The sequence below is a fragment of the Roseibium sp. RKSG952 genome (genome assembly GCF_009711355.1).
Genome location: NZ_SMMF01000953.1, coordinates 95,673 through 153,343 on the forward strand (window position 1 = coordinate 95,673; position 57,671 = coordinate 153,343).

55 protein-coding genes (1 of these 55 only partly in view) are annotated in these 57,671 nt (G+C 57.0%); 23 read left to right on the top strand and 32 right to left on the bottom strand.

Annotation, left to right across the window (positions count from 1 at the left end):
* Window positions 1-330 (bottom strand): RidA family protein (locus E1297_RS35255; protein ID WP_155146567.1); only part of this gene is annotated, 330 nt, incomplete at its 3' end.
* A 294-nt stretch (window positions 331-624) separates the two neighbouring features.
* Here E1297_RS35255 and E1297_RS35260 point away from each other — a divergent pair.
* Entirely contained in the window at window positions 625-1,440 is an 816-nt protein-coding gene (locus E1297_RS35260) for a VacJ family lipoprotein (protein WP_209016196.1), read from the top strand.
* Window positions 1,430-2,038 carry a phospholipid-binding protein MlaC gene (locus E1297_RS35265; protein WP_155146454.1) on the top strand — a complete coding sequence of 203 codons (609 nt, stop codon included), beginning with the start codon at window positions 1,430-1,432 and terminating at the stop codon, window positions 2,036-2,038. The genes E1297_RS35260 and E1297_RS35265 overlap by 11 nt, the downstream gene beginning before the upstream one ends.
* Before the next feature lie 58 nt (window positions 2,039-2,096).
* Here the strand turns inward: E1297_RS35265 and E1297_RS35270 are convergent, their stop codons facing one another.
* The 4 genes from E1297_RS35270 to E1297_RS35285 are packed head-to-tail and all read right to left on the bottom strand — an operon-like array spanning window position 2,097 to window position 6,258.
* Window positions 2,097-3,194: an ABC transporter ATP-binding protein gene (locus tag E1297_RS35270; protein WP_155146456.1), complete on the bottom strand. Its 1,098-nt coding sequence runs from the start codon at window positions 3,192-3,194 to the stop codon at window positions 2,097-2,099.
* Between the two features lie 3 nt (window positions 3,195-3,197).
* Window positions 3,198-4,049 carry a carbohydrate ABC transporter permease gene (locus tag E1297_RS35275; RefSeq protein WP_244327997.1) on the bottom strand — a complete coding sequence of 284 codons (852 nt, stop codon included), beginning with the start codon at window positions 4,047-4,049 and terminating at the stop codon, window positions 3,198-3,200.
* A gap of 34 nt (window positions 4,050-4,083) precedes the next feature.
* Entirely contained in the window at window positions 4,084-4,956 is an 873-nt protein-coding gene (locus E1297_RS35280; protein ID WP_155146460.1) for a carbohydrate ABC transporter permease, read from the bottom strand.
* 57 nt (window positions 4,957-5,013) lie between these two features.
* A complete protein-coding gene (locus E1297_RS35285; RefSeq protein ID WP_155146462.1) occupies window positions 5,014-6,258 on the bottom strand; it encodes an ABC transporter substrate-binding protein in 1,245 nt (414 codons plus the stop codon).
* Window positions 6,259-6,474: 216 nt separating this feature from the next.
* Here E1297_RS35285 and E1297_RS35290 point away from each other — a divergent pair, with 216 nt between their 5' ends.
* Both E1297_RS35290 and E1297_RS35295 read left to right on the top strand, forming a co-directional pair.
* On the top strand, window positions 6,475-7,212 hold the full coding sequence (locus tag E1297_RS35290; protein WP_209016197.1) for a response regulator transcription factor: 738 nt from the start codon (window positions 6,475-6,477) through the stop codon (window positions 7,210-7,212).
* Complete coding sequence (locus E1297_RS35295) at window positions 7,209-8,651, top strand: HAMP domain-containing sensor histidine kinase (RefSeq protein ID WP_155146464.1); 1,443 nt, start codon at window positions 7,209-7,211, stop codon at window positions 8,649-8,651. The genes E1297_RS35290 and E1297_RS35295 overlap by 4 nt, the downstream gene beginning before the upstream one ends.
* A 15-nt stretch (window positions 8,652-8,666) precedes the next feature.
* Here E1297_RS35295 and fliP read toward each other — a convergent pair whose 3' ends face one another.
* Genes fliP through fliF form a run of 4 tightly spaced genes read right to left on the bottom strand, consistent with a single transcriptional unit; the run spans window position 8,667 to window position 11,869 of the window.
* Window positions 8,667-9,401 (bottom strand): flagellar type III secretion system pore protein FliP, encoded by a 735-nt coding sequence (gene fliP, locus E1297_RS35300; protein ID WP_155146465.1) that lies wholly within the window; start codon window positions 9,399-9,401, stop codon window positions 8,667-8,669.
* The gene (locus E1297_RS35305; protein WP_155146467.1) at window positions 9,398-9,682 is read right to left on the bottom strand and encodes a FliM/FliN family flagellar motor C-terminal domain-containing protein; all 285 of its coding nucleotides are present in this window, start codon (window positions 9,680-9,682) and stop codon (window positions 9,398-9,400) included. Before E1297_RS35305 ends, fliP begins: the two co-directional genes overlap by 4 nt.
* Window positions 9,675-10,271 (bottom strand): ABC transporter ATP-binding protein, encoded by a 597-nt coding sequence (locus E1297_RS35310; protein WP_155146469.1) that lies wholly within the window; start codon window positions 10,269-10,271, stop codon window positions 9,675-9,677. Before E1297_RS35310 ends, E1297_RS35305 begins: the two co-directional genes overlap by 8 nt.
* Window positions 10,271-11,869, bottom strand: coding sequence for a flagellar basal-body MS-ring/collar protein FliF (gene fliF, locus E1297_RS35315; RefSeq protein WP_209016198.1), 1,599 nt, complete (start codon window positions 11,867-11,869; stop codon window positions 10,271-10,273). The genes E1297_RS35310 and fliF overlap by 1 nt, the downstream gene beginning before the upstream one ends.
* A gap of 119 nt (window positions 11,870-11,988) precedes the next feature.
* Here fliF and fliL point away from each other — a divergent pair, with 119 nt between their 5' ends.
* From fliL to E1297_RS35340, 5 genes are read left to right on the top strand one after another with little or no spacing between them, the layout of a single operon-like run.
* A complete protein-coding gene (fliL, locus tag E1297_RS35320; protein ID WP_196223474.1) occupies window positions 11,989-12,486 on the top strand; it encodes a flagellar basal body-associated protein FliL in 498 nt (165 codons plus the stop codon).
* Window positions 12,487-12,495: 9 nt separating this feature from the next.
* On the top strand, window positions 12,496-12,984 hold the full coding sequence (locus E1297_RS35325) for a hypothetical protein (RefSeq protein ID WP_155146474.1): 489 nt from the start codon (window positions 12,496-12,498) through the stop codon (window positions 12,982-12,984).
* Window positions 12,981-13,571: a MotE family protein gene (locus E1297_RS35330; RefSeq protein WP_155146476.1), complete on the top strand. Its 591-nt coding sequence runs from the start codon at window positions 12,981-12,983 to the stop codon at window positions 13,569-13,571. Before E1297_RS35325 ends, E1297_RS35330 begins: the two co-directional genes overlap by 4 nt.
* Window positions 13,572-13,617: 46 nt before the next feature.
* Window positions 13,618-14,487 (top strand): flagellar motor stator protein MotA, encoded by an 870-nt coding sequence (gene motA, locus E1297_RS35335; protein ID WP_155146479.1) that lies wholly within the window; start codon window positions 13,618-13,620, stop codon window positions 14,485-14,487.
* Window positions 14,484-16,622 (top strand): hypothetical protein, encoded by a 2,139-nt coding sequence (locus E1297_RS35340; protein WP_155146481.1) that lies wholly within the window; start codon window positions 14,484-14,486, stop codon window positions 16,620-16,622. The genes motA and E1297_RS35340 overlap by 4 nt, the downstream gene beginning before the upstream one ends.
* 57 nt (window positions 16,623-16,679) lie before the next feature.
* Here E1297_RS35340 and betB read toward each other — a convergent pair whose 3' ends face one another.
* A complete protein-coding gene (gene betB / locus E1297_RS35345) occupies window positions 16,680-18,134 on the bottom strand; it encodes a betaine-aldehyde dehydrogenase (protein ID WP_155146483.1) in 1,455 nt (484 codons plus the stop codon).
* Window positions 18,135-18,328: 194 nt separating this feature from the next.
* Between betB and E1297_RS35350 the strand changes: the two genes are divergently transcribed.
* Complete coding sequence (locus tag E1297_RS35350; RefSeq protein WP_155146484.1) at window positions 18,329-18,658, top strand: hypothetical protein; 330 nt, start codon at window positions 18,329-18,331, stop codon at window positions 18,656-18,658.
* Window positions 18,659-18,682: 24 nt separating this feature from the next.
* Here E1297_RS35350 and E1297_RS35355 read toward each other — a convergent pair whose 3' ends face one another.
* On the bottom strand, window positions 18,683-19,192 hold the full coding sequence (locus E1297_RS35355; protein ID WP_155146485.1) for a potassium channel family protein: 510 nt from the start codon (window positions 19,190-19,192) through the stop codon (window positions 18,683-18,685).
* Window positions 19,193-19,269: 77 nt separating this feature from the next.
* Complete coding sequence (locus E1297_RS35360) at window positions 19,270-20,175, bottom strand: rhodanese-related sulfurtransferase (protein ID WP_155146486.1); 906 nt, start codon at window positions 20,173-20,175, stop codon at window positions 19,270-19,272.
* A 96-nt stretch (window positions 20,176-20,271) separates the two neighbouring features.
* Here E1297_RS35360 and pncA point away from each other — a divergent pair, with 96 nt between their 5' ends.
* Complete coding sequence (gene pncA / locus E1297_RS35365) at window positions 20,272-20,865, top strand: bifunctional nicotinamidase/pyrazinamidase (protein ID WP_155146487.1); 594 nt, start codon at window positions 20,272-20,274, stop codon at window positions 20,863-20,865.
* A gap of 3 nt (window positions 20,866-20,868) precedes the next feature.
* Here the strand turns inward: pncA and E1297_RS35370 are convergent, their stop codons facing one another.
* A complete protein-coding gene (locus tag E1297_RS35370; protein WP_155146488.1) occupies window positions 20,869-21,402 on the bottom strand; it encodes a hypothetical protein in 534 nt (177 codons plus the stop codon).
* Between the two features lie 165 nt (window positions 21,403-21,567).
* On the opposite strand from E1297_RS35370, the gene pncB reads away from it, so the two are divergent.
* Window positions 21,568-22,860 carry a nicotinate phosphoribosyltransferase gene (pncB, locus tag E1297_RS35375; RefSeq protein WP_155146489.1) on the top strand — a complete coding sequence of 431 codons (1,293 nt, stop codon included), beginning with the start codon at window positions 21,568-21,570 and terminating at the stop codon, window positions 22,858-22,860.
* Here the strand turns inward: pncB and E1297_RS35380 are convergent.
* From E1297_RS35380 to E1297_RS35400, 5 genes are read right to left on the bottom strand one after another with little or no spacing between them, the layout of a single operon-like run.
* Window positions 22,857-23,372, bottom strand: a complete 516-nt coding sequence (locus E1297_RS35380; RefSeq protein WP_155146490.1) for a hypothetical protein — start codon at window positions 23,370-23,372, stop codon at window positions 22,857-22,859. The two genes, pncB and E1297_RS35380, sit on opposite strands and share 4 nt — an antisense overlap.
* Complete coding sequence (locus tag E1297_RS35385; RefSeq protein ID WP_155146491.1) at window positions 23,365-24,816, bottom strand: aldehyde dehydrogenase family protein; 1,452 nt, start codon at window positions 24,814-24,816, stop codon at window positions 23,365-23,367. Before E1297_RS35385 ends, E1297_RS35380 begins: the two co-directional genes overlap by 8 nt.
* A gap of 36 nt (window positions 24,817-24,852) precedes the next feature.
* Window positions 24,853-26,451 carry an ABC transporter ATP-binding protein gene (locus E1297_RS35390; RefSeq protein ID WP_155146492.1) on the bottom strand — a complete coding sequence of 533 codons (1,599 nt, stop codon included), beginning with the start codon at window positions 26,449-26,451 and terminating at the stop codon, window positions 24,853-24,855.
* On the bottom strand, window positions 26,448-27,263 hold the full coding sequence (locus tag E1297_RS35395; RefSeq protein ID WP_155146493.1) for an ABC transporter permease: 816 nt from the start codon (window positions 27,261-27,263) through the stop codon (window positions 26,448-26,450). The genes E1297_RS35390 and E1297_RS35395 overlap by 4 nt, the downstream gene beginning before the upstream one ends.
* Window positions 27,260-28,207: an ABC transporter permease gene (locus E1297_RS35400; protein WP_155146576.1), complete on the bottom strand. Its 948-nt coding sequence runs from the start codon at window positions 28,205-28,207 to the stop codon at window positions 27,260-27,262. Before E1297_RS35400 ends, E1297_RS35395 begins: the two co-directional genes overlap by 4 nt.
* A gap of 132 nt (window positions 28,208-28,339) precedes the next feature.
* Between E1297_RS35400 and E1297_RS35405 the strand changes: the two genes are divergently transcribed.
* Window positions 28,340-28,666 (top strand): SH3 domain-containing protein, encoded by a 327-nt coding sequence (locus E1297_RS35405; RefSeq protein WP_155146494.1) that lies wholly within the window; start codon window positions 28,340-28,342, stop codon window positions 28,664-28,666.
* Window positions 28,667-28,706: 40 nt separating this feature from the next.
* Here E1297_RS35405 and E1297_RS35410 read toward each other — a convergent pair whose 3' ends face one another.
* Window positions 28,707-30,194 carry an ABC transporter substrate-binding protein gene (locus tag E1297_RS35410; protein WP_155146495.1) on the bottom strand — a complete coding sequence of 496 codons (1,488 nt, stop codon included), beginning with the start codon at window positions 30,192-30,194 and terminating at the stop codon, window positions 28,707-28,709.
* 171 nt (window positions 30,195-30,365) lie between these two features.
* On the opposite strand from E1297_RS35410, the gene panB reads away from it, so the two are divergent.
* The 3 genes from panB (at window position 30,366) to glpK (ending at window position 33,600) form a co-directional block, all read left to right on the top strand.
* Complete coding sequence (gene panB / locus E1297_RS35415) at window positions 30,366-31,205, top strand: 3-methyl-2-oxobutanoate hydroxymethyltransferase (RefSeq protein ID WP_155146496.1); 840 nt, start codon at window positions 30,366-30,368, stop codon at window positions 31,203-31,205.
* On the top strand, window positions 31,202-32,053 hold the full coding sequence (panC, locus tag E1297_RS35420; protein ID WP_155146497.1) for a pantoate--beta-alanine ligase: 852 nt from the start codon (window positions 31,202-31,204) through the stop codon (window positions 32,051-32,053). The genes panB and panC overlap by 4 nt, the downstream gene beginning before the upstream one ends.
* A 68-nt stretch (window positions 32,054-32,121) precedes the next feature.
* Complete coding sequence (gene glpK / locus E1297_RS35425) at window positions 32,122-33,600, top strand: glycerol kinase GlpK (protein ID WP_155146498.1); 1,479 nt, start codon at window positions 32,122-32,124, stop codon at window positions 33,598-33,600.
* A gap of 16 nt (window positions 33,601-33,616) precedes the next feature.
* Here glpK and smpB read toward each other — a convergent pair whose 3' ends face one another.
* The 10 genes from smpB to E1297_RS35475 all read right to left on the bottom strand — a co-directional run bounded on the left by smpB (window position 33,617) and on the right by E1297_RS35475 (window position 41,794).
* Entirely contained in the window at window positions 33,617-34,093 is a 477-nt protein-coding gene (smpB, locus tag E1297_RS35430; protein ID WP_155146499.1) for an SsrA-binding protein SmpB, read from the bottom strand.
* Window positions 34,094-34,151: 58 nt separating this feature from the next.
* Window positions 34,152-34,694 carry an isopentenyl-diphosphate Delta-isomerase gene (gene idi / locus E1297_RS35435; RefSeq protein WP_155146500.1) on the bottom strand — a complete coding sequence of 181 codons (543 nt, stop codon included), beginning with the start codon at window positions 34,692-34,694 and terminating at the stop codon, window positions 34,152-34,154.
* A gap of 214 nt (window positions 34,695-34,908) precedes the next feature.
* Entirely contained in the window at window positions 34,909-35,322 is a 414-nt protein-coding gene (locus E1297_RS35440; RefSeq protein WP_155146501.1) for a cytochrome c family protein, read from the bottom strand.
* A gap of 112 nt (window positions 35,323-35,434) precedes the next feature.
* Window positions 35,435-36,451: a P1 family peptidase gene (locus tag E1297_RS35445; protein WP_155146503.1), complete on the bottom strand. Its 1,017-nt coding sequence runs from the start codon at window positions 36,449-36,451 to the stop codon at window positions 35,435-35,437.
* Window positions 36,452-36,479: 28 nt separating this feature from the next.
* Entirely contained in the window at window positions 36,480-37,226 is a 747-nt protein-coding gene (locus E1297_RS35450; RefSeq protein ID WP_155146505.1) for an SDR family oxidoreductase, read from the bottom strand.
* 60 nt (window positions 37,227-37,286) lie between these two features.
* The gene (arfB, locus tag E1297_RS35455; RefSeq protein WP_155146507.1) at window positions 37,287-37,706 is read right to left on the bottom strand and encodes an alternative ribosome rescue aminoacyl-tRNA hydrolase ArfB; all 420 of its coding nucleotides are present in this window, start codon (window positions 37,704-37,706) and stop codon (window positions 37,287-37,289) included.
* Window positions 37,707-37,968: 262 nt separating this feature from the next.
* Window positions 37,969-38,613, bottom strand: coding sequence for a queuosine precursor transporter (locus tag E1297_RS35460; RefSeq protein ID WP_155146509.1), 645 nt, complete (start codon window positions 38,611-38,613; stop codon window positions 37,969-37,971).
* A gap of 96 nt (window positions 38,614-38,709) precedes the next feature.
* Entirely contained in the window at window positions 38,710-39,594 is an 885-nt protein-coding gene (locus tag E1297_RS35465) for an esterase-like activity of phytase family protein (protein ID WP_155146511.1), read from the bottom strand.
* Window positions 39,567-40,430, bottom strand: coding sequence for a penicillin-insensitive murein endopeptidase (gene mepA, locus E1297_RS35470; RefSeq protein ID WP_155146513.1), 864 nt, complete (start codon window positions 40,428-40,430; stop codon window positions 39,567-39,569). Before mepA ends, E1297_RS35465 begins: the two co-directional genes overlap by 28 nt.
* Complete coding sequence (locus tag E1297_RS35475) at window positions 40,427-41,794, bottom strand: MFS transporter (RefSeq protein WP_155146515.1); 1,368 nt, start codon at window positions 41,792-41,794, stop codon at window positions 40,427-40,429. The genes mepA and E1297_RS35475 overlap by 4 nt, the downstream gene beginning before the upstream one ends.
* Before the next feature lie 129 nt (window positions 41,795-41,923).
* Between E1297_RS35475 and E1297_RS35480 the strand changes: the two genes are divergently transcribed.
* The 3 genes from E1297_RS35480 (at window position 41,924) to yaaA (ending at window position 45,133) form a co-directional block, all read left to right on the top strand.
* Window positions 41,924-42,211 carry a YggT family protein gene (locus E1297_RS35480; RefSeq protein WP_155146517.1) on the top strand — a complete coding sequence of 96 codons (288 nt, stop codon included), beginning with the start codon at window positions 41,924-41,926 and terminating at the stop codon, window positions 42,209-42,211.
* 78 nt (window positions 42,212-42,289) lie between these two features.
* Entirely contained in the window at window positions 42,290-44,329 is a 2,040-nt protein-coding gene (recQ, locus tag E1297_RS35485; protein WP_155146519.1) for a DNA helicase RecQ, read from the top strand.
* A gap of 33 nt (window positions 44,330-44,362) precedes the next feature.
* Entirely contained in the window at window positions 44,363-45,133 is a 771-nt protein-coding gene (yaaA, locus tag E1297_RS35490; RefSeq protein WP_155146521.1) for a peroxide stress protein YaaA, read from the top strand.
* Here the strand turns inward: yaaA and E1297_RS35495 are convergent.
* A complete protein-coding gene (locus E1297_RS35495; protein WP_155146523.1) occupies window positions 45,124-45,585 on the bottom strand; it encodes a VOC family protein in 462 nt (153 codons plus the stop codon). The two genes, yaaA and E1297_RS35495, sit on opposite strands and share 10 nt — an antisense overlap.
* 9 nt (window positions 45,586-45,594) lie before the next feature.
* On the bottom strand, window positions 45,595-47,808 hold the full coding sequence (locus tag E1297_RS35500; RefSeq protein WP_155146524.1) for a response regulator: 2,214 nt from the start codon (window positions 47,806-47,808) through the stop codon (window positions 45,595-45,597).
* 115 nt (window positions 47,809-47,923) lie between these two features.
* On the opposite strand from E1297_RS35500, the gene E1297_RS35505 reads away from it, so the two are divergent.
* Genes E1297_RS35505 through E1297_RS35520 form a run of 4 tightly spaced genes read left to right on the top strand, consistent with a single transcriptional unit; the run spans window position 47,924 to window position 56,792 of the window.
* Window positions 47,924-53,350 carry an alpha-2-macroglobulin family protein gene (locus tag E1297_RS35505; RefSeq protein ID WP_155146526.1) on the top strand — a complete coding sequence of 1,809 codons (5,427 nt, stop codon included), beginning with the start codon at window positions 47,924-47,926 and terminating at the stop codon, window positions 53,348-53,350.
* Entirely contained in the window at window positions 53,347-53,910 is a 564-nt protein-coding gene (locus E1297_RS35510; RefSeq protein ID WP_155146528.1) for a putative glycolipid-binding domain-containing protein, read from the top strand. The genes E1297_RS35505 and E1297_RS35510 overlap by 4 nt, the downstream gene beginning before the upstream one ends.
* Window positions 53,903-55,939, top strand: a complete 2,037-nt coding sequence (gene pbpC, locus E1297_RS35515) for a penicillin-binding protein 1C (RefSeq protein ID WP_155146530.1) — start codon at window positions 53,903-53,905, stop codon at window positions 55,937-55,939. The genes E1297_RS35510 and pbpC overlap by 8 nt, the downstream gene beginning before the upstream one ends.
* Window positions 55,940-55,952: 13 nt before the next feature.
* Window positions 55,953-56,792 carry a 2-keto-4-pentenoate hydratase gene (locus E1297_RS35520; protein ID WP_155146532.1) on the top strand — a complete coding sequence of 280 codons (840 nt, stop codon included), beginning with the start codon at window positions 55,953-55,955 and terminating at the stop codon, window positions 56,790-56,792.
* A gap of 1 nt (window position 56,793) precedes the next feature.
* Here E1297_RS35520 and E1297_RS35525 read toward each other — a convergent pair whose 3' ends face one another.
* Window positions 56,794-57,671, bottom strand: partial view of a hypothetical protein gene (locus E1297_RS35525; protein ID WP_155146534.1) — the final stretch only. The gene runs 1,165 nt beyond the window's last position; only the last 878 of its 2,043 coding nucleotides appear in the window; its start codon lies off the right edge, out of view; the stop codon is at window positions 56,794-56,796.

Here is a 57,671-nt window from a genome sequence, read left to right on the forward strand (position 1 = left end):
GTTGATCACCTGCGGCTGCGCCGTGAAGTCAGCGGTCGAGTTCACGAATCCGGTCAGCTTGATCACGCGCACCAGCTTTTCGATGTCACCACCGCAAGCGGCTTTGACCTGAGCAAGCAGGTTGATCGCGCAGACTTTCGCCGCCGCTGCGCCCGCGTCGACATCCATGTCATCACCCAGTTTTCCGGTGATCAGATCGTCTGCCTTGGAAATCTGGCCAGATACGTAGACGATATTGCCCACACGAACAAAAGGCACATAGTTCGCTGCTGGCGCAGGTGCGTCCGGCAGGCTGACGCCGAGGCTTTCCAGTTTTGCTGCGATGCTCATTTGATGGTCCTCACCTTAAAATCGACTCGCGCGGACGCTAACCGGGAAGCCCGACTTGGGAAAGCCGGAAACGGCAATTTTACAAATGTACAAGATCTGGGCGTAACTTCTCTTATTCCGGAGTGTTGATCCTGTGTCACTTTACCTCGGTCGGGCATGCGGGTTAAACGCTAGTTGTTTCAATTAGAGTTTGAAACTTCTATGTGACAGCCACTTGAACCCTTGAAGTCCGACCGCAACAGTATTGATTGAAAGCCAGATCATTCACCTCTGGCACCTTGGAGTACAAATATCGTGTCGAGCAGACTCCGTTTGAAGCACCTTATCATTCTGTCCGTTATGACGGTGCTGAGCGCCTGTGCATCGCAACCTGCGGATCAGGCAGCCCGCGGCGAAGTGTTTGACCCTTACGAAAATGCCAATCGCGGAATTCATAAATTCAATCTGGGTGTCGACCGGTTCCTGTTCCGCCCTGCCTCAAAAGGCTATGTGAAGATCGTCCCCGACCCGATGGTGACAAGCTTCAATCATTTCGCCGAAAACATCTCGCTGCCCGGTCAGGCTGTGGATTACCTGCTGCAGGGCAATCCCAAGCAAATGGGTAATGCGCTGTTGCGGTTCGTCATCAACATGACTGTCGGTGGCATTGGCCTGTCCGATCCAGCCAGCGAGCTGAACCTGCCGCCCGTGGATACGGATTTCGGCGAAACCCTGCATGTCTGGGGTTTTGGCGAAGGTGCTTATGTTGAACTGCCGTTTTATGGCCCCTCAACTACCCGTGATGCCGTTGGAGTTGTGGTCAACCTGTTTTCGAATCCGATCAACTTCACCCCGACACGGCCAGCCGACAACCTGGGTGTTTACGCCGAAGTTGTCCGCCGGATGGGGGATCGTGGTCGATTCTCGGATACGGTGGACTCGATCCTGTATGAAAGCGCGGACAGCTATGCTCAGGCAAGGACCATCTACCTGCAAAACCGTCGCTTTGAACTGGCAAGGGATGATGAGGACGCCTATCTGGGTCTGTATGATGACCCCTATGCCGAAACCGGGACCGACCCTGTCAGGGACCCCTACCTAGACCCCTACGAGGACCCCTATGCCGAGTAACCATTTGAACCGTCGTGGTTTTGTCGCCACTGGACTTGCCGGTCTGGCGCTTACAACCCTTTCCCTGCCCGCCTTTGCTCAGACCGAAGCTGAGGCCAAGGCGCTTGTCGTCAGCGTCGTTGATGACATCAATCGGGTAATTGCCTCGGGCAAATCCGAGAAGGCGATGATCCGAGATTTCGAAAAAATCTTCGTGCAATACGCAGATGTGCCGATCATGGCCCGCTATGTGCTGGGGGCTGATGCCCGTTCGGCCAGCCCGTCGCAGCTGAAGCAGTTCACCAATGCGTTTCAGGGTTATATCGCGAACAAATATGGCCGCCGGTTCCGCGAGTTCATCGGCGGTCAGGTCACTGTCCGAAATGCACGCAAGATCAAGGCGGGCTACGAGGTGCGCACCTCGGTCAAGCTTCAGGGCTCGTCCCCGTTTGAGGTGACCTTCCTTGTCTCGGACAAATCGGGGCGTGACAAATTCTTCAACATGTTCATCGAAGGCGTGAATATGCTGCTGACCGAGCGGACCGAGGTTGGCGCCATGCTGGATGCGCGCGGCGGCGATCTGAACCGTCTGATCAAAGATATGAAGAGGGCCAGCTGAACAAAGCTGCGTCTCTTGGAAACCGCCGCACGGTGATCCCGCGCGGCGGTTTCTTTATTTAGTTCAACCGCTCACCAGTTTCCTTGGCAAAGTACGAAACCTTGCTCATGTCAAAGGCGAGGTTCAGCATCTCACCTGCCTGTGCACTGGTCTCGGCGTGCAGTCGTGCGGTGACCTGTTTTCCGCCAAGTTCAGAGACCACGTAAGTGTCCGCCCCGGCCGGTTCGACCATATCAACAAGGCACTCTGCCTCTTGCACCCCTGCACCTGCCCGGAAGCCTGCCTCGGCGATGTCTTCGGGGCGCAGGCCCAGAATGACATCCTGAGGCAGATTCAGATCGCGCGAATCCGTCAGAGTGATTGGTGATCCGGAATCGCGGGCGATCGAGATATGCGTACCGGTCCCATTCCGCTCGGTTCTGGCCGGAATCAGGTTCATCGCAGGTGAGCCCATGAAATCCGCTACGAACAGGTTGGCCGGGTTGTTATAGATCTCGGCCGGGCTGCCGATCTGCTGCACGATGCCGCCTTTTAGCACCACGATCTTAGTGGCCAGCGTCATCGCCTCGATCTGGTCGTGGGTCACGTAGACGATGGAGGCATCCAGTGTTTGGTGCAGCTTCTTGATTTCGGTCCGCATCTCGACCCGCAGTTTGGCGTCGAGGTTTGATAGCGGTTCATCAAACAGGAACAGCTTGGGATCGCGCACCAGCGCTCGGCCCATCGCCACACGCTGCCGCTGTCCACCGGATAACTGGCTTGGGCGCCGGTTCAGCAACTGCTCGATCTGCAGCAGGGATGAGACCTCTTTGAGCTTGGCCTCCTGCGTTGCCGCATCCACGCCGCGCACCTTCATGCCAAAGGTGATATTCTTGGCGACCGACATCGTCGGGTACAAAGCGTATGACTGGAACACCATGGCGATGTCGCGGTCCTTGGGGCTGACATGGGTCATGTCCTTGCCGCCAATGGCCAGTGTCCCACCGGTGATCGGCTCAAGCCCGGCGATGCAGTTCAGCAGGGTGGATTTACCGCAACCCGAGGGGCCGACCAGCACCAGGAAATCGCCCGGTTCGATCGAGATGTTGATGTCTTTCAGAATCTCGGTCGCGCCGTAATTCTTGTAGAGATTGTTGATATCGAGGATGGGAGCCATGGGTTATCCCTTCACGGAACCAGCGGTCAGACCGCGGATGAAATACTTACCGGCAACGACATAGACGAGCAGCGTCGGCAGCCCCGCGATGATCGCGGCGGCCATGTCGACGTTGTATTCTTTGACGCCGGTGGTGGAGTTTACGATGTTGTTGAGCGCAACGGTCACGGGCTGGGTGCCCGCCTGGCTGAACGACACGCCGAACAGGAAGTCGTTCCAGATCTGTGTGAACTGCCAAATGACGGTCACCACGATGATGGGCAGCGACAGCGGCAGGAAGATCGACCAGAAAATCCGCAGGAACCCGGCCCCATCAACGCGGGCCGCCTTGGTCAACTCGGCCGGAATGGTGACGTAGTAGTTGCGGAAGAACAGCGTGGTGAAACCAAGACCATAGATCACGTGGACGAAGATCAGGCCCGGAATGGTCCCGGCAATCCCCATGATCCCCAGCAGACGCGCCATCGGCAGCAGTACAACCTGAAACGGGATGAAGCAGCCGAACAGCATCAGCGAGAAGATGATGTTCGCCCCTTTGAACCGCCACTGCGCCACGACATAGCCGTTCAGCGCACCCAGCAGGGTCGAGATCGCCACCGCAGGCACCGCGATCAGGACCGAGTTCCAGAAATAGGGCCGCAGACCTTCGCACTGGATTCCGGTACAGGCCCCGGACCACGCGGTTTTCCAAGCGTCCAGGCTGACCTCGCGGGGCAGCGACATCAGGCTTCCGGTCCGGATCTCCTCAAGGCTTTTCAGTGAAGTGGTCAACATCACAAAAAGCGGCATGAGGTAATAGAGCGCAAAGAGGCCCAGAAGGACATAGAGCAGCCAGCGCAGGGCGATCTTGCCCATGGCGCTTTGGGTGCGGGTTTGGGGCATCGACAGATCAGTCATTTTTCGCCCTCAGTTCTGAATAGAGATATGGAACCACGATGGCAAAGACGACCAGCATCATGATCATCGCGGAGGAAGCTGCCTGACCGATATCGCCGCGCGAAAAGGCCATGGCGTACATATAGGTTGCCGGCATGTCTGTGGCATAACCCGGGCCGCCGCCGGTCAACGCGATGACAAGGTCAAAGCTTTTGATTGCAAGGTGCGCCAGCACGATGAAAGCAGACAGGAAAATGGGGGCCATTGAGGGGATGATGATCGCTGTGTAGATGCGCCATGTTGGGATACCATCGACCTGCGCGGCCTTGATGATTTCACCATCAACCGAGCGCAACCCGGCAAGGAACAGCGCCATGACAAATCCCGAGCTTTGCCAGATCGCAGCCAGAACAATGGTGTAGATGGCGTAGTCGGGGTTCACCAGCCAATCGAACTCGAAATTCGGAAATCCCCAGCCCAGGACCATCGCCTCGATACCCAGACCCGGGTTGAGGATCCATTTCCATGCGGTGCCGGTTACGATCATCGACAACGCCATAGGGTACAAATAGATGGTGCGAATGGCCCCTTCGACGCGGATCTTCTGATCCAGCAGGATGGCCAGCAACAGGCCCAGCACCATCGCGATTACGATGAACAACGCGCCAAAGATATACAGGTTGTTGATCGCCGTATCCCAACGGGGCGAGTCGAACAGGCGTTCATACTGGATGAATCCTTTGATCTCGTATTTCGGCAGTAGTTTCGATCGGGTCAGCGACACCCACGCGGTCCATCCGATAAATCCGTAGACAAAGATCAATACGGCGATGAACGACGGTGCCAGCACCACCTTGGGCAGGTGGTTTTCCAGCCATTCGGACATTTTTTCCTCCGGGGAAAGATGCTCTGCCCCGCAGTATAGGGGGCAGAGCGTATTGGATCAGTAGCTGTTTGCCACTGCGTCCGCCAATTGCTGAACCGCGTCAGCCGAGGACATATCCGAGTTGAAATGCGCAGTCACAACGTCGGTGATCGCACCAGCCTGCGCACCGCGCAGTGCCATACCATGCGCGTAGGACGGCAGCAGCGAACCACCTGCCGAGGTCGAGCCCATGTCTTCGGCCGAGATTTGCGCGCAGATGTCGAACGCATCCAGTGCAACGTCGGTCCGGGCCGGGATCGAGCCTTTGTTCAGGTTGAACACTTCCTGGAAGTTCGGCGCAACGATCAGCTTGGCCAGCAGTTCCTGACCGGCGCGCTTGTCGTCACCTTCCACGTCGAACATGGCAAAGCTGTCGACGTTGTACAGGTAGCCGTCGCCGGGGGTCGAGGCGCACAGGAAGTCTTCGCCGGGCTTCTTGCCAGCCGCCAGGAATTCACCCTTGGCCCAGTCACCCATGATCTGGAAGGCTGCTTCGCCATTCATCACCATCGCGGTGGCCAGGTTCCAGTCACGGCCCGAGAAATTCTCGTCCACGTAACCACGCAGGGTGCGCATCTGGTCAAAAACCTGAACCATGGTGTCCGAGGTCAGCGCCTCTGGGTCCAGATCGACAAAAGCCTTCTGATAGAATTCAGGTCCGCCAAGACCCAGCGCAACGGCTTCGAACACGGTCGCGTCCTGCCATGCCTGTCCACCATGGGCCAGCGGGATCACACCGGCAGCCTGCAGCTTCTCAGCTGCGGCGTTGAATTCTTCCCATGTGGTGGGCATTTCGATGCCGTTTGCAGCCAGCACGTCGGCGTTTGCCCAGATCCAGTCGATGCGGTGGACGTTCACAGGAGCAGCGCACCATGTGCCTTCGCACATCATGTGACCGGCGATCGATGCAGGCAGTACGTCCGCCCAACCTTCTGCCTCAGCCACGTTCGAGATGTCAGCCAGAACGCCTTCTTCGTACCATTCCTGAATGGCAGGGCCTTTCAACTGAACGGCGGTCGGTGCGTTGCCGGCCAGAACGCGGGCACGCAGCGCGGTCATTGCCGCATCACCACCACCGCCCGCAACGGGCATATCGGTCCAGGTTCCGCCATTCGAGGCAAACTCTTCCTGCAGAACGGCGACCGACTTGGCCTCGCCACCTGATGTCCACCAGTGCAGAACTTCGGCCTGCGGCTCGGCAATAACCGAGGTGCCTGCCACCACGGCCAGAGTCGAAACTGCAGACAGTGCAAAACGTTTCATTTGGTATCCTCCCAGAAACTTCAGTGCCGCCGATCCGGCAGCGATGCGCGATATTACGGGTTGTCGGATACGGTCTGGCAACGCGTAATCTGGGGCAAGACCCAAAGAAGATGGAAATATTCACCCCTTTTGTTACAGCGTGTTACGTTGGCCTTGAATCTGTTGCCGTTCGTTACAATTGACGGCAACGGTTGAGGGGGAACCGGGGAGGATAAGGTGACCATTCCGCGTCTATTGGTGGTGGATGACGATCCGGACATGCGGTCGATGATGACCCAGTTCTTTCAACAAAACGGTTTCATCGCGCTGCCTGCCGCGACGGAAAAGGATGTGCTGACCCATCTGCGTGCGGGCCGGATCGATCTGATCCTGCTGGACGTCATGCTGGGTGACGAAAACGGGGTAGAGATCTGCGCCCGCCTGCGCAACGAACAGGATGTGCCGATTATCTTCGTGTCAGCGCTGTCTGCAGATCATCAGCGTATGGCTGGCTACGAAGTGGGCGCTGACGACTATATTGCCAAACCCTTCAACCCCCAGCTTTTGCTGGCGCGGGTCCGGGCGGTGATGCAGCGCGCAAGACGGACACCATCGCTGGCCTATCGTCGGCGCACCAAAACATTCCACTTTGACGGTTGGGTTTTTGACGGCAAGCGGGATGAGGTACATTCACCTGATGGCTATCTCGTATCCCTGTCCCAGCGTGAGACAGCACTGCTCAAGGTGCTGCTGGCAAATCCCCATATCCCGCTGAAGCGCGATGAAATCGCGGCAGCACTCGACGTTACCGGTAGCGATGACAAGCCCGAGGCTCAGGGTCGCGCGATCGACATGCTGGTGGGTCGTCTGCGATCCAAGATTGAAACCAACCCCAAGGAACCCAGAATGCTGCGCACCGAACGCGGTGTCGGTTACATCTTTTCCGCCGAGGTAACCGTGGAAGAAGATGCATGAACCTGCCACTGCGCCGCCTTGGCTGGATCTGGACACTGGCCGCCTTTGCTGCGGGCCTTTTGTCCGGAGGGCTTTGGTTTACCTCGGCGCAGTCCTGGGATCGATATCTGACACAGTCCTTTGTGGCCGGTTTTGCCGTGTACGAAGAATTACGAACCGGCATGGCTTCGCCACAGGATGTTTCGATTACGCCATTGTCACCGGACGCGGCGGCCTTGGCCGAAGAAGGCAAATTTGAACAAATTCCGGGCTTTTCGGACCGTCGTTTCGTAACCAACCTGTCGATACTGACCGACAGTTCTTCGCCGCTCAGCGGGCGTGAACTGACGCTGGCGGTGATGTCGGACCGGCTGGTCTATCCGGTTTCTGATATTGTTTCGGGCAGCGACCAGACCGGGCCACAAAAGATGGGGAACCTGACCCGGTTGCTGGCGACCTATTGCAGTGAGCCGATCCTGATCGCCAGATTCGGTCGGGGTGACTGGCAGAGTGTCGATGGAACTGCCGTCTGGGGCTGCGAGGCGGCACCAACCGATCTGCGCCTGCCCGCCATATTGATTGCTGTAATCGCGCTTGCCGTCATCCTGACGTCAGTGGGCAACGTGACCGACACATTTGCCCGGTTCGCTCAGGCACTACGGGATCGCAGACGCAGGGGCGGTCCGGACAGCTATGACGCGGACGGCCCCGAGGAATTGCGCGAAATCGTTTCCGCCGTGAATGACCATCTGGACGATGAACGTGCCCAGCTTGAGAAACGTGCAATTGTCCTGTCGGGTGTCAGCCACGATCTCGGCACACCCGCCACCCGGGTACGTCTACGCGCGGCGTTGATCCCGGATGATGAGTTGCGCGAAAAGCTTGAGGCCGATGTAGATCAGATGACCGGCATGATCGAAAGCGTCCTGACCTATACCCGGTCCGAACTCAGCATTGAAGACCCACGCCAGATTTCATTGACTGCTTTAGTCGAATCTCTGGTCGCCGACTATCAGGATATGGACCTTCCGGTTTCGCTGAAACAAGTTGCTCCTGTGGTGGTAGAAGGCGCCCAATCAGTCTTTGCATCCCGGCGCGGGCAGGGATCGCTGCCTGAAACCCGGCGCATTCTGATCATGGGCCGGCCGATCTCCCTCAAACGCGCACTCAGCAACCTTATCGACAATGCGTTGAAATATGGCCGCCATGCCGAAGTTGCATTGGAAACCGATGCGCAGACTGCGACAATCGTCGTAGAAGACAAGGGAACCGATCTGTCTGTCGAGGATGTCGAGGCCCTTATGGCACCGTTCCAACGCGGCTCTAACACAGGCTCTTCGGACGGATTTGGACTGGGCCTGACAATTGCCGCCACCGTAGCCGAACAACACGGCGGGACGCTCAGCTTTGAGGCAGGAGATCAGGGTCTGCGTGCGCGGCTTCGAATTACGCGCCAATAGATCGTCACCTCAGCGCTATGGCACGTAGCTGCGCACCAGCGCTCCGGCGATCAGGGCCCACCCGTCAGCTATGACAAAGAAAGCCAGTTTGAACGGAAGAGATACCGTTGCAGGCGGCACCATCATCATGCCCATCGACATGAGCACGGCAGCAACCACGAGATCTATGATCAGAAACGGCAGAAAAATCAGGAAACCAATTTGAAAGGCGCGCGCAATCTCGGACAGCATAAAGGATGGCATCAGCACCGAAATTGGCGCTTCGGGTGACAGCTGCATCGCCTCACCACCCGGGCGCAGCGCTGCCATCGAATAAAACGTATCGGCATCCAATCGGGCGGCCATGAATTCACGAAACGGAACCAGTGCTCGTTCCAAAGCAGGCTCTACATCAAGCGTTTCTTCGACCATTGGACGAATGCCTGTGTCCCAGGCTTCGGTAAAGACCGGCTCCATTATGAAATAGGTCAGGAACAAAGCGAGGCTGACAATCAGCATGTTAGGTGGTGATTGCTGCAGGCCAATACCTTGTCTCAAAATGGCGAGAACCGTAACGAGAAAGGGAAAGCAGGTGATCATGATTGCCAGACCCGGCGCCAGGCTGAGCACCGTGATCAACAGGATCAACTGTATTGTTCTGGCCGAGATCGAGCCGCCATCACCCAATGACAGGGACAGTTCTTGCGCAGTTGCAAATGAAGGTATCAACAGAAGGCCTGCGAGACCCAGCCAGAACAATTGGCGCATCATCCAATACCGTTCTGCAGGTCAGATATCTCAGTTAAGCGTACGGCGAGCCGGCCTGACTGATCCCCCTCAAGCTCCTCCAACAAGCCGCGCGCGACCAGTTGATCGCCAACATATAGATCCACCGGATCTTCTATGCGTTTGTCCAGCGTGAGCACGGCATTCTCACCCATGTTCAGCAGATCGCGGATCAGAGGACGGGCGCGCCCAACGGACACGGTGACTTCGATCGGCACAGCTTCGAACGGGTTCTTTTCAGTTTTTGGTGTCTGAGGGTCACTCATTTGACAAAGCCTCTTTTGCTTCATGGAGATATGCATCGAACGCCTGCGCAATGGTGGACAGCAACGCACTATTATCGACCGCACGCCGTGCCGTACCAACCTGCAGCCGAGCCTGCCCCGGCCGCAACGAAGGGTCTTCGATCACTTGTGGGGATGGTGAAAGCGCGTCAGGCACCAGGTTCTGCACCGCTTCTGATGAACCTTCAGGCACCACAAGCTGCATGGGTTGGCCAATCTGATCCTGTGCCATTTGGCATAGCTGCTCGACGATCTGTGTTGCAAAGCTTCGATCGACCATTTCTGGCAAGATCATACTTGTTAGACTCTGAAACATCGGCTCCAGAGACAACGCCATTCGTGTCATTGCCTCGTGATAAGTAAAGGACACATCCTCGAGTGATCTTGCCAGCTCATCCGTGAGGCGCCCGCTCTGCTGTTCCTGCGCCTTTATCGCGTCTTCCCATCCGGCACCGTAGCCGTTTTCAAAAGCAGCCAGCCGCTGTTCTTCCAGCGCGTCTTCATCCAGCAGATGAACTGCGGCACCGTCGGACTGGGCCGTGAAATCTTCAAGGAGATGAGCTATGGACATCACACCTTCTCCTCGCTTTCCTCAAGCCAGCTGCGCAGGATCTCAACCGTTTCTTCCTGCTTGTCACCAATCATCGCACGCAGGCGATCCACGGCATCCTCGCCTTTGGCTGAGGGAAGTGCGGGTACGCCTGCCTCTGCTTGCGCCTGACCCGGCAACGGAACGAATTCTGATGATTCATCTGCTGCAATCTCACCCGTCAGATAGGGCGCGGCCTCACCATCGGGTGCGCCGCCAGCAGGTAGCAATGCAGGTACGACAGCTTGCTTGGATAGAATCGGACGGATCACAAACAGTGCCAGAACCAACGTGACCAGTGCCAGAACCGCTATTTGAATCAAGGACATGACGTCGAGGTGAATTCGGCTCAAAAGTGAAGATGACGCCAATGTGCCCTGTGGTTCAACCGCCGGAAGGTCGAGGGATTTGAGCGTAATCACATCACCCCTTTCGGCATCGAAACCAACGGCAGAGGCGACGAGCTCACCCAAGGCATCCAGTTCGGCCTGCGGCATAGGAACGAATGTCTCGACACCTGCGGCATCAACGGTTCGTTCCCCATTGACCAATACCGCTACGGTCAACCTCTTGATCGCACCCGGGGCACGATGCACTTCAAGCTCGGTTTCGGAGATTTCATAATTCACCCGTTCGCGCGTTTGGGTGGCGTTCGAGTTCGATTCATCCCCTCCGGATCCATCGCCATCCGGCAAATTCGACGCAACGGTGACATCAGAGGATTGGTTGCGTGCGCTGTCCGACCTTTCCTCAACATCTGTACTGATCGCTACGCGACCTTTTGGATCAATGCGTCGTTCGCGTATGGATTCGGTTTCGGTCACAGTATCTACACTGACTTCGACAACCGCATTCCCGGCGCCAACACGCGCTTCGACCAGGCGCATCACTCTTTCTCGCAGCTGGCGCGCCCTGTCATCGGCAGTATCGGCGGCAACTGCAGTCTCCTGAGGTCCGATCACTGTGCCATTCGAGTCGATCACCGAGACGTTTTCCGGGGCCAAACCGCTAACTGCCGAAGAAACCAGAAACCGGATTGCCTTGGCCTGATCGCCCGTGATCTGGCCACCTGAAGGCACTAAATAGACCGACGCCGTTGGTGACACGCTGCGCTGAAACGGATTGGCTGATCCGTTCGCAATGTGAACGCGCGCCTGGCTGACATAGGAACTGCCCACGATGGTGCGCGCCAGCTCGCCTTCCTTTGCGCGCCAGTATGCAGCGTCGAACATCTGTGACGTGGTGCCAAATCCGCTGAGGGAATCGAGCAGTTCGTAGCCACGATTTCCGTTAGCGGGTAGGCCCTCGCTCGCCAGCGTCATACGCAATTCGTCACGCTGCGCCCCGGGCACATAGATTGAGCCGCCTCTGATTTCGTAAGTAACCCCGCGCTGATCAAGCGCACGTACGATATCGCCGGCGGCGCCGCTTTCGAGCCCGGCGTATAGCAGTGTCATCGACGGCGCAGTCACCAGACGCGACATGCCGAGGATACCAAGAAACACCAGCGCTACGGCGCCAGCGACGATAATTTGTTTGCGCCTGTCCAAACTTGCCCAGACAGTTCCGATCTGCTGCACGCTCACCTCCGACTCGCCGACATTCTGTGCGGCTCTGCCTCTGTTTGGACGATTGCCCTTAACAATCGGTTAGTCCCTGCGGGGTTATGACAGTTGCCGAACAGATCGATGAGGACGTCATGACTGACGCAGCTATGGATGAGGCGGAAGCCTCCGAAAAATCAGGGAAAAAAGGGCTTATTGCAGGCGTTGTCCTGGCCTTGGCCGGGGCTGCGGGCGGATACTTCCTGACCACGTCGGGTGTATTGCCAATTGGCGGGAAAGCAGATGTTGAGGCGGCCAATGAGAATGCCGATAGCACGCCTGTAAAGGCCTTACCTGCTGTCGGTTTCGTCGATCTTCCACCGGTGATTGTCTCGGTAAATGCCGGTGATTCCCGTCATCTGAAATTCCACGCTCAGCTGGAGGTGAATGCCAAGTACATCGCCGACGTGGAAAAGATGCAGCCCCGAATCATGGATGTGTTGAACGGGTATCTTCGCGCGCTCGAGATCTCGGATCTTGAGGATTCGCTGGCCCTGATCCGCATCCGCGGACATCTGCTGCGGCGCATCGCCATCGTCACCGGCGAAGGTCGCGTGCGCGATGTTTTGGTTATGGAATTCGTACTGAACTAGGAGACGAAGTTGGAACTTATCGCGGACATTCTGCTGGTCGCAGGCGCGCTTGGGGCGGGTCTGTACTGCTTTGTTCTGGCCCGGCGCCTGAAACGATTTACTGATCTGGAAAAGGGCGTGGGCGGAGCTGTATCGGTTCTGTCAGCGCAGGCTGAGGAGCTGAAAAATTCGCTCGAATCGGCCCGACATGCATCGGATCAGTCCGGTCTCACACTGCAGGATCTGACACAGCGGGCGGAATCTGTTGCCCAGCGCCTGGAACTGATGATGGCATCGATGCACGATGTGATTCCTGAAGACTCCATAGATGAAAATACCCTCTCGGCTGAGGCTGAACCGGCAGAAGAGTCGGAAGAAGAATCTGCTGAAACAGAGACTAACATTGAATATTTCAGAGAAAATCAGGAGCCTGAGCCCCCTGCCAAAGAGGCCACAAAGCCTCCCGAAGGGCTGATGTTCTTTCGCCACGCACCGCAGCTAGACGAGGCCAGCAGATGAGGCGGAACAGAAAGGGCAAATTAGGCCGTCAGCGCAGCGGCGTTCTGACATTGATATCAGCCCTGATGATCGGCTCCGCCGTTATTCGGTTGAGCCTGGAGGCCGGACCCGCTCTGGCGCGCAGCGATCAGCCAGGATCGACATCGCAACCTCAATCCCAACAATCGGGGTTTGAAGAACAGGAACTACAAGTCGTGCTGACCGAATTGCTGCGGCGTGAAGAGGCAATCGAGAGGCGTGAAAAGATCGTGGAGGATCGCGAGAAGGCTTTGGAAATAGCCGATCTGGCCATTGCAGGACGGTTGATCACACTACGCGAGGCGGAAGATGCGCTTCGCGCAACTGTTGCAGTCGCCGATAACGCCGCCGAGGCAGATCTGACCCGACTTACTGATGTCTATCAGAACATGAAGCCGAAAGACGCCGCGGCGTTGTTTGAGACGATGGATCCGATTTTCGCAGCCGGTTTCATGTCTCGTATGCCGCCCGATACAGCCGCTGGTGTCATGGCCGGTTTAAACCCCGAAGCCGCCTATACCATCAGTGTTGTAATGGCCGGGCGCAACGCGCTGGCTCCGAAGGAGTGACGCCTGTGTCTTCCAAACCCTCAGTTCGCGCCATTGGAGATCGTATATGCTTGGGATCGTAGGTATTGTCGTCATTTTTGTGATGGTGTTCGGCGGATATCTGGCTGCTGGCGGCAAAATGGCCATCATCATGAAATCGCTGCCCTTTGAAATGATGATGATTGGAGGCGCTGCAGTCGGCGCGTTCATGATCAGTAACGATTTTGGCGGGGTCAAGCACACCGCCAAGGACATCGGAAAAGTGTTCAAGGGGCCGAAATGGAAACCCGAAGACTATCGAGATCTGTTGTGCCTATTGTTTTCACTGATCCGCATCGCACGGGCAAATCCCGTTGAGTTAGAGCAACATATCGAAGATCCCGAGAGCTCTTCGCTGTTTTCCACGTACCCAAAAATTCAGGCCGATCGCGAAGCTGTTGACCTGATCTGCGACACGATGCGCTCAGCCTCGATGAATTATGATGATCCGCATCAGGTTGAGGAGGTTTTGGAGAAGCGGATGGAGGCAAACTTCCATCACGCGATGCACTCCAGCCATGCGCTACAGACTGTGGCAGACGGCCTGCCAGCGTTGGGTATCGTTGCTGCTGTTCTTGGTGTGATCAAGACGATGGGATCAATCGACCAGCCCCCGGAAGTTCTAGGCAAGCTGATCGGTGGTGCTCTTGTCGGCACATTTTTGGGTGTATTCCTGGCCTACGGGCTGGTGGGTCCGTTCGCGGGAAAGGTGAAGGCCGTCGTTGAAGAGGACAACCACTTCTACCAACTGATCAAAGAGGTTCTGGTAGCCAACCTGCATAACCACAACACTGCAATGTGTATCGAAGTTGGACGCCAGAATACTCCGACGCATAACCGACCCGGATTTACCGAGCTCGAAGATGCGCTGAAAGAACTGAAACAGGCGGCAGCATGATCAGGAAATGTGTCCTCTCGTTTATCCTGGTCTTTTCCGCAACATGTGCAAATGCACAGGAAGTCCGAGTGCGCTCGGGTGAGCATGACGGCTTTACAAGGCTGGTCCTTCAGATACCGCCCAAGACAGGTTGGACGCTAACTCACGAAAAAGATGGTGCCCGGATAGATGTTGAGCTTGATGGCGTCACATACAACACCAACTCGGTGTTTTCACGGCTGTCCGAAAACCGCCTGAAATCGCTGTCACAAGAGAAACCGGGTACAGCTCTTGAAATGGAGTTTGGGTGTGCCTGCGCCGCATCGGCCTTTTTGTTCAGGGATAACATGATCGTCGTTGATATCGCGCCCGGTGAGCCCTCGCTGTCCGTGACCCAAGACCTCCCTCCGATGGTTTTGCTGCCTGATCTGCAGTTAGACGATGAATCAGAGATCGAAGAAACACCTGACCCCGTGCCATCGCTGCAATTGAATGGCCGAGCGTTAGAGGATCAACTGATGTCGCGAATGCTGCAGGGAGCTGACCGTGAGATCGTCGATCTGCAGCTTTCCGATATTGGTCCAAGATCAACAGAAAAGGTCGCGCCAGGCAATATTCTGGAAGACTTGCCAGCAAACGTAATGGTCTCATCCGTTCTGGATGAACTTCGCGGGCTCGAAGGGCTGTCTTTACCGCAGATCGAAACGCAGCCCGCCTGTATTTCGGATACTGACCTGGGGTTTATTTCGTGGTCTGATGGACGCCCGTTTCCGGAACAGATTGCAGAGCTGCGGACCGGTTTGTTTCTGGAGTTCGATCACATCGATACAGAACGGGTCGAGAAGCTGGCCCAGCTTTACGCCTATCATGGCTATGGGGCTGAAGCGGTTCAAACGCTCGAACTACTTGCGAACGCCCCTTCAAACAGCGCGTGGATCATTGCGATTTCCAATCTGGTAGACGGTCGACCCCAGTCAGAGCCGAACCCGTTTCAAAGCCTCCAGAGGTGCGAGGGTGACGCGGCTTTGTGGGCGCTGTTAACCGAGGGGGATTTGCATCCCGATGCGCAGCTTTCTTCGATCGAACAATCCTTTGCGAGGCTGCCGGACCATCTGAGGCGTTCGTTGGGGCCCGAGCTTTCCGAGATTCTGGTCAACGCCGAGGAATTGGAAGCAGCCCGCCGTGTCTTACGTTCAGTCGATCGTATCGATGCGGACTCGCAGCCAAAGGTTACGTTGGCTAAAGCAGATGTTGCAGAAGCTGCCGGTGACAAGGCTGAAAGCGAGGTATTGCTGTCCGAAGTCATTCAGGCCTCAGAGTCGGATTTGGAAACCCCATTGGCTTTGGCGCGTTTGGTGGAAAAGCGCTGGTCGGATCGTGGAGCCATAACCTCTGAAGAACTTGAACTGGTGGCTGGATTTGCCATCCAGCTCAGACGATCAGAAATAGGCTCTGTTATGGCGCAAAGTCATGCAGTCGCTCTTGGTTTGAATCAGGAGTTTGGCCCTGCCATAGAACTGATCCGGGCACATCCGGAAGACAAAGATTGGGCTGGGGCTACAAACCGCGTGATGCATTTGTTGTCCGAACGCGCGGATGACGTGACATTCTTGCGCTACGCCCTGAACCTTCGTTCGGTGTCGAGTGACACGTTGGAAACCGAAACAGCAATAGCGCTGTCGGAGCGTCTTGCAGAGCTTGGTTTTGCCTCTCAGGCCTATGCGCTTGCGAACCGGCAACAGGATCGGATCAAACGGAAAGACAGAGCCAGACTTCGCGCCCGCGCCGCATTGTTGCAGGGGCAACCTCATCGGGCATTACTGGAGATTGCAGAGGATGACTCTGATGAGGCGCAGCTCCTGCGTGCCTGGGCCCTTGCAGACGCCGCAGACCTCTCTGCTGCAGCTTCGCTGCTTCGCGCGACTGGTGAGACTGATGAAGCGGACCGTCTGTTCTGGCTCGCAGGACAGGCAGATGATATCAAAGGTACATCTTCGAGCAAATTTGGAACGTTGAGTGAACTGGATCAGGCCCTGGCCCAGCCGGTTTCGCGTTCACCGGGCACTCCACTCTCTGATGCGAAAACTCTGCTGGCAGACAGTGAATTGGCCCGTGAGCGGATAGAGGAGTTACTCACGATCGCGGCCGCTCAGTAATGAACAAGGAACACAGCTGGCCGGAACAGGTGTCTTTCCGGCCAGTCTTCAACTCAATCAGTAAGGCGCTTCCACGTCATTCATCGAAACATAGACAGTTTTCATTTCACTGAAATGGTTGATCGCCAGTTTCGAGTTTTCACGACCCACGCCCGACATTTTCGACCCACCAAATGGCGCTTCGACCGGGGCAAGGTTGTAGGTGTTGATGTAGCAGGTTCCCGCCTCGAAACCGGCCACGATGCGGTGCGCACGCGTCACATCATTGGTAAACACACCAGCCGCCAATCCAAACTCGGTGTCATTGGCCCTGGCCAGAACCTCTTCTTCGGTTTCGAAATCCAGCACTGACATCACAGGGCCAAAGATTTCTTCGCGGGCAATGGCCATATCGTCGGTCACGTCTGCAAACACAGTTGGTTGCATATAAAAGCCGTCGCCTTCGATGCGTTCGCCACCATAAACAAGGCGCGCGCCCTCTGACTTGCCCTTTTCGACATAGCCCAAAGCGATGTTCATCTGATTTTCGCTGACCATCGGACCGAAATTGACTTCTTCATCCAACGGATCGCCGATTTTCGCTGTCGCCAGACGCTCTGACAGGCGCTTCAGGAAGGCTTCTTTGATCCCTTTCTGAACAAACACGCGCGTGCCGTTCGAGCAAACCTGACCCGACGAATAGAAATTGCCCAGGATCGCGCCCGAAACAGCGTTTTCGATGTCAGCATCAGCGAACACGATCATCGGGGATTTGCCGCCCAGTTCCATGGTGACATGCTTCATGCCGTCTGCTGCAGCTGCATAGACCTTACGGCCAGTCGGGACAGATCCAGTGAGCGAGACCTTCGCAACGCGCGCATCGGTCACCAGCGAAGCACCGACATCGCCGTAACCCTGAATAACGTTATAGACACCTTTGGGGGCGCCAGCTTCGATCAGGATCTCGGCAACCTGCAATGCAGACAATGGCGTAGTCTCAGACGGCTTGAACACCATTGTGTTTCCACAAGCCAGGGCCGGGGCACCTTTCCAGCAGGCGATCTGGGTCGGATAGTTCCAAGCTCCAATCCCGACGCAGACGCCCAGCGCCTCACGGATCGTGTAGACGAAGTCTCCGCCACCCAGCGGGATGTGCTCACCGGTTAACGAGGCGGCCATTCCGCCAAAATACTCCAGCGCGTCCGCGCCGGAGGTAGCATCCGCCACCAGCGTCTCTTGCAGGGGTTTGCCGGTATCATGGGTTTCGATAATGGAAAGCTCGCGGTTGCGTTCACGCATGATATCAGCGGCCCGGCGCAGGACACGGCCGCGCTCGGTTCCGGACATCGCAGCCCATTCAGCCTGTGCTGCTTTTGCACTGTTTAGAGCCTGATCCACGATTGCGGGTGTCGCGGAGTGCAGCCTCGCAATCACCTCGCCCGTTGCGGGATAGATTACATCAATGGGTGCGCCGCTGGTGTCCTCAACGTATTCGCCGTTGATGAAATGGCTGGCCTTGGGCTGAAACTTCATGCCGGGTCCTTTTCTTTGCAAACGCGCCCGATCCATCGGGGCGACAGTAACAGTTCAATTCGCAGGTAATGGTTATTGATTGACCAGTCAATAAAACACTGCGACCGGCGAGAACTTGCCTGTAAAACATGCCCCCCTCTTGAAATGAATGGTTAATGTTCCATTTATGTTCTACATAGTCAGAGGATAAACCGATGGCCCAAGCAACACGCAAATTGGCCCCGAACGGGCCTACGAACGACTACCATCTTCTTCCGGTCACCGACCGCCAGATGCGCTATGCCCGCGCCATCGCAGAACAGACGGCTTTGGAGATACCGGTTGAAGCGCAGCGTGACCGCAGATCAATGTCGGATTGGATTTCGGCGAACAAGCCTCATGACCCTTCGCCGTTTGCGAGCTATCCAACCGGCAAACAAGTTGCGTTTGCCGAGCGTATCTCGCGCTCGAAACGTCGGCCGATTCCGTCGGAGTGTTTTCGAGACAAGCAGCTGATGTCGCAGTGGATTGACCACAACAAATAGGTTTCTTGAGCTAATTTCTCTGAATTAGTGCCTGTGATGGCCGTGAGATCGGCCATACAGACCCACTGCGGCAGCAACAAACAATCCCAACAATATGTAGCCGGTTATTGCCTCGGCCACGGCCAGTGCCCGGCACATTCCAACAGGTCGCAGATCGCCAAAGCCCACCGTAGTGAATGTGACATACGAGAAATAGAGAACATCTGCCGGACCATTGGCTCCGGTCACACACACATCATCGTAGCCGAACGAGCCGTAAACAGCGGCAAACAGGAACGGCACGACCTGGATGAATGAGATCCCCATCAGCATCAGCTGCCGCTTGGGCGATCTGACGAGGCTGATATGATACCAGGCCTGAGAAATGAGCCAGACAATGAGGCCAAGCGTGGCTATGCCCCCAACAGTATCACCTGCCGTGGTTTCATTCAGGTGAGACAGAGCATACCAGGCGACAAAGCTGACCAGAACCAGCACGGATGCCGCGATAATCGTCGGCTTCCAATCCTGTAGTGTCGATGGATCCTGCGGCATGATCTTTCCCTAACGATGCGTACCGCGGAACATCATTCTATGGCTGCGCCAAGACCGCAACCCTTTAAGACCATTGATTAATGACTGCCCAGATGTTCCTGACCACGGCTGCGCGCCAGAACAATCTGTTTCTGCCGTTCACGGAACCGCACCTTGTCCTGCTCGGACGTTTCGTTAATGCACCGATGGCAGGACACGCCATGTTCGTATTCCGGACGCTTCACATCTTCGGGCAGGATAGGACGGCGACAACCATGGCACAGTTTGTGTGGCCCTTCGACCAGACCGTGACCGACAGAGACACGATTGTCGAATACAAAGCAGTCACCCTGCCATGTACTGTCTTCTTTAGGCATTTCTTCGAGATAACGCAGGATTCCACCTTTGAGGTGATAAACATCCTCAACCCCCTGCCCCAGCAGGTAATTGGTGGATTTCTCGCACCGGATGCCACCGGTACAGAACATGGCCACCCGCTTGTTATGAAAGCGATCCTTGTTTTCTTCCCACCAGGCCGGAAAATCACGGAAACTGGCTGTTTCAGGGTCTATTGCACCCTCAAACGTACCGATCGCAACCTCGTAATCATTGCGCGTATCGATCACAACCACGTCGTCCGAACGGATCAGATCGTTCCAGTCCTCGGGCTCGACGTAATGGCCGACGCTGGCGCGTGGATCAACATCCGGCTGCCCCATCGTCACGATCTCTTTCTTCAGGCGCACTTTCATCTTGCCAAAGGGCGGGTGATCCGATGTTGCCTCTTTCCACTCAAGATCAGCACATCCCGGCAGGCTGCGGATATGAGCCAGCACGGCGTCAATCCCTGCACGGGGGCCTGCAATCGTCCCGTTGATCCCCTCTTTCGCCAAAAGAAGAGTCCCCTTGACGGATTGTGCGCGGCACAGCTCTTGCAGAGCGGGGCGCAGTGCATCGGGGTCAGGAAAGCGCGTGAAATGATATAAGGCAGCGATTGTGTACATGTGCGCGATCTAATCCCCTTACCCAAAGGACGCAAGGGATCGCATTGACGCCTTCGGTTCCGCCCCCTACCGATAGGGCAACCAGAGGAGACCCAGATGACTCATGCCCTGATCGTAATTGACGTCCAGAATGATTTCTGTCCCGGTGGCGCGCTTGCCGTGTCCGGAGGAGATGAGATCGTGGCGCCGATCAATTCCCTGATGGATGAGTTCGAGGCGGTGATCCTGACACAAGACTGGCACCCGGCGGAGCATTCTTCATTCGCAAGCTCGCACCCGGGCAAGAATCCCTTCGACATGACCCAGATGCCTTACGGCCCACAGGTTCTTTGGCCGGATCATTGCGTTCAAGGTACCCAAGGCGCAGCGTTTCATGTCGATCTTCGCACAGATGCCGATTTGATTCTGCGCAAAGGCTTTCGCGGCAGCATCGACAGCTACTCCGCTTTTTTCGAGAACGACCAGAAAACACCAACCGGTTTGAAAGGTTATCTTGAGACGCGGGGGATCGAAAAGCTGACACTGGTCGGCCTCGCCACGGATTTCTGCGTGCATTTTTCGGCGGTAGATGCGGCAAAGCTGGGATTTGATGTCACTGTCCGGCAAGACGCTTGCCGTGCCATCGATCTGGACGGATCATTGGATGCAGCTATTCAGGCGATGCGCGATGCGGGAGTAACCTTGGCCTGATCGTCAGGGTGCTGCGCCTGCGGCAGCCAGATACTTAAGCAATACAAACAGGATAACCGCCAGCCCAAGGGCAAATCCAATACGACCGGGTACAGTACGCCGATCTGGTTTTACCGGCGCGGCAGGTTGTGGTTTGCTCTGCTGGATGGGCTCTTTGCGCACGATGCCGATTTCGGGTTGTGCGGTGCGGATGTGGCGCAGAAAATCGCTGAAATCAAACTCGCCGCTATATTCGCCTTTCAAGCCCTGGCTCTTGATGTTTGCAAACAGGTTACGAAGGATACGGTCCCGATCCGCCGCATGCTGAGGTGAGTAGTATCCCATCGGCACGCCGCAGTTTCGGGTTTCCAGCCCAAATCCCGCATCCTCGAACATATTTCTGATTTTCGGTGAAGCACCGCGCAGCGCATCCGCTGTTTTCACATCCCGAAACAGCGCACGTACTCGGGCGCCTTCCGGTTGCTCGGAATTCACCGTTTCAGACTCCAGTTCATCTGGTGCAATCGTAACAATGTCAAAGTCGTACTCGAGACCCATCCACCAAATTCAACCTTTTCGATCCATCCCCCACACTCACTAAATGGTGAAACGAACTCACAATATGCCCGCAATGTGACCTGACCTAGGCATTGTCACCATTTTAGCGACTCTTGCCATTCACCGCATCGATTGATCTAACAACGGAAATCGCAGGAGTTCCACATGGTCGACATCGCAACGCGGGTCTACAATCATAAATGGAAGATTGACCCCATTGTCCGGTCTTTGATCGACACAGATTTCTACAAACTGCTGATGTGCCAGTCAGTGTTTCGAAATAAGCCCCAAACGGATGTTGCATTTTCGCTGATCAACCGGTCGAATCATGTCCCTTTGGCGCGATTGATCGATGAAGGGGAACTACGCGAACAGCTGGATCACATCCGCTCACTCAGCCTCAGCCGCGGTGAAAGCACCTGGCTGCGCGGGAATACGTTCTATGGCAAACGACAGATGTTCCGCTCGGACTTCATGGAATGGTTCGAGAATCTACGCCTTCCGCCATATCATCTTGAACGCAAAGGGGATCAGTACGAGCTGACTTTTGAAGGTAAATGGCACGAAGTCATGCTGTGGGAAATCCCGGCGCTTGCTGTGCTGATGGAACTGCGCTCCCGCGCTGTGTTGAATGATATGCGCCGGTTTGAATTGCAGGTGCTCTATGCAAGGGCAATGACCCGCGTTTGGGAAAAGATCGATCAACTGCGCACGATTAAGGGCTTGGGGATCGCAGATTTCGGCACAAGGCGGCGGCATTCCTTCCTTTGGCAGGACTGGTGTGTGCAGGCGATGATCGAAGGGCTGGGTGGCGCCTTCACTGGAACCTCGAACTGCCTGATCGCCATGCGGCGCGAGGTCGAGGCCATCGGGACCAATGCTCATGAACTACCCATGGTGTATTCCGCGCTGGCCGAGGACGATGCCGCGCTGGCGCAAGCCCCTTATGATGTTCTGAGCGATTGGCACGAAGAGCATGACGGCAACCTGCGGATCATCCTGCCTGATACTTATGGGACTCAGGGCTTTCTGGATCGCGCGCCGGACTGGTTGGCGGGCTGGACCGGTATCCGTATCGACAGCGGTGACCCGGCAACCGGGGCCGAGACCGCCATCGCCTGGTGGAAATCCCGTGGCGAAGATCCATTGGAAAAGCGGGTCATATTCTCGGACGGGCTGGATGTGGACAAAATTCGTGAGCTTCACAGCCAGTTTGCGCACCGCACCAAGGTTTCCTTTGGTTGGGGCACGCTGCTGACCAACGATTTCCGCGGCCTTGTACCTGATGACGCTTTGGCGCCGTTCTCCCTGGTCTGCAAGGCAGTGTCAGCCAATGGTCGACCGACAGTCAAACTGTCGGACAACCCTGAAAAGGCGATGGGTCCTTCAGAACAGATCGAACGCTATAAGCGGGTTTTTGGTGTCGGTGCTCAGCAAGCGATCGAGGTGATCGTCTAGGGCCTGCTGGCCCGAAAGATCACCCAGATCGCGGCAAATACACCGACAAACCCACCGATATAGCTGGCGTCATGCATTGCCCCGGCGCGCAAAAAGCCGACTGGGTTCCGGATCGTCTCAGGCAGGGCGATTTGAGCAGCAGCTTCCTGATCCACAGCTATCAGGCCAAAGGCAAATCCGATCCCCGAGGCGAGCGCCGTGATCAGGAATACTACAAAAATCGCCCGCAGCCCTGCAGACCAGAGCTTTCCAGCCGGTGACAATAGCAGCAACCCAAGGAGGAAGGGCGGTAGTCCAACGATCAACCCCATCCACCAGCTCGCGCGCCACCCCACGATGGCCGCCCCAATCCGGGGCGGGACCTCGGGAGGAATCGCAAATTGCCGAAATTTGAATCGGTGGAAATAGTCCGGGCCAACGGTGTAACTAACCTGATTGTGCAGGGCGCCAAACAATCCAGCCGCCAACATTGCGACGGTCAGCAACATCAAAAACACGCCCAGTTTAGCCATGATAGGCTGCGACCGTTTTCAGTTGCGAGAAACCATATAGCGCCTCGAATCCCTTTTCGCGGCCGTGGCCGGATTTTCCAACACCGCCGAACGGCAGCTCCACGCCTCCACCAGCTCCGTAGTTGTTTATGAAAACCTGTCCCGATCTAAGCTGCTTTGCCAGCCGCATCTGCCTTGCGCCATCTCTGGTCCAGATGCTTGCGACAAGGCCATAATCGGTACTATTTGCTATATTTAGAGCCTGTTCTTCGGTATCGAATGGGATCAGAACCTGCACCGGGCCAAAAATTTCATCCCGGGCAAGCGTGTGATCGGCTGGCACATCCGCAAACAATGTAGGTCGCACATAGGCGCCTGTATCCGGGGCAGTTGCCACCACTTCTCCCTGGGCGGCGATACTCAAGTCAGATCCCTTATCAAGAAAGCCAGTCACAATCTGTTTCTGGCGCTCGGATATCAGCGGGCCGAGGCGCAGATCATCCCTGGCCGGCCCCACGGTCAGTTCTGCGTAAGCCTGGGCCATCCTTGATCTGACTTCATCATAGACCCCGCACTGCACAAGGATACGCGAAGATGCAGAGCAGGTCTGACCTGCGTTCTGGATGCCCGCATTCACCAGAAACGGCAGTGCCGCATCCAGATCGGCGTCATCAAAGACAAGTTGCGGTGATTTTCCGCCAAGCTCGAGCGTAACCGGAACCACATTGCGCCCCGCGGCCTGCTGAACAAGTGCACCGGTCGCAACCGAACCGGTGAACGAGATATGATCGACATCCGGATGAGAAGACAGCGCGGCGCCCGCCTCGGCACCTAACCCCGGTACTACATTCAACGCCCCGGCCGGCAATCCGGCATCGATCGCCAGATGGGCAAAGGCCAGAGCGGTCAGGCAGGCTTCTTCCGCGGGTTTCAAAACGCAGGCATTGCCCATGGCCAGCGCGGCACCTACTGATCGGCCAATGATCTGCATCGGATAGTTCCAAGGCACGATATGGCCCGTAACCCCATGTGGTTCACGCAGGGTATAAACTGTGTAGCCGTCGAGATATGGAATGGTGTCGCCCATCACCTTATCCGCCGCACCACCGTAGAACTCGCAATACCGCGCCAGAGCAACAGCATCAGCCCGCGCCTGTGTCAAAGGTTTGCCGACATCCATCGCCTCAAGCACGGCGAGCTCGTCAACACGTTCCAATACCAGCTGTCCGAGGCGTGTCAGAATACGTCCGCGTTCCAGCGCCGTCATTCGCCCCCATTCGCTATCTGAAGCAACACGCGCCACTTTGACCGCCGTATTGATTTCCTGTTCGCCACCACGTGCGATCTGGCAGAGTTCCGATCCATCAGAAGGGTTGATCAGTGGGAGAGTCTCACCAGATGTTGCAGGTTTCCAATTTCCACCAATCAGGCAAAGACTCGGGTCGAACCAAATCGGGCTGTTCATCAGTTCATCCTCCAATAGGCTCTAACAAAGTTGTTTTCATGCTGCGCCTCGACCTATTTCCGGCAATCTGGGCGCTGCCGCGATTAGCTTCCGAGTGTAGGAATGCTGTGGATCCGTAAAAACCTGTTCGGTTTCACCCTGTTCAACAATCTTCCCCGCCTGCATCACCATCACACGGTCCGTAATTGTCCGGACTACACTCAGGTCATGGCTGATGAAGAGATAGGTCAGGTTATAGGCCTCGCAAAGCTCAGCCAGCAGATCCAGGATCTGAGCCCGGACAGACACATCGAGCGCCGAGACCGCTTCATCAAACAGGATCAGTTCAGGGCGGGTAATCAGCGCGCGTGCGACCGCGATGCGCTGACGCTGACCACCTGAGAATTCGTGAATGTACTTGTTCGCATCATCCGCGCTGAGACCAACAGCGCCGAGCATTTCGGCGATGCGATCTTGTCGATCCGAGCCGCGTGGCGGATCTTCCAGCAGATAAAACGGCTCAGTTATCAGGCGTGAAACACGATGCCGGGGATTGAAGCTGCCGAATGGATCCTGAAACACCACCTGCATTTTTCGGCGGACCGCGAAATTGGGTTTGTGGCCAGAGAATACCGGTTGGTCATCCAACAGGATTTGTCCGCTCTGAACCTCTTCAAGCCCCAAAATAGCCCGTGTTAGGGTCGATTTTCCACAACCGGACTCTCCTACAAGTCCCAGGCGTTCACCTCGGTTCAACACGAAACTCACCTGATCAACAGCACGGTGCGTACCGGGGGTCTGGAACAACTGTTTTCGAGGCAGACGGTAGTCGCGCACAACGCCAGTCACCTGAAGCAGGGGTTTGGTTTCATAAGACTCAGGCAGGTTAACCTGATGCTCCGATGCCTCGAACAGCATGCGGGTGTACGGATGCTGCATGTTGCGCAGCAAATGATCGGTTGCACCACTTTCAACAACTTCGCCATGGCGCATTACCACGATCTGATCAGCCATGTCCGAGACAACGGCCAGATCATGGGTAATCATCAGCAGACCCATATCGTATTCCGTGACCAGCCCTTTCAGCAGATCCAAAATTTGGGCCTGCGTCGTCACATCCAGGGCTGTGGTCGGTTCATCCGCAATCAGTAGTTTTGGTCGCAAAGCAATAGCCATCGCAATCACAACCCGCTGGCGTTGTCCCCCTGATAACTCGTGTGGGTACCGGGACATTGGAAACTTGTCAGGTGGCAGCCCCACGCGGATCAGAACTTCCTGCGCGCGCTCTCGGGCTTTGTCAGCAGGCATTGCCTTATGGATCAGGATGGTTTCCATCACCTGATCTCCGATTGTCTTGACGGGGTTGAGTGCAGTCATCGGTTCCTGAAACACCATCCCGATGGAAGCCCCGCGCAGGGCGCACATCTCAGCCTCGGGGCGGTCCAGCAGCTCCTGCCCATTGAGCACAATAGAACCTTTGCCCACCGCTCCGTCTGGCAGCAACTGCATGACGGCCAAAGCGGTCATGGATTTCCCCGATCCGCTTTCGCCAGTCACTGCCACGATCTCACCCGGGGCAATCGACAGGCTAACCTGTTTTAGGATTTCAGCCTCGTGAATCGATAGAGACAGGTTTTCGATCTGCAACAAGCTCATGCGCGCGCCACCCTGATGCGAGGATCCAGAAAGTCGCGTAAACCGTCACCCAACAAGTTCAACCCCAGCACGGTCACAATGATCGCCCCACCCGGAATCAGAGCCAAATGCGGGGCAAAACTGACCATTGTCTGCGCATCTGCCAGCATTCGACCCCAGCTGGGCGTCGGAGGTTGCGCACCTAAACCAACATAAGAAAGGCCCGCCTCGGCCAGAATTCCCAGCGAGAATTGAATGGTCCCCTGAACGATCAGCAGATTGGCCACGTTGGGCAGGATATGTTCGGCAGATATACGGGCCGCACCCTTACCGGCGACGCGGGCGGCAAGGATAAATTCACGTTCCCACAGGGACAGGGCCGCTCCGCGCGTGATCCGCGCAAAAACAGGTATGTTGAAAATGCCGATGGCGATGATCGCGTTGATCGCACCAGCACCGAATACGGCAGTGATCAGGATGGCTATAACCAGCGATGGGAAGGCAAAGACCAGATCATTGCCGCGCATGATCAACTCATCCAGCCACGAGCCTTTGCGCGCCGCAGCGGTTAACCCCAGCGGCACACCCAACGCCATGCCAATACCAACAGCCACCAAAGCAACAGCAATCGAAGTCCGCGCACCCACCATGATCATCGAGAACATATCGCGCCCGAAATGGTCCGTACCGAACCAGTGCTGAGCGCTGGGTGGCTGCAGCTTGTCCGGGATATTCATCGCCGCATAGTCATAGGGCGTCCAGATAAACGAGATCAGCGCTGCAAGCAGGACCAGCGACGATAGAGCCGCGCCGAGGATCAGGTTGCGGCTCATGTTCTGTTCCTCAGCCGGGGATCAACAGCCGCATAGGCCAAATCGACCAGAAAATTTACCATGATGACTGCGAAAACCAGCAACATCACCACGGATTCAACCACGATCAGGTCGCGGGCCGAGATTGCCTGGAACACCAATCGCCCCAAACCGGGCAGATAGAACACCTGCTCGATGATGATTGATCCCGCCAACAGAAAGGAAAACTGCAGCCCGATGATGGTCAGAACCGGGATCAACGCGTTGCGAACCCCATGCCGCCACAATGCCTGCCGACGTGACAGGCCCTTGGCCCTGGCTGTACGCATGAAATCCTCGCCTAGAATGTCCAGCAAGGCTGAACGCATCACCCGCGCCAAAATGGCCGCCTGCGGCAGGGCAAGCGCAATAGCGGGCAATGTCAGCGAGTGAAGGCCTGCCCATATCCCCTTGTCCCAACCGACAAAGCCACCGGCATTGAACCAGCGCAGGTTGATGGCAAAGATCAGAACCAGCATCATGGCAAACCAGAAATTCGGAACCGCGATCCCTAGCTGTGTGGCCCCCATCACCGTCAGGTCACCGGGCCTGCCCCGTCGTGCTGCGGCATAGATACCAGCCGGAAAGGCGATCAACGTGGATAAGGTCAGCGCATACAGTGCCAAAGGAAGCGACACCCACATACGATCTGCAATCATCTGAGAGACGGGCGTGCGATAGGTATATGACGTCCCGAAATCCCCGGACAGCATTCCCCCGACCCAGTTGAAGTACCTCTGGGTCTGGGAGACATCCAGTCCCAGTTCGGATCTGAGGGCGGCCAATGTCTCGGGCTGAGCATTTACGCCCAGCATGAAGGATGCCGGATCGCCCGGTGCCACCTCGATCAAGGCGAAGATAACCACTGAGGCGACAGCAAGGCTGACGATGAGGGAAATCAAACGTTTAAGCGCAAAGCGAAGCATCAGCGTCACGTTAGGCCGGGATTTCCTGCTGGTCCAGCGCCACATTGAGGGATCGAACTTTGGTCGCACGATCCTTGTTCGGGCAAATTCCCTCAATTAGACTCTAAATATTATCTCAAAAAGGAATTTACGATGAAGACACCTACATTGGTCGGCATTTTGTGCCTATTGGCAGGTCCTGTGATAGCGCAGCAACTGGATGTAGATTTTTCCATAGTCGAGGACGGGCAAGCCGCTGGCTGCGCAGGCAGCATCGTATCTGGCCTCGACCCCAACGGTGACGGCTTTCTGGCGGTACGTACCGGACCGGGATCAGATTTTCGCAAGATTGATGAGCTGCACAACGGCAATCAGGTCCGCACCTGCGCCCGGAATGGGAAATGGGTAGGGGTGTATTATGGCCAGCCGCGCCAGAAGGGCTGGGTTCACAGCAACTGGCTGATAGACGGCGCCGGATAAATTAGAAACCGGGATCACATAGTGACCCCGGTTTTGTCTGTTACTCTGACCAGCTGATTTCGGTCAGATCAATCGCGGCTGTGGGGGCATTTTTCCACAAACCCTGAACACCAGCCTTTGCGACACCCAGCTTGGCCAGCTGGAAGAGGTACCCGTTGACATAATCCTCAGCGATCAGGCGCTGCGCCTCGCCAAGCAGTTTCGCTCGCTCTTCGGGGTCCGTTGTCGAGTTCAGCGTGTCCATCACGGTCTGGAAATCCAGGCTGTCATACTGGAAGTAATAGTCAGGCCGCGCGTAGATGCCGATATCCATCGGTTCGGTGTGGCTGACGATGGTCAGGCCAAAATCCTTGCCCTTGAACACACTTTCCAACCATTGCGCCCATTCAACATTGATGATCTCGGCGTTGATACCGACATCTGCCAATTGGGCTGCAACGATCTCTCCTCCGCGCCGCGCATATGATGGTGGAGGCAGATGCAGTGTGGTTTCAAATCCATCGGCAAAACCTGCCTCGGCCAGCAATGCCTTGGCCTTTTCAGGATCGTAAGCCGAGTTTCCCGTCAAATCGACATAGGCCGGATTGTGCGGCGCAAAATGTGTGCCGATGGGCGTGCCATATCCGAACATTGCGCCATCGATGATGGCCTGCCGGTCAATGGCATGGGCAACCGCCTCACGCACCCTGATATCATCAAAGGGAGGTTGCTTGTTGTTGGTGGACAGGATCGTCTCACCCTCGGTCGATCCGACCAAAACCTGAAACCGGGGGTCGGCCTCGAACTGCGGAAGGTTTTCAGGTGCCGGGAAATTGTCGAACGCATCGATGTCTTCGGCCATCATTGCGGCAAAGGCAGCGGTCGGGTCCGAGATGAACTTGAATGTCGCGCTTTCAAGTGCCGGCTGATCGCCCCAATAATCCGGATTTCGGTTCAGCGTGATGCTGTCCCCCTGCACCCATTCGCCGAATGTGAAAGCGCCAGTTCCAACCGGATTGGTCTTGATGTCGTCAATGCTGTCGGGAGAAACGATAACTGCATCACCCCAGGCCATGTTGAACAGGAAGTTGCCGTTCGGCTCGGACAACGTGACTTTCACTGTCAGCGGGTCAACGATTTCGACACTTTCAATTCCAGCAAACAGGGCTTTCTGTGCATTGGCGCTGTCTTCGCCCAAAGCCCGGTCGAGGCTGAATTTGACATCCTCGGCTTCCATGACAGACCCGTCATGGAAGGTGACTCCGTCATGCAGCCTGAACGTATATTCCTTGCCGTCATCAGAAATCTCCCAGCTTTCGGCGAGTCCGGGAACGACTGAACCATCGCCTTTGAAACGGGTCAGGCCCTCAAAGATATTGGTGTAGACAACCGAATCGATGGCTTGTGCGGCGGCACTGGTCGGGTCCAGGTGTGGCGGCTCCAGCTGCATAGCGATGGTGATATCCGATTTCGCCAAGCCCTGGGTTGCAATCAGGCTGGCACCAACGGCCAAGGCCGATGCAAATGATCGTAACATCTGCTGAGTCATAAAAATCTCTCCCCATAAATTTTGTTCAGCCCACGCATCAAAAGGGCCTTACTGGAAACAATGTCCCTTTAAACCTTGGGTCATTCAAGGAAATGTTCGCGCAACCGGGGTTTCTCTGCCCCTGCACGATCTGCTATGCCGCGCTGCAACATGAACACCGCAGGAGCGAGCATGAGCGCCACCGCCCGCAAGAAAGCCCCGAACGCCGAGGATATTCGCGCCCGCAAAGGCAGCGAACCGTTGGTCAGCCTGACCGCCTATACCACGCCCATGGCACGGTTGATGGACGACCATTGTGACTTTGTTCTGGTCGGCGACAGTGTTGGTATGGTGCTGCACGGTCTGACCTCGACCCTTGGCGTGACCATGGAGATGATGATAATGCATGGCCAGGCTGTCGCGCGCGGTCTGGAAAAGGCGATGATGGTCATCGACATGCCCTTTGCCAGCTACGAACACGATCCGGCGCAGGCCTTCCGCAATGCAGCTCGGCTGATGTCGGAAACCGGTGCAGGCGCGGTCAAGCTGGAAGGTGGGGTTGAAATGGCCGAGACCATTCGCTTTCTGGTCAAGCGCGGTATCCCGGTGATGGCGCATATCGGTCTGACGCCACAATCGATCAATACGCTGGGCGGCTACAAAGTGCAGGGCAGGGATGAGCAGGCCGAGGCCGTCCTGGCAGACGCCCGCGCGGTGGCCGAAGCAGGCGCATTTTCTGTCGTGTTAGAGAAAGTTCCGCAGGGGTTAGCTGACCGTATCACCGCCGAGATTGCGATCCCAACCATCGGCATTGGTGCATCCGCGGGGTGTGACGGACAGATTCTGGTCGTTGACGACATGCTGGGCTTTTTCACTGCGTTCAAACCGAAATTCGTCAAACGCTATGTTGATCTTGGCCCACAGGCCGAGGCGGCAATCGCGGAATATGCAGCCGATGTACGCGCACGCGCATTCCCTGCTGATGAACACGTATTTTCCGATCAGGCTCCGGCCAAAGGATCCAAGGCATGACCGCGCCGATCCTGCGCCGACTGGCAGAACTGCGCACTCAGACCAATGCCTGGAAACGCGTCGGTGAGACCATTGGTGTTGTTCCCACGATGGGGGCGCTGCATCAGGGTCACCTTTCGCTGGTTGAGGCTGCCAAGGCAGACTGTGATCGGGTGATCGTCACGATCTTTGTAAACCCCAAGCAGTTCAACAACCCCGAGGACCTGGCCAAATATCCGCGTACCGAAAACGAAGATGCAGAGAAGCTGGCCCCCTATGGCGTTGATGCGATCTACGTACCGGAACCTGAAGAGATCTATCCCGCGGGTTTCGCCACCACCGTTTCGGTAGCAGGTCTGACGGATGTGATGGAGGGTACCTTCCGTCCCGGGCATTTCGACGGGGTCGCCACCGTCGTGGCCAAGCTATTCCTGCAAACGCAGGCTGATCGAGCCTATTTCGGGGAAAAAGACTATCAGCAGCTAATGATCGTACGGCGCATGGCCCGGGATCTGGACATTCCCATCGACGTGATTGGCTGCCCGACCGTGCGCGAGCCTTCGGGTCTGGCGATGTCCTCCCGCAATCTGCGTCTGTCGCCCGAGGGTCTGACGATTGCGGCCCGAAAGAACACCATCATGCGTGAGCTTGCAGAACGGCTGCCCCGGGGCGAACCTTTTGGCGAACTGGCCAAAGAAGCAGAGGCCGCGTTGCTGGATGCCGGGTTCACCGAGGTCGAGTATATCGATCTGCGCTGCGCCGAGACCTTGGAGGCCTTGCCCCATGCCAACCGCCCTGCCCGTCTCTTTGTCACCGCATGGGCAGACGGTGTGCGTCTGATCGACAATATCGCTGTTCCCAACAGCTGATTTCCGCTCTGGCACGACCGCAACTGTTTGCGCTAAAGTCCCGCAAAACCAAACGGGGGAGAGCAGGCATGACCTATATTCTGGCGATTGATCAGGGCACGACGTCCTCGCGCGCGATTCTGTTTGACGCGCAGATGCAGCGTGTCGGGACATCACAGCGTGAGTTCACTCAGCATTTCCCGCAGGAAGGCTGGGTTGAACATGATGCGGAAGAGATTTGGGACAGTGTCCTGACCGTTTGCCGCGAAGTTATGGCCGACGCAGGTGTCACCGCCCAGCAGATTGCCGGGATCGGGATCACGAACCAGCGGGAAACCACAGTGGTCTGGGACCGGACAACCGGAGAACCTATTCATAACGCCATTGTCTGGCAGGACCGGCGAACCGCCGAGATCTGCGAACGTTTTCGTCAGGCGGGTTGCGAAGATGATGTGACCGCACAGACAGGGCTTCTGCTGGACCCGTATTTCTCGGGGACCAAGGTTAAATGGCTGCTAGACACAGTCCCGGGTGCGCGAGATCGCGCCACGGCCGGAGAATTGCTGTTTGGCACGATCGACAGCTTCCTGATCTGGCGCCTAACCGAAGGCCGTGTTCACGCGACCGATGCAACAAACGCTGCACGTACCCTTTTGTTTGATATCCACAAAGGGATCTGGAGCGAAGAAATCTGTGATCTGCTGGACGTTCCGATGGCGATGCTGCCAGAAGTAAAGGATTGCGCTGCGGATTTCGGAACCACGACCCTGTTCGGAGGGGAAGTTCCGATATTGGGCGTTGCAGGAGATCAGCAAGCCGCCACCATTGGCCAAGCATGTTTCCAGCCTGGAATGATGAAATCCACCTATGGCACCGGCTGTTTTGCGCTGTTGAACACCGGAACCGAGCCGGTGGAGTCAAAGAACCGTCTACTCACCACCATTGCCTATCAGCTGGATGGTCAGCGCACCTATGCGCTGGAAGGGTCAATCTTTATCGCGGGTGCTGCCGTCCAGTGGTTGCGCGATGCGCTGCAGATCATCGAGACAGCACCGCAAAGCGGTGAACTGGCCGCACAGGCCGATCCGAACCAGCATGTGGTGCTGGTTCCGGCCTTTACCGGACTTGGCGCCCCTTATTGGCAACCGGATTGCCGGGGCGCTGTATTTGGCCTGACACGAAACTCAGGCCGCGCCGAACTGGCCCGCGCCACGCTGGAAAGCATCGCGTTCCAGACCCGCGACCTGTGGCACGCGATGCAGGGCGACTGGGGCGCAGATACCGATGTCACGTTACGGGTTGATGGGGGCGCAAGCGCATCTGACTGGGCCATGCAGGGTCTGTCGGATTTTCTTGGGGCACCCGTAGATCGCCCAGTTATGCAGGAAACCACAGCATTGGGCGCAGCATGGCTGGCGGGAATGCGGGCCGGAGTCTATCCGGATCAGGCGGGGTTTGCTCAGACTTGGGCGCTGGATCGGAAATTCGAACCGGAACTGTCCGCTGAAGATCGCGATGCTGCATATGACCGCTGGAAACGCGCAGTTTCGGCAGCAATGGCATTCTAGAACTTAAGATGAAGGATCAGCTGTGATCCTTCATCAGCCGCTGTTTCTGGCGTGACCAGTCACGTTTGGCCTGAGTTTCGCGTTTGTCGTGGGTTTTCTTACCCTTTGCGATCCCGATCTTAATCTTGGCCCGGCCTTTGTGGTTGAAATACAGAACCAGCGGCACCAGCGTCATACCTTTGCGTTGTGTCGCGTTCCAAAGATCAGACATCTGCTTGCGGGAAACAAGCAGTTTGCGGCGGCGGCGCTCTTCGTGTTTGAAAACCTTCGCCTGTTCGTAGGGCGCGATATAGCTGTTGACCAGCCACAGCTCTCCGTCATCGACCGATGCATAGCTGTCAGCAATGTTCGAACCACCCGCACGCAGGGATTTGACCTCGGATCCCTCCAGCACAATGCCGCACTCAAGATCGTCTTCGATTGCGTAATCGAAGCGCGCACGCCGGTTTTCGGCAATTACCTTGTAATTCGGGTCTGTCTTTTGCTTGGCCATGACGCGTTGATTTAGGCGGCTTGGGCGCCCCTTGCAAGGCAGGGTTTAACTTTGGCCGTCAGGAATGTGCTGACATGATCAGATCAGGGCCAAAAATCGTATCCGCGTGATTGTGCAGATAGATTTTGAGCCATGGCGTGAAACGCTCGGGGTGGCGTTGCACTTCGGCCAGAAGATCATGGTAGTCGACCCACCGGATATCCATGACTTCGTCTGGATTAGGCTCGATTTTCAGCGGACCTCGCGAATGGGCAAGGAACACGTCGACAACTTCGTTCTCGACCATACCGTTGCCAACATCTGCATGGTATTCCAGCCTGTGACGATATTCGGGATAGAGCCCCGCGATACCCAGTTCTTCACGCAGGCGACGTACCGCACAGATGGATGCGCTTTCATCCCAGTCGGGATGCGTACAACAGGTATTCGCCCACAAGCCGGGCGTGTGATACTTGCCCAGCGCCCGGCGTTGCATCAGAATCTCGGTTCCTCTGACGACAAACACCGACACAGCCTTGTGCTTGAGGCCCTTTTCATGCGCCTCCAGCTTGTCCACGGGCGTCAGTTCGCCCTCAACCCAGGCCGGGATCATGATTCCCATTTTAACGTCTCCTGCTGCCTGACCGCTTTTGGGCGGCAATGGCGGGTGTGGCTGTGGCCAGGTCGGCTTGGCGTTTCATTGCAAAGTACGGGCGTGGGTAGCACCACAATCCGCGTATCCCCAAGGTGGCGCTGATCCTGCTTATGATCAAGCGCACGAAAGGCCGCAGGTGCTGCGGCCTCTCAGAACTTTGGAAACGATTTAGGACCAGGCGTTATTCGCCCGAAACGCTGACGATATAGGCGTATACGTCCTCTGCACCCTTCTTCAGCTTGAAGGTCATTTTTGATTTGGCAGAGGTTTCGCCCAGATAGTCTTTCAGGAACGCTTTGGGATCCTGCGCATATTCGACAAAGTTTGCCTCATCCCAGACCAGTCCGTTTTCCCCGGCTTCCACGATGCTGTCGCCGTATTTGAAGCCCTCGACGGTACCTGCAGTGCGTCCTGCGATACCATACAGGTTCGGCCCGGTTTTACCGCCCTTGACGATCACCTCACCGTCAGGATCAGCGATCATGTGGCAGGATTTGCATTTGTTGAAGGTTTTCTTGCCAGCCTCTGCATCGCCTTCGGCATAGGCGGGTACGGCCAAAAGGCCCACAAGTGCTGTTGCGAGGATGCGATTCATAGCTTTGCTCCGATACGTATTGGCTGATCTGAATGGAGCGCTGGCACGGGGGAGAGTCAACGCGCAGATTGCCGCGCGATGGCAGAGTGTCGCTGCGGCATATACGCCAAAGTCAATCGATGTCGTGCAATTCCGACCAACAGGGCAGCAGGTCCCCTTCTGCGGGCGTCGCAAGATAGATTGCCCGTGCAATGGCCCGGGCCAGACACAGCGATGCGATATGACCCAGAAGGCCAAGTTCTGCATCGGTTTCCAAAGTACGCGCTCCCGTGCTGACCCCGAACACGAGATCCCCATCGCCCGGAGTATGTGCCGGGACAATGGCCCGCGCGATCCCGTCATGCGCAGCCACCGATAGGCGATGGCACTGCGGCTTGGTGAGGGCAGCATCGGTTGCCACAATTGCAATTGTTGTATTGGTTTGCTCTGGCGCGGCGGGGCGCATTGCTTCGGCTTTGCGGCTGAACGGGTGACGCCCCAGCCCCGATGACGGATCCGGGCCAAGCCCGCCGAACTCGTCTCCGATCTCGAATGGTGCAGCCCAGAAATGGCTATCCCCCGGTGTGGCAACACTGCCTAGCGGATTGGCCGCAACCAACGCACCCACCGTGATGCCGTTATCCATTCGCATCGAGGCTGAACCAAGCCCACCTTTGTGCATGGCGGCCAATGCTCCGGTTCCCGCCCCAACGGTTCCAAGGGCGAAATCCTGCGAAGCGCATTCAAATGCTGCCTGCCCGAGCGCACGGTAGGGGTTGTCACCCCAATTCTTGTCACCGCCGTTGAGCAGATCGAACAAAATCGCGCCGGGAACAATTGGTACGATTGCGTTGCCGACAGGAAATCCACGCTCCCGGCGCCGCAATGCATCCGAGACACCTGAACAGGCGTCGAGGCCAAAGGCTGATCCGCCGGACAAGGCAATCGCATCCACGCGAGACACCGTTTTATCCGGCGCCAGAAGATCGGTTTCCCGTGTTCCCGGTGCACCGCCCATTACATGAACCGACGCAGCAAATGGTTCTTCCGCGGTCAGAACAGTTGTCCCGGATTTCAGGACCGCGTCCTGGGCGTTGCCGACCAACAAGCCAGGCACATCAGTAATCAGGTTTCTGGGTCCGGGGGTCATCGTGTTACCTCCACTAAACAGTTTGAGGTCAGATGCACCGCCCGCCATCCACTTCCAGCGCGGCTCCGGTAATCATGCTGGCCTCGTCCGAACACAGGAAACAAGCGGCGTTGGCCATATCTTCTGGCGTCGAGAATCGACCCAATGGAATCGTCGACAGAAATTTGGCACGAATTTCGGGCGTGTCTTCCCCCATGAATGATTTCAGCAAGGGAGTCTCACCCGCCACCGGACAGATTGCATTCACGCGCACGCCAGCGGGCGCAAGTTCGACGGCCATGGTCTTGGTGGCGGTGATCATCCAGCCTTTGGAGGCATTGTACCAATTGAGATTTGGGCGCGGCGACAATCCAGCGGTTGAAGCAACGTTCAGAACCGCGCCAACCCCTCGTGACTTCATATGTGGCATCAGGGCGCGCGCGGTTAGATACACCGATTTCATGTTCACGTTGTAAACGCGGTCGAAATCCTCTTCGCTGACATCTTCCAACGGGGTTGGCAAATGTGTGACGCCGGCATTGTTCACCAGAATGTCGAGATGTCCGAACTCTGTAAGTGCAGCATCCGCCATGTCCTGTACTGACGCGCCATCTGCAACATCGACCTGCTGCGAGACTGCCTGAGGCCCGAGCCGATGTGCCAGTTCAGCGGCCGCTTCACCATTGATATCCGCGATCATCACACGGGCGCCCTCGACCAGGAATTTCTCGACAATCCCGGCACCAAAACCGGAGGCGCCACCGGTCACGATTGCGGTTTTTCCCTCTAACCTCATGATCTTGCCCTCTGATCCGTGTTGTGGGGCAGACTAGCAATGCCTCAAAAAGATACCAGATCAATCTTCAGAGACTTTACCACGCATCGCCTTCACATCCGATCGTGCTTTTTTGGCTGCCAACCGGCGTTTGACCGATCCATAGGTGGGTTTGGTGGCAATCCGCCGCTTGGGCTTGACCAGAGCACGGGCGATCAACTCTGCCAGACGTGTCCGGGCGATCTCGCGGTTGCGTGCCTGCGATCGGGTTTCCTCACACTGGATGATAATCGCCCCCTCTTTGGTCCAGCGCCGACCGGCCAACCGCTTGAGCCGCGTTTTGACCGGATCCGGCAGAGAGGGTGAGCGCGCGGCCTCGAACCGCAATTCAACAGCGGTCGAGACCTTGTTCACGTTCTGCCCGCCGGGGCCCGATGAGCGTACAAAGCTCTCGGTCATTTCCCAGTCCTGTAGGATGATATCGTCTGAAACGCGTAACATGGCGCAATATTAAGATCCGGTTTCGGGAACGAAAAGGGCCGCCCCAATGGAACGGCCCTTCGAAAGCATAGGAGGTGGGGTCGGTTAGATCAATCGACCAGCCGGAGCGAGCGCTCCGCCAAGGGCTGCCTCAGCAGGTTTTCCCCCCGGTTGTTCCGACACCTCTCTCCAATCTCTTTCTCGACACTGGATCACCTCCTTTTCTATCTGTTGCGGTTAACTTTGAGCCTGACACAAGATGCGCCATTCTCAAAGCACTTTTTTACGCAGCCTGCGCAGTCAGCCGCGCAACGATCACCTTGAACGGGATCAGCGCGATCAGAGCCAGCGACAGTTTCACCAGCCAGTCTGCAAAGGCCAGTGTCACCCAAAGCGGCGCCATCGGGCCCGACAGCATGAATGGAACAGGTTCCCACGCCCAGCTAATCGCAGCATCCGCATCAGCGCCGAATACTGTGACCGAAGCCGAGAAGGCGATGGTAAAGAACAGCGTGGTATCCAGCGCCGATCCGACCAGCGTCGATGCCAGCGGTGCACGCCACCAACGCCCGCCACGCAGCGAATTGAATACGGTGATGTCCGCCAACTGAGCGATCAGGAAAGCCGTTCCCGATGCAACGGCGACCCGCAATGGTACGGCAGCATAAGTAAAGCCGTCGCCCTGAAGCATGATCTGTGTACCGATCAGCGAGCAGACGACACCGGTCAGAAAGCCGGCAAACACGACCTTGCGGGCCGGGCCAACGCCGTAGACGCGGTTCATGATGTCATTGACCAGAAAGGCCAGCGGATACGTAAATGCGCCCCAGGTCAACAGACCATCGAGCAGCAGAAACTGAACCAGAATGTTCGAGGCCACAACAATGGCGGCCATGGCAATAATGCCGGGTATATAAGCGCGTTGCATTTTCAGATGCCCGTTTTGACAAGGTAGCGGCGACTTGGCCAAGGGTTCATCCCAAGGCAAGCCGCGCTTTTAGACTCTGGGATTGTGTTTGGCAAGTCAGTCCGGCAGCAGATACTCAACCAGCTCCGTGCGCTGCAAAACCAGAAAGTTGTCGTCCGAAATCATCGTGGCACGCAACCGCCCCTGAGGGTCGCGCCAAACCGACAATCCTTCAAGATTGTCATGCGTCCCGGTGCCGGTCTCGATCAGAATCTCTTCAGATTTGGGCATGTCATCCTCGACCTGCCAGCGGCGCAGGCGCGAACGAAAGCCGGTCAGAGAGACCGAACGTTCCAACACGTAAAACCGCCCATCGGGACCGAAATCGGCGGCCACGGGCAGGAACCCACCCCGCTGAGGCAGGACAAACGGCGTTGACCAGGCCTGCCCGTTCCAGCGGTAAACAGGAATATCTCCCTCAGCCGTCCTGCTCTTTTCGGTCAGAGTGTAAAGACGGCCCCGGTCATCAATCGCCAGCCCCTCGAAAGACCCGTTGCGATCAAGTGTTTCAAAAGCCTTGGGTCGCGGCAGTACGCGTGCCCGGGCACCGGGCGCCGCATAATGTGCAACCCGGTGGACGCCTTCGAATGAAATGTAAAACGACCCGTCCGGAGCGATCGCAATCCCTTCGGAATCCCCGGCCCAGCCGAGCATGATGCGCCCCTTGCTCGAGAGAACAGGCCAATGGCCCAATATCTCGATCCCGGCGATCTGGTCCTCATCACGCTCAATTCGGGCGGTCACAAGGGTTGCCCGGTCGCTGAGTGCGATCATGTGGCGTCCATCGTCAGAGATATGGATGGCGGAGAAACCGCCAAACCAATCGGCATTGTGACGCCAGGCATAGCTGTCGAGCGGGGTGGCTGTTTTAACTTCAACCGCCCAAACCGAACCTGCCAGCAGCAGCGCTGCAATCAGTTGGATTGCAGAACCGATGTACATTGCTGCGGCAAATCGGCCAGAACGTATTCGCGTCGTTTCTTAGGCGCCGGAGCGTTGGGGTCCGGTGGCGGTGGGTTCAGGATGTTACGCACCCATTGCTGCGCCTCGGCACAACCATCTCCTTTGGGTGGTGCATCCTGATTGACACAGCCCTTGGATCCTCGGGGACACTTTAGACGAACATGGAAATGATAATGATGTCCCCACCAGGGGCGTATCTTGCGCAGATATGCCCGGTTGCCCTTTTCATCGTTGCACATCTGAACCTTGGCCCCTGGAAAGACAAAGATGCGCGCTACGCGCTTGTCCTTGGCAGCCTCACGCAGCACGGCGTGGTGCTGTTTGGTCCAGTTACCGTTCACATAGGCCCCGTTGGCGCGGCGCAGCGAGATCGATGAGATGTTTTCGCGTGCCTTGCGGCTGAGACGCATGTTGTCCCCCGGAAGCATCCAGATATCGATGTCCAATCCCAGTTGATGGCTGCGATGTCCGGATGTCATCGGCCCGCCACGCGGCTGGCTGATATCCCCGATATAGAGGCCGTTCCAACCCGGTTGTTTGGCTGCGAATTTGCTGAGGTCCTGCACATAGTCAATCGCATCGGGGTGCCCCCAATTGCGATTGCGCGACAGACGCATGGCCTGCCATGTCGGTCCGGTCTCGGCCAGTTGCACCGATCCGGCAGCACATCCGCGCGAATAACTGCCGAAGGCAGCCGGTTTCTGCTGTGAACTTTGCTTTTGTGCCCCGAACAGTTGCTTAGCGAGGGGCTGCGCCCCTGCGGTGCCTGCCAAAGCGATTGTTGCCAGTATTGCCAAAAATCGTAGTAAAATCATCTGCTCTGATCCCCTTCCGGTCTTACCCAGCGCATCAGGAATAGCCCCAGAATAAACAACAGAACGATAGGTGACACCCCCAGTCTTGCGCTACCGGTCATGGTTGTTGCAATCCCGATCAGCATCGGCGCGGCAAAGGCAGTGGCACGGCCCGAAAGACCATAGAGCCCAAAGCTCTCGACCGGGGCCTTGGGGTCGGTATGACGCACCATCATCGAACGGCTGGCAGATTGCAGAATGCCGCCCATCCCGCCGATCAGAACGCCGCAGCCAAAGAAAACCATGTCGGGCAGGCCGGATCCCTCGGGCAATGTGATCCCGAAAATCTGGGTTCTATCCATCGAGACGATGGTTGTGCAAACAAAGATCAAAACCCATATGGCCACCAAAATCACTGGTTTAGGTCCGTATTTCTTGTCCAGTTTCCCCCCGACCCATGAAAAGGCGGCGGCCGCCAGAACGCTGACGATGCCAAAAACCCCGATCTTGATCAGGTCCCACTCCAGTACCAGCCGGGCATAGACGCCGCCAAAGGTATAAAGCCCGTTCAGCGCATCCCGATAAAACATGGATGAACCCAGGTAGCTGGCCAGGCTGACCCGGTGCCGCAGGTTCGAGATGGATTTGGCCAAAATGCTCAACGCCTCACCCACGCTGCCTTTTTGGTCTTTTGGCGCATCATCCCGGACCCAAAGGAAGTAAGGCACCATGAACAGGATGAACCAGCCAGCAGTGAAGGGCCCCACAAAACGCGTGCCCTGCTGCGTCGAAGCGTCGAGACCAAACACCGGGTCTATTCCGATCAATGTCTTGCCATTGGCCTGTTCGACAAAAAGCGCCAGCATGATTGCCAGTGAGATCAGGCCGCCGAAATAGCCGAAGGCAAAGCCCGATCCCGAAATCTCACCCACTTCGTTGTCATCCCCCAGATCGGGCAGCTGAGAGTTGATGAAGATCAGTGCATATTCCGCGCCAATAAAGCCCACCCCGAATGCGGAAAGCATCAGCCACATGTTCGAGCCGTCGGGCATTGTGTACCACAGCGCCGCCGACCCCACTGCATACATGACCGAAAAAGCGAATATCCAAGGAATACGTCGCCCCGATACATCGGCCATGGCCCCCATCAACGGGGCGCCGAAAGCGATGATCAGACCGATGATTGTCATGCAATTGGCCCAAACCGTCTGCGCCCGTGCATCAGCGGCATCGCCGTCCAGACCAGCCGTCAGATAATACTCTGCCGCGACCCCGGCGAAATAAGGACCGAATACGAAAGTCACCAACAGCGTGTGGTATGGCTGACTGGCCCAGTCGAAAAACCACCAGCCCCAAATGCGCTTGCGCTTGGATATTTCTGCCATCACTGCCCCACAACGTCTTTGTTCTTATAAGACGGGCCTTTGGATCATTTCGCAAGCGTTCTGTTGGGACAGCCTTGCTCTTTGTCGCGGGTGCGCTTACCTCTCATCAGATGTGAAAACGGAGTTCCCATGCTGTCGCTGATCCAAATCCTGTTGCTGATCCTGGACATTGTCTGGTTCATCATTCTTGCCCATGTGATCATGAGCTGGCTGATCAACTTTCAGGTGCTCAACCTGCACCAACAGCTTGTAGCGCAGATATGGTACGGCCTGAACCGTATTCTGGAGCCCGTTTACGGGCCAATCCGCCGAATTCTGCCCAATATGGGTGGATTGGATCTGACACCGTTGGTGGTGTTGATCGGCGTCTATGCGCTGCGGATCATTCTCATAAACAATGCGGTCTATTTCTACTGACCTCTTGTTCACCGAATCTTAGTATGTGATTGTCCTGTCTTAAGAGCAGATAAACCTTAAGACAGGGCCACCCCACACATGTTCGACGCCGCACCTATGCTGCGAGATGTCTTTGGATTCGACGACTTCCGCCCCGGGCAGGAAGAAATCGTTGATGCCGTGACCGCAGGCGAAAATGTGCTGGCGATCATGCCCACAGGTGGCGGCAAATCCCTGTGTTATCAACTGCCTGCCCTGATGCGGGATGGTGTAACAGTGGTGATCTCACCGCTGATCGCCCTGATGCGCGATCAGGTGCGCGGGCTGCAAGAGGCCGGGGTCGAGGCCGGTGCACTGACCTCGGGCAACACGCCCGAAGAAACCGATGCCGTGTGGGACGCGTTGGAGGCCGGGCGGCTGAAACTGCTTTACATGGCGCCGGAACGCCTCGCGGCCGGGTCCGCGCTAGGGATGCTGCGTCGGATCAACGTGAACCTCATCGCCGTGGACGAGGCGCATTGCGTCAGCCAGTGGGGCCATGACTTTCGCCCCGATTACCTGCGGATCGGAGAGCTGCGCCGCGCATTAAATGTGCCCTTGGCGGCTTTCACAGCAACAGCGGATGCCGAAACGCAGGACGAGATCGTCGAAAAGCTGTTCGACGGCGCTGCACCCAACAAATTTCTGCGCGGGTTCGATCGCCCTAACATCCACCTGGCTTTCGCCGCCAAAGATGGCCCCCGCAAACAGATCCTCGATTTCGCCGAGGCCCGCAAAGGCCAATCCGGCATTGTCTATTGCGGGACCCGCAACAAGACCGAAGTACTGGCGCAAGCCTTGCGGGCCGAGGGGCATTCGGCCTGCCATTATCACGGCGGGATGGAGGCCGAAGATCGTCGCATCGTGGAAACCCGCTTTGCCCGCGAAGACGGCCTGATCGTGGTCGCCACCGTCGCCTTTGGCATGGGAATCGACAAGCCCGATATCCGCTGGGTCGCCCATGCCGACTTGCCCAAATCCATCGAGGCTTATTATCAAGAAATTGGGCGTGCCGGACGTGATGGCGGACCTGCCGAGACCCTGACACTGTTCGGCCCCGACGATATCCGCCTTCGCCGCTCGCAAATCGACGAAGGGTTGGCCCCGCCGGAACGACGTATGGCAGATCATGCGCGGCTGAACGCCTTGCTGGGATTGGCCGAAGCGCTGGTATGCCGCCGCCAGACCTTGCTGGGATATTTTGGCGAACAGGCTGCGCCCTGCGGTAAATGCGATCTGTGCGACAGCCCGCCCGAGGTGTTTGACGGCACCACCCCGGTTCGTATGGCCTTGTCCGCGATTCTGCGTACCGAGGAATGGTTTGGTTCGGGCCATTTAATCGACATCCTGCTGGCCAATGAAACCGACAAGATCCGCGCGCGGCGCCATGATGAGCTTTCGACCTATGGGATCGGCAAGGAATGGTCGCGCCCGCAATGGCAGGCTATTTTCCGACAGATGATGGGTCACGATCTGGTGCGTCCTGATCCGGAACGCCACGGCGCGCTGCGCATGACCGAAGCGGCCAAACCGATCCTGAAAGGCGAGGCACAGATCAACCTGCGCAAGGACACCCTCCGCAAAGCCGGACGCCGCCCTGCCGTCAAGATGATGGTTTCCGAAGAAGACGCACCGCTGCTGTCTGCGCTCAAGGCCAAACGGCGCGCACTGGCGGAATCCGCACGGGTCCCGGCCTATGTCATTTTTCCCGACCGCACACTGATAGAAATGGCTGAGAAACGCCCCGTGACGCTGGACGACATGGCCCGGATTGGTGGTGTTGGAGCAAAAAAGTTGGAGCGCTACGGAGATACGTTCCTTGAGGTGGTCGCAGGAGCGATCGAGGCAGTTCATCCAGCGCGGCGCAAGCTGGCTGGACGCGATCAGGGCGAGATCTATGATCGGTTGCTTGAAGTGCAGTCGCAGTTGTCGCGAGGTCCGGACGGGATCGACAAGCCATTGACCTGTTCCGCTTCGCAGCTGGCCAAGGTTGCGCAAATGCGCAGCGGCGACGCCCGCGCTTTGGAGCAGCTGTTGGGCGAACGTCGTGCAGAACGTTTTGGCGCAGCGTTTCTGGACGTGCTGCAGATGGCAAGCTAGATACACTCCGAACAGGCGAGAACGAGGGCGGATATGCTGGTAGTGATTTCCCCGGCCAAGCGGCTGGACTGGGCTGAACGTGAAGTCGAGGCGACGCAACCCGCCTTTCAGGATGATGCTATTCGCCTGTCAAAAACAGCTCGCAACCTGACCCTCGGTGACCTGAAAAAGCTGATGGATCTGAGCGACGATCTGGCCCGCCTGAATCGCGACAGGTATCGCGCGTTTTCGGATACCCCCGACGCGAGTATCACAAGACCCGCTGCACTGGCGTTTGCCGGTGACACATATCAGGGTTTGGAGGCTGCTTCGCTGGATGCCGATGAAATGGCGTGGGCACAAGATCATCTGCGCATTCTATCCGGGCTTTATGGCGTGCTGCGCCCGCTGGATGCGATTCAAGCGTATCGACTGGAAATGGGCAGTAAGCTGAAAACCCGGCGCGGTAAGAACTTGTATGAGTACTGGCGCGATCAGCTAAGCAAAGCGCTGAACACGCAAGGCGCAGAGATCGGATCGGATGTATTGGTGAACTGCGCCAGCCAGGAATATTTCGGTGCAGTAGACCCTAAAGCGCTGAAATTGAGGGTCATCACACCTGTATTCATGGAAGACAAAGGCGGCACACCTAAGATCGTCAGTTTCTTTGCCAAGAAAGCACGCGGAGCGATGGCGCGCTATGTCATTCAGCACCGTTTGACCGATACCAAAGGCTTGTTGGATTTCGACACCGGAGGCTATGAATATCGCCCCGAGTTGTCACAAGAAGACAAACCGGTCTTTGTGCGCCCTTATCAGGCCTGATCCAGCATCGACGGGTCATAGGCAACCAGTTCGACTGTGTTGCCTTCTGGATCTTCGGTAAATATTCCCCGCCAACCGATCCAGCCGAATTCCTCTACGCGATAAGGCTGCTCGATTTCGTCATACCAGCGCATCACCGCGTCCTGCTCGTGGAACGGCAGTGACAATGCGATGTGATGCAGAGCAGATGCACCACCGGTTACTGGCCCATCCGCCCCGGTCGGATGCAGCCCCGGTCGCGGTGCTGCAGTATGATGAAAGAGGGCCAGAACTTGCGTATGCCCACCGAACCCTTCGGCAATTCGAAAGAAGGTGATGGCGCTGTTGTGATCGCCGCTCAAACGCTCGAGTCCGATCACATGCTCGTAGAATTTCACCATCGCGCCCATGTCGGCGCAACGTATTGCAATCTCACCTAATGCACGGGGGCGGAAACTTCGATCGTCACTCATTCAGTGAACCTATTCATCCCCCACAGGATCGACAAGGACGGGCCTGGCGTCTGCCGGGCAATGGCTGGAGATCATGTCACAGATCAGCTTCTTATGCAGCGGTTTGGTAAGGTAGTGATCAAGACCTGCAGCAAGAATGCCCTGATCATCGCCGGCCATCGCATGAGCCGTTAGCGCAACGATAGGAACGTGCCGCCCCGTCCCAATCTCTTTCCGGCGAATTTCACCTGTCGCTTGCTTGCCATCCATTCCAGGCATCGAGATGTCCATGAAAATCAGATCGGGGTCAAAATCACCAAAAGCATCAACGGCTTCCAGCCCGTTAGATACGAATTGCAGGTCGATGTTCAGATCCTTGGTCATCTTTTTGAGGATCAACTGATTGGTACGATTGTCCTCGGCCGCCAGCACACGCATCAGTCTCTGCCCTTCTGAACTGCGTGGTGACAAAGTCACCTCTGTTGCTAGAATGCTGAGTTCAGTCGGTTCAAATGTCGATGTCCCAAGAGCCATCAGGCGCGTGTAAAGCTCGGCCCGGGGAATGGGCTTTTGCAATACACCTTCAATCAGGCGATGCGCAGGATCGGCGTGTATCATGCCCGGATTGGCTGACATCACAACGATTGGAAGGTCGACCCAGCCACGATCGCTTAGGGTTGCAGCAAGCTCCAGCCCATCCATGTCAGGCAGATCATGGTCGCACAAAAGCAGGTCGATTGTGTCATCCACACACGAAAGCGCCTCAGCCCCGGTTTCACAAACCGTCACCCTGGACCCCAGCCTGCGCAACTGCTTGCTGAGAATGGCTCGATTGGCGGCAAGATATTCGACCACCAGAACATGTTTCAAACGATCCGCCAGATCGGGTGGTGCGGGTTGAGGCCCCTCGGCTGTGGGCAGGGTTACCCGGAAGCCAAAACATGATCCCTCACCCAAATCACTTTCGACCCAGACCGTTCCGCCCATCATCGTGATCAGGCGTTTGGTGATGGCCAGCCCAAGTCCGGTGCCTTCGAATTCGCGGTTCTTTTCATTTTCCACCTGATTGAACTCGCCAAAAATGTGGCTGATCTTTTCTGCCTCAATGCCGATCCCGGTATCTTCGATCGCGATGTGAATGTCGCAGGTCTGCGCCTCAGCGTTGGGAACACCGGTCACACGGATCAGGACATGCCCGTGCGAGGTAAACTTGACCGCATTGCCCACCAGATTGGTCAGTATCTGTCGAACTCTGCCTGGATCACCGACAAACAAAGTGGGCAGAAAAAGATCGTAGTCGACCAGCAGTGTCAGCCCTTTGTCCCGAACGCTGGGCTGAAGCAGCATCGCCACCTCAAGAATACAACGCTCCAGATCAAACTGTTCGGGATGCAGGGTCAGCTTGTCCGCTTCGATCTTGGAGTAATCAAGAACATCATTGATAATGACCAGCAATGCCTCACCCGAGTTTCGGATCGTGTTGACATAGAGGCGCTGCTCCTCTCCCAGAGGTGTTTCGGTCAACAGCTCTGTCATCCCGACGATCCCGTTCATGGGTGTCCGGATTTCGTGGCTCATGTTGGCCAGAAAAGCTGATTTTGCCCGGTTGGCGGCCTCAGCCCGTTCGCGCGCGGCGTTCAACTCGGCCTCATGCCGGACCGAAGATGTGATGTTCAGGGCAAGGCTCACTACATCGCCGCCCTGCCCGCGCTGATCGATCAGCTTGATGTATTGACCGTTCCACAGCTGAATGACGATGGGTGGCGGGTTTGTCCGCGCCCAGCGCGCCAGCATTCTGGCCTGCCATTCCTCAACCGGTTCCGAGCCGATATCGACAATGCCCTCACGCGTCATAAGTTCAAGCATTCGAGTATAGGAGATACCAGGCGTGACCTCTTCCAGCCCCTCGAACACGCTCAGATATGCGGTGTTGGCGCCAATCAACCGGCTATCGCCGTCAAAAAAGGCAAACCCGTCCTGTATGGTCTGAATCGAATGCCACAATCGACGCTCAGCGACTTCGATCTTGGCGTTTGCAACTGTCAGGTCGGATTTGACCTTTTCGTTTTCATCCCGAACGGTTGCCACTTCGGCCTGCGTTTCGCCTATTTGCCGTGTCAGTGCCATGGCGTGACGGCCCAGTTTGCGATTTGCGGCAGACAATTCTGCCTGCTTGAGGTCAAGCAATCGTTCTGCCGCCAATCTGGCGCGCCGTTCTTTTGCAAGTTTGTCTGCAAGACTCATCTGTCTTATCCCGGGTCAGTCTGAAGACAGCATTCCGGCAGAGCGTGAAAAAGTGTTTAAGCCGTTGCAATGGAAAGGGCGCTCATGCGACGATCTTGCCAAATAGGAGGTCGTGATGCGCCGCTTTGTTTTGACTTCAATTGCTTCTTTTCTTTCATTTTTTCTGCAAACCGCTCTGGTTCAGGCCCAGTCTTCGGTGCCAGAGTTCCGCTATATCACCACACGGGATGCGGACTTTTATGGCTCGGATCTGGATGCGCTGTTCGATACCGATTTGAAATCGTGCATTCAGGCCTGTTCGGCTAACGCAAACTGTACTGCATTCACCTACAATACCCGTTCAGATGCCTGTTTCCCCAAGAGCGGAGTAAACCGTCAGGAACCTTACGAAGGCGCGTTGTCCGCCCAGAAGATCTCAACGCCAGAACAGACCCTAACATTAGCGAGAACACGCGCCGAAGCCCTTGGGTTTCTGCGCCCATCCGATCTCGAAAGCGCTGGCCAACAATCCCGGGATCTGAGTTTTCTTCATACCGCAGGTGGACAAGATCTGAATGCCGTACTGGGGGCTGCAAGAAGTGCCGGCAATGCAACGCAGGCGATGCAATGGACCGGTATTGCAGTTTCGCTTAGCGATGCGCCCGATCTCTGGGTCGAATACGCCCGATTGCTATTGGCCATTTCACCGTCTGGCTGGAATGAAAAGCGAGACATGAGGCAGCGTGCGCTGAATGCGTCGATCAACGGGTACCTGCGTGCCGAAAACCCCGGAACACAGATCGCCGCGCTTATGGTGATGGCAAATGCGCTTGAAGAAAGCGAACGCGGTCGGGATATGATCCCTGCCCTGAGGCTGGCCGAACAGGTCCAGCCGCGCGAGGATGTGCTGGCGGCACTGACCGATGCGATCGGGAAATACGGGTTCCGCGTTGTCGACAGCAGTGTCGAAAGCAACGCTGCTGCACCCCGCATCTGTGTAGAGTTCTCTGAAAAACTGATCAAAGCGGGCGTTGATTACGACCCCTTCGTACAACGCAATAATGACGGGTTGGTGGTACAAGCCGATGGGTCTCAGCTCTGTGTTGACGGCGTTGAACACGGCAAGCGCTACCGCATGACCCTCCGACAAGGTCTGCCTTCTGCATCCGGCGAAACCCTGAACCGCGATTTGGAGCTGACGCATTATGTACGCGATCGTGAGCCGTCGGTCCGGTTTCCGGGTCGCAGCTATGTGCTGCCAAAATCCGCAGACGCGGCATTGCCGGTCGAGACAGTGAACACCACAACCTTGGACCTGACATTGCGCCGGGTCAGCGACCGTAATCTGCTGCGTTCCGTGCAACAGGATTTCTTTGGCCGCCCGCTTAGCCAATGGGAAGAAGAGGAGTTCTCGGACGAAATCGCCGAAGAGATCTGGACTGGTACTGCGCGGGTCGCTTCGGAGCTGAACCAGGACATGACCGCCCGCCTACCTATGGCCGAAGCAATCGCAGAGCAGCCGGCAGGCATATATGCTCTGACTGCTCGGGTTCCAGGGGCGGATCCATATGATGATCCGGGGGCGACCCAGTGGTTTGTTCTGTCCGATCTGGGAATCAGCACAGCGCTTGGCACCGATGGTCTGCATGTCACCGTTCGCGGGCTTCATAATGCAGAGCCACGTGAGGGTATCGACGTATCGCTTGTGTCCAACGCCAACGCAGTGATCGCAACCGCCCAAACGGATGCCCAAGGGTATGCGCGTTTTGATCCCGGTCTGACCCGCGGAACCGGGGCGAGCGCGCCCACGCTGGTCTTGGCAACGGATGGTGATGCAGATTTCAGCTTCTTGTCCCTGACCGATCCCGCCTTTGATTTATCGGATCGTGGCGTCGAGGGTCGTGCGCCCGCCGGTCCGGTGGATGTTTTCCTGACCACTGATCGCGGCGCTTATCGCGCGGGCGAGACAATCCATGTCACAGCCCTGTCGCGCGATGGTACGGCACAGGCGATTGAAGGTCTGCCGCTGACCGCGATCTTGCATCGACCTGACGGAGTTGAATATCGACGCGTCGTTTCGGATGGCGGCGTGGCTGGGGGGCATGTCTTTGCGCTGCCCGTTGCAGCGGATGTGCCGCGCGGTGCATGGCGGATCGAGATTAAGTCGGACCCAAAGGGTGAGGCGCTAGCGCGTGAAACCGTTCTGGTCGAAGATTTTCTGCCTGAACGCATCGACTTTGAACTTACCCTGCCAAATGCACCCCTACGTCCGGGCGACACGCCGCCGCTGAAGATTGATGCCCATTATCTGTTTGGCGCCCCGGGTTCCGACCTGACCATCGACGGGCAGGTGATTGCGCGCCCTGCTGAAACCGTTCCCGGCTATGATGGATACCGTTTTGGTCGCTATGATGCCGAGATTTCAACCAAAAGCAGTTACTTCGGAGATGCGCGTACTGATGCTGCAGGCCTCGCCACGATTCCGATTGAAATCCCCAATTTAGAGACTGAAGGAAAACCAATAGAGGCTACGGTTATTGCCCGATTGGCGGATGGATCAGGCCGCCCGGTCGAACGTCGCCTCACTGCACCAGTCCTGCCGCCCCAATCGGTAATTGGCATCAAACCCATGTTTGATGACGTGATCGCTGAGGGCACAGAGGCAACCTTCCAGATCGTCGGGTTGTCCCCTGATCTTTCACCCAATCCAATGCGCCTGCGCTGGACACTGAACCGGGTCGAAACACGCTATCAATGGTATCAGCTCTATGGAAACTGGAATTGGGAACCAACCACCCGACGTACCCGCGTGGCGACGGGTGAGGTTGATTTCACGTCTGATCCATTGACGCTGAACCAGCCGGTCGACTGGGGTCGCTATGAACTGGTCGTACAGCGCGTGGATGGCACTTATGCAGAATCGGCTGTCGATTTTTATGCGGGCTGGTACCAGGCTGCAGATGCTTCGACCTCACCAGATCGGCTGGAAATGTCGCTGGATCGCGACAGCTATCGCCCGGGGGAAACGGCGCAGTTGCGGATCGTACCACGCATGGCGGGCATCGCACAGATCGAGGTCCTGTCGAACCGGCTGATACACCGCCAGATGATAGATGTCCCAGAGGGTGAAACCTTAATCCCACTGGAGATCACCGAGGATTGGGGCACTGGTGCCTACGTCACGGCGACGGTCATCCGCCCCATGGATGTCACCGCCGGGCAAAATCCGGCCCGCTCCATGGGTGTGGCACATGCCACCATCGATCCGGGAGTTCGCAAGCTGAATGTCAGTATCGACGTGCCCGAGGTCAGCGCACCCCGACATACGCAAAAAGCCCATATCAGAATCGAAAACTATACCGATGGTGACCCTGTCTGGCTAACAGTCGCAGCGGTAGATGTCGGCATCCTGAACCTCACCGGTTTTGAGAGCCCCGACCCGCAAGGATACTATTTCGGGCAGCGCCGGTTGGGTGTCGAACTGCGTGACGTATACGGCCGCCTGATTGATGGCATGAACGGCGCAATGGGAACCATTCGCTCGGGAGGTGACAACGATGCCGGGATGCGGCGCCAATCACCTCCTCCGACGCAGGATCTGATGGCTGTTTTCAGCGGATCGGTTCAGGTGAACGACAACGGTGAAGCCGTGATCGATATTCCGCTACCGGCCTTCAATGGCACCGTGCGGCTGATGGCGGTTGCCTGGTCCAAATCTGCGGTGGGGCAGGCTGAGGCCGAGATGATTGTTCGCGACCCGGTCGTTGTCACTGCCAGCCTGCCTCGTTTCCTTGCCCCCGGCGACCAAAGCCGGATGCTGCTGGAAATCATACATGCGGATGGTCCGGCCGGTGAAATGGCGCTGGGTCTGGCAGCTTCAAACGGACTTGAGCTTGGAACCACACCCGGCACCTTCACACTGGATACCGGCGGCAAAGCCGTTTTCGAGGTGCCGATCCGCGCGAACGCGGTTGGCGACCCTGAAATCAGCGTTTCGATCACCACTCCGGATGGTCGGGATTTGTCGCAGACCTTGCGGATGCCTGTTCGTGCGAATGACCCAGTTGTGGCTCTGACACGGCGGTTTTCGCTAGGATCCGGGGAAAGCTTTCTGTTCTCGCAAGATGTGTTCGAAGGGTTTCGATCAGGTACGGCCGGGGCCATATTATCCGCCGGTCCTCTGGCCAAATTCGACACTCCGGGCCTGCTGGATCAGTTAAACCGATATCCCTATGGCTGCACCGAACAGATCACCAGTAAGGCGCTGCCGCTGCTGTATCTGTCTTCGGTCGCACAGGCCTCAGGGTTGGGCAATGGGCCTCAGGTCGACAAACGCATCAACGACTCGATCCGCAGTGTCCTGACGCGTCAGGCCTCGAACGGTGCGTTCGGATTGTGGCGGGCTGAAAGCGGTGATTTTTGGCTGGATGCCTATGTCACCGACTTCCTGTCGCGCGCGCGTGCGCAGGGTCATGAGGTTCCGGACCGGGCCTTTGCACAGGCAATGGACAACCTGCGCAATCGAATCAACTATGCCCCTGATTTCGATGAAGGCGGTCAGGATATCGCCTATGCGCTGATGGTATTGGCGCGGGAAGGTGCGGCCTCGATGGGCGATCTGCGCTATTACGCGGACGTCAAGGGCGACGCATTTGATACCCCACTGGCCGCTGCACAGCTTGGATCGGCACTGGCCTCGTACGGGGATCAGACCCGGGCGGATGCGATGTTCAGCCGTGCAGCACAGATGCTGGCCCAGCGCCCAGCACAAGACCAATATACTTGGCGGGCTGACTACGGCACAAACCTGCGGGATGCGGCGGGTCTGCTGACACTCGCGGTTGATGCCGGCAGTGAGGTCATCGACCGGGATGCCCTGATCCAGCGGGTCAGCGCCGGGCGGACTTACCGTTCGACGCAAGAGGCGGCTTGGTCCCTGCTTGCCGCGCATGCACTGATCTCAACCCCCGAACAATCCGGGCTGCGGGTCAACGGATCAACCGTTGACGGGCCGTTCGTTCAGGTTCTTGAAACCGGATCGGATGATGTTCTGAACATCACCGCAGCAGATGGTGAAACAACCGACATCACGATGACGGTATCAGGTATCCCTGAAATCGCGCCCGAAGCTGGCGGGACGGGCTATGCCATCGACCGTCAATATTACTCGATGGAAGGCGAGCCGCTGAATGCGGGTGAGTTTGTGGTCGGCGATCGGTTTGTCACTGTCCTGACTGTCACACCGTTTGAAAATGGCGGTGCACGGCTGATGATTGATGATCCACTGGCCGCAGGCATCGAGATCGACAACCCCAACCTGTTGCGCTCGGGCGATGTGCGTTCACTGGACTGGCTGAACCTGTCCGAGGCGACGCATACCGAGTTCCGTTCAGACAGGTTCCTTGCTGCTGTTGACGCCTTTGGCCGCCAGCCCGTGACATTGGCCTATGTTGCGCGAGCGGTCACCCCGGGTGAGTTCCATCATCCCGCCGCATCGGTTGAGGATATGTATCGGCCCCAGAACCGTGCCCGGACAGATACAGACCGGGTCGAAGTGAAATGACAGGCCGGGCAGCCATCGCCACAGCCCATTGGCGGCGGCTGGATCAGCAGGGCACGGACCGCTGCACCCTGTCTCAGCTGGACAGTGGCTGGATTCTGGTCGGTCAGGCAATCTGGCACGATAGCAGCATCGATCATTGCCTGACCTACGATGTACGCTGCGATCCTGACTGGCATAGCCTGTCTGCAGATGTTGGGGGTGAGTTTGGTGGCCGCGATATCGCCTTGCGTCTTCATCGAACTGCCGAGGGCTGGTTTCTGAATGATAAACTGCAGGAAAACACCGCCGAGTGCATCGATCTTGACCTGAGTTTCACGCCAGCCACCAACCTGTTGCCTCTGCGCCGACTGGGTCTGAGGAATACCGCGAGCGCACCAGTTAAGGCAGCCTGGTTGAAGCCTGATCTCGCTTCGATCGCACAGCTTGACCAGATTTACAGTTGCCTTTCGCAAGAACTGGTCCGGTATTCTTCAACGAATTTTGAGGCTGATCTTCAGGTTCATTCGTCCGGTTTCGTAACCCACTATCCCGAACTCTGGGAAGGATGGGTCGATGCCTAAGGCAACCAGATTACTGCTGTGTCTCGCGGGGCTGCTCTACTTGACTGCCTTTACCCGAGATCGGCTGAGCGATTGGGTGAACGCGACCATATTGCCGCCGATCCTCGCAGAAAGTTCGGTTGAGATGCGCGACCGGAATGGCAACCTGCTTCGGGCCTTTCCGGTCGAAGACGGCATCTGGCGCCTGCACCCCGGATCAGTGGATCGCGATTTTGTCGATATGCTGGTTCGGTACGAGGACAAAAGGTTCTGGACCCATTCAGGCGTCGATCCTTTGGCGATGCTGCGTGCGACCGGGCAAGCGCTGTGGAACGGTCGTACTGTTTCGGGCGGATCAACGTTGACCATGCAGGTTGCACGATTGCTCGAGGATGGCACAACTGGACGCTGGCGTGGCAAAATCCGCCAGATTAGAGTCGCATTGGCCTTGGAGCAGCGTCTGAACAAAGAACAGATTCTAACCCTCTATCTGACCCACGCCCCCTATGGTGGCAACCTCGAAGGGATTCGCGCGGGATCGCGCGCCTGGTTCGGCAAAGATCCTGTCCGCCTCACACCTGCACAGGCTGCGTTGCTGGTGGCGCTGCCACAATCACCCGAGGCACGCCGACCAGATCGGAAACCCGAAACCGCCCGAGCATCGCGTGACCGGGTTCTGCATCGCATGGAAAGACAAGGTGTTCTGAACCGATCTGAGGCGCAGGCGGCGTCATCCGAGCCAGTTCCCCAGAGAATGCGTCCGTTTCCACAACTGGCAGCTCACCTTACAGATCGAGTTCGTCGGCAAAACCCCGAGGTGATGACCCATGACCTGACGCTGGATGCAGCGCTGCAAGCTCAGTTGGAACCGCTTGTTGCACGAACGGCAGCAGGTGCGGGGCCACGTGTTTCAGGGGCGCTGATTGTGGCGGACCTTCACAGCGGTAAAATCCTCGCCTCGGTCGGATCGGCAGGGTATGCGGATGCCCGTCAGGGATTTGTCGACATGACCCAAGCGCTGCGTTCGCCGGGATCAACCTTGAAACCTCTGGTATACGGCCTTGCTTTCGATCAGGGGCTTGCGCATCCCGAGACCCTGATCAGCGACAGCCCGGTCATGTTCGGGCGCTACGCCCCGCGCAATTTTGACGGTGTGTTCCGGGGTGAGATACGTATACGCGAGGCGCTGCAGCTATCTCTGAATATCCCCGTAATTCGCCTGACACACGAGTTGGGTCCCGCCCGCGTCATGGATGCTCTGCGGAAAGCCAAAACCGCGCCAAAACTGCCCGGCGGGACACCGGGCCTTGCCATTTCTCTGGGCGGCGTTGGTCTCAGCCTGCAAGACCTCGTTCAACTCTACACAGCAATGGCGGCAGGAGGGGAAGGCCCCGTTCTGCATCATCTAGAACTGAGCGAGCAATCACAGACCCAGCGTATTCTGACAGAACCAGCCGCCTGGCAGATCGGGAACATCCTGTCGGGGCTCAACCCGCCTCCCGGGGCTCCTCCCGGCGTGCTGGCTTACAAAACCGGCACCTCTTACGGACATCGGGATGCCTGGGCCATTGGGTATGACGGGCAGCATGTCATCGGTGTCTGGCTGGGACGGGCGGATGGCACGCCGGTGCCCGGAGCCTTTGGTGGTGAACTGGCCGCGCCATTGTTGTTCGAGGCTTTTGGACGCCTTAAACCGGATTTTGAGCCGCTCGCGCCCCCACCCCCTTCGACCTTGATTGTGGGCGCCGCTGAATTGCCCGCTCCGCTGCAGAGATTCCGGCCGCGCTCGGCTGCTTTCGCTGATAATGCAACCGCACCACAGGTGTTGTTTCCCCCTGATGGTGCAGTATTAGAGACACATAGTGACACGCTTACCATCAAACTGCGCGGTGGCTCGCGTCCATTTTCAGTCCTTGCCGACGGGATGCCGATCCTGACGGGACAACGCCAGCGAGAGTTTGAAATCCCCAACCCCGGACGCGGTTTCGCTTCGCTGGTTGTTGTTGATGCGCAAGGACAATCCGACCGTGTTTCGATTCAAATTGAGTGAAAGGGTGCCTTAAATGCGCTGTTCATCATTGTTACTAGCTACGGTTCTGGCATCGCAGGCCTCAGCAGATTGCGCATCGGATGCCGATATCGCAGGCTTTGTGCAGGACTACCTCTCCAACACTGCAACTACGGCGCTTGTTCCCGATGGAACCATGGACGACGCGCTTTGTACTCAGGCCAAACTGGTCACCGCGATGGAGCCGCATCTTGGCCCGGTCGTCGGGTACAAGGCCGGGCTGACGAGCAAACCTGCGCAAGAACGGTTTGGGGCGTCAGAGCCGGTACAGGGCGTTCTGTTCCGTAACATGATGTTGGAGGACGGTGCGACCGTCCCAATCCAGTGGGGCGCGCGCCCCGTATTTGAGGCCGATCTGATCCTCGTCGTCAGTGATGCAGCCATCAATGAGGCAGACACACCCGAGGAGGTTATGGCCCATATTAGTTCGGTCCGCCCTTTCATCGAATTACCCGATCTGACGTTGGCCGAGGGTGAACCGATCACGCCAGTCACGCTGACCGCGATCGGCGTAGCGCCAAAATTGGGCATATTAGGATCTGATATTCCGGTTTCCGATCCGGCGGCGATGTCACAGGCACTTCAGAACATGACTGTGACACTCAGTGCGGCAGATGGTGAAGTTCTGGCGCAGGCCCCAGGCGCAGCGGTCATGGACCATCCGGCGAACGCCGCCCTTTGGCTGATGTCAAAAGGTATCGAGTTCAAACCTGGTGACCTGATTTCGGTCGGATCATTCGGGCCATTGTTTCCGCCGGCCAAAGGCAATGGCGGCGCATCGGTGACCTATGACGGTCTGCCCGGCAACCCCACAGTAAGCGTGAGTTTCGAATAGCCTATCGGCGACCCTCGCGCAGCCAACCAGCCAGAAGGAAACCACCAGCCAGCAGCAGAACCAGCCATGGCGGCAGCAGACCGGCCTGCGTCACATCACGGGTTTCATATGCACTGCGTGGTGTCAGACCAATCCAGCCCCGACCTGCAGCGGGACGCCCAGCGCGTACATTGCGGATCGAGGGTAATCCTTCCTCAAGACGGATAACGCCGCCCCGCATCTGCGCTAAAGCAGGTTCCAGAATCTCTCCTGTCGCGATTGTACGCTCGAACTCTTTCGGAGCTGCGGGGCCGAGACCGATAACCGCGGAATGTTCCCCTTCCTGCAGGCGGTAGAGACCGATTTCGGGGCCAAAGTACTGCGCCTCAAACCGTCCCGGAGATATCTCTTCAAGCGTGATCTCAAGCGTATCGCCATTTGGTCGGGTCACGGTAACCGGACCGACCTCATCATTCAGCGTCTGGCGGATGATGCGCATGGATTGGCCATTTGCCTCGGCCCACAGCGCCTCTTCTTCAAGCTCGGGCTCCTTCATCATCCAATGAGCCAGCCTGCGCAGCAATTCCAGCTGCGGCCCACCACCTTCGAAACCCCGGCTCCAGAGCCAGGCATGATCCGATGCGAGCATGGCCACACGCCCCTCGCCCACACGATCCAGCACAAGCAATGGGCGATCATCCAGCCCGGTCATCAGCAACTCGCCCGAACGATGTTTCACATCGATCTGCCGCAACCATGCCCCCCATTCGTCAGGGTTGCCGAGGTTAGAGGTGACGGGATGACGTTCCCCCAGTTCGGTCACCATCGGAACGTAACGTTCTTCAATCACCCGCGCCGTGGGCTGGGCGGGCAGGATAGGCGCCAGAGGAGATCGGAAGA

Coding starts and splice junctions, on each gene's coding strand:
- E1297_RS35265 (WP_155146454.1), top strand. CDS start 1,430: ATGCCGAGTAACCATTTGAACCGTCGTGGTTTTGTCGCCACTGGACTT.
- E1297_RS35270 (WP_155146456.1), bottom strand. CDS start 3,194: ATGGCTCCCATCCTCGATATCAACAATCTCTACAAGAATTACGGCGCG.
- E1297_RS35275 (WP_244327997.1), bottom strand. CDS start 4,049: ATGGGCAAGATCGCCCTGCGCTGGCTGCTCTATGTCCTTCTGGGCCTC.
- E1297_RS35280 (WP_155146460.1), bottom strand. CDS start 4,956: ATGTCCGAATGGCTGGAAAACCACCTGCCCAAGGTGGTGCTGGCACCG.
- E1297_RS35285 (WP_155146462.1), bottom strand. CDS start 6,258: ATGAAACGTTTTGCACTGTCTGCAGTTTCGACTCTGGCCGTGGTGGCA.
- E1297_RS35295 (WP_155146464.1), top strand. CDS start 7,209: ATGAACCTGCCACTGCGCCGCCTTGGCTGGATCTGGACACTGGCCGCC.
- fliP (WP_155146465.1), bottom strand. CDS start 9,401: ATGATGCGCCAATTGTTCTGGCTGGGTCTCGCAGGCCTTCTGTTGATA.
- E1297_RS35305 (WP_155146467.1), bottom strand. CDS start 9,682: ATGAGTGACCCTCAGACACCAAAAACTGAAAAGAACCCGTTCGAAGCT.
- E1297_RS35310 (WP_155146469.1), bottom strand. CDS start 10,271: ATGTCCATAGCTCATCTCCTTGAAGATTTCACGGCCCAGTCCGACGGT.
- fliL (WP_196223474.1), top strand. CDS start 11,989: ATGACTGACGCAGCTATGGATGAGGCGGAAGCCTCCGAAAAATCAGGG.
- E1297_RS35330 (WP_155146476.1), top strand. CDS start 12,981: ATGAGGCGGAACAGAAAGGGCAAATTAGGCCGTCAGCGCAGCGGCGTT.
- motA (WP_155146479.1), top strand. CDS start 13,618: ATGCTTGGGATCGTAGGTATTGTCGTCATTTTTGTGATGGTGTTCGGC.
- E1297_RS35340 (WP_155146481.1), top strand. CDS start 14,484: ATGATCAGGAAATGTGTCCTCTCGTTTATCCTGGTCTTTTCCGCAACA.
- betB (WP_155146483.1), bottom strand. CDS start 18,134: ATGAAGTTTCAGCCCAAGGCCAGCCATTTCATCAACGGCGAATACGTT.
- E1297_RS35350 (WP_155146484.1), top strand. CDS start 18,329: ATGGCCCAAGCAACACGCAAATTGGCCCCGAACGGGCCTACGAACGAC.
- E1297_RS35355 (WP_155146485.1), bottom strand. CDS start 19,192: ATGCCGCAGGATCCATCGACACTACAGGATTGGAAGCCGACGATTATC.
- E1297_RS35360 (WP_155146486.1), bottom strand. CDS start 20,175: ATGTACACAATCGCTGCCTTATATCATTTCACGCGCTTTCCTGACCCC.
- pncA (WP_155146487.1), top strand. CDS start 20,272: ATGACTCATGCCCTGATCGTAATTGACGTCCAGAATGATTTCTGTCCC.
- E1297_RS35370 (WP_155146488.1), bottom strand. CDS start 21,402: ATGGGTCTCGAGTACGACTTTGACATTGTTACGATTGCACCAGATGAA.
- pncB (WP_155146489.1), top strand. CDS start 21,568: ATGGTCGACATCGCAACGCGGGTCTACAATCATAAATGGAAGATTGAC.
- E1297_RS35380 (WP_155146490.1), bottom strand. CDS start 23,372: ATGGCTAAACTGGGCGTGTTTTTGATGTTGCTGACCGTCGCAATGTTG.
- E1297_RS35385 (WP_155146491.1), bottom strand. CDS start 24,816: ATGAACAGCCCGATTTGGTTCGACCCGAGTCTTTGCCTGATTGGTGGA.
- E1297_RS35390 (WP_155146492.1), bottom strand. CDS start 26,451: ATGAGCTTGTTGCAGATCGAAAACCTGTCTCTATCGATTCACGAGGCT.
- E1297_RS35395 (WP_155146493.1), bottom strand. CDS start 27,263: ATGAGCCGCAACCTGATCCTCGGCGCGGCTCTATCGTCGCTGGTCCTG.
- E1297_RS35400 (WP_155146576.1), bottom strand. CDS start 28,207: ATGCTTCGCTTTGCGCTTAAACGTTTGATTTCCCTCATCGTCAGCCTT.
- E1297_RS35405 (WP_155146494.1), top strand. CDS start 28,340: ATGAAGACACCTACATTGGTCGGCATTTTGTGCCTATTGGCAGGTCCT.
- E1297_RS35410 (WP_155146495.1), bottom strand. CDS start 30,194: ATGACTCAGCAGATGTTACGATCATTTGCATCGGCCTTGGCCGTTGGT.
- panB (WP_155146496.1), top strand. CDS start 30,366: ATGAGCGCCACCGCCCGCAAGAAAGCCCCGAACGCCGAGGATATTCGC.
- panC (WP_155146497.1), top strand. CDS start 31,202: ATGACCGCGCCGATCCTGCGCCGACTGGCAGAACTGCGCACTCAGACC.
- glpK (WP_155146498.1), top strand. CDS start 32,122: ATGACCTATATTCTGGCGATTGATCAGGGCACGACGTCCTCGCGCGCG.
- smpB (WP_155146499.1), bottom strand. CDS start 34,093: ATGGCCAAGCAAAAGACAGACCCGAATTACAAGGTAATTGCCGAAAAC.
- idi (WP_155146500.1), bottom strand. CDS start 34,694: ATGGGAATCATGATCCCGGCCTGGGTTGAGGGCGAACTGACGCCCGTG.
- E1297_RS35440 (WP_155146501.1), bottom strand. CDS start 35,322: ATGAATCGCATCCTCGCAACAGCACTTGTGGGCCTTTTGGCCGTACCC.
- E1297_RS35445 (WP_155146503.1), bottom strand. CDS start 36,451: ATGACCCCCGGACCCAGAAACCTGATTACTGATGTGCCTGGCTTGTTG.
- E1297_RS35450 (WP_155146505.1), bottom strand. CDS start 37,226: ATGAGGTTAGAGGGAAAAACCGCAATCGTGACCGGTGGCGCCTCCGGT.
- arfB (WP_155146507.1), bottom strand. CDS start 37,706: ATGTTACGCGTTTCAGACGATATCATCCTACAGGACTGGGAAATGACC.
- E1297_RS35460 (WP_155146509.1), bottom strand. CDS start 38,613: ATGCAACGCGCTTATATACCCGGCATTATTGCCATGGCCGCCATTGTT.
- E1297_RS35465 (WP_155146511.1), bottom strand. CDS start 39,594: ATGTACATCGGTTCTGCAATCCAACTGATTGCAGCGCTGCTGCTGGCA.
- mepA (WP_155146513.1), bottom strand. CDS start 40,430: ATGATTTTACTACGATTTTTGGCAATACTGGCAACAATCGCTTTGGCA.
- E1297_RS35475 (WP_155146515.1), bottom strand. CDS start 41,794: ATGGCAGAAATATCCAAGCGCAAGCGCATTTGGGGCTGGTGGTTTTTC.
- E1297_RS35480 (WP_155146517.1), top strand. CDS start 41,924: ATGCTGTCGCTGATCCAAATCCTGTTGCTGATCCTGGACATTGTCTGG.
- recQ (WP_155146519.1), top strand. CDS start 42,290: ATGTTCGACGCCGCACCTATGCTGCGAGATGTCTTTGGATTCGACGAC.
- yaaA (WP_155146521.1), top strand. CDS start 44,363: ATGCTGGTAGTGATTTCCCCGGCCAAGCGGCTGGACTGGGCTGAACGT.
- E1297_RS35495 (WP_155146523.1), bottom strand. CDS start 45,585: ATGAGTGACGATCGAAGTTTCCGCCCCCGTGCATTAGGTGAGATTGCA.
- E1297_RS35500 (WP_155146524.1), bottom strand. CDS start 47,808: ATGAGTCTTGCAGACAAACTTGCAAAAGAACGGCGCGCCAGATTGGCG.
- E1297_RS35505 (WP_155146526.1), top strand. CDS start 47,924: ATGCGCCGCTTTGTTTTGACTTCAATTGCTTCTTTTCTTTCATTTTTT.
- E1297_RS35510 (WP_155146528.1), top strand. CDS start 53,347: ATGACAGGCCGGGCAGCCATCGCCACAGCCCATTGGCGGCGGCTGGAT.
- pbpC (WP_155146530.1), top strand. CDS start 53,903: ATGCCTAAGGCAACCAGATTACTGCTGTGTCTCGCGGGGCTGCTCTAC.
- E1297_RS35520 (WP_155146532.1), top strand. CDS start 55,953: ATGCGCTGTTCATCATTGTTACTAGCTACGGTTCTGGCATCGCAGGCC.